Annotated in this window: 56 protein-coding genes, 1 tRNA gene and 1 pseudogene (1 of these 58 running past the window's edge); 14 read left to right on the top strand and 44 right to left on the bottom strand. The window is 46.1% G+C overall.

Going from position 1 to position 57,671, the window contains the following annotated elements; translation table 11 throughout:
• The first annotated feature begins 120 nt into the window (after positions 1-120).
• Together ACXHJ1_RS06995 and ACXHJ1_RS06990 are read left to right on the top strand one after the other, a co-directional pair.
• Complete coding sequence (locus ACXHJ1_RS06995) at positions 121-465, top strand: helix-turn-helix domain-containing protein (protein ID WP_069012356.1); 345 nt, start codon at positions 121-123, stop codon at positions 463-465.
• Between the two features lie 61 nt (positions 466-526).
• Positions 527-871, top strand: a complete 345-nt coding sequence (locus tag ACXHJ1_RS06990) for a helix-turn-helix domain-containing protein (protein ID WP_025366246.1) — start codon at positions 527-529, stop codon at positions 869-871.
• A gap of 80 nt (positions 872-951) precedes the next feature.
• On the opposite strand, the gene ACXHJ1_RS06985 is transcribed toward ACXHJ1_RS06990, so the two are convergent.
• From ACXHJ1_RS06985 to ACXHJ1_RS06970, 4 genes and pseudogenes are all read right to left on the bottom strand, one after another.
• Positions 952-1,440, bottom strand: a complete 489-nt coding sequence (locus tag ACXHJ1_RS06985) for a DinB family protein (protein WP_457905824.1) — start codon at positions 1,438-1,440, stop codon at positions 952-954.
• 4 nt (positions 1,441-1,444) lie between these two features.
• Complete coding sequence (locus ACXHJ1_RS06980; RefSeq protein ID WP_457905823.1) at positions 1,445-2,410, bottom strand: AraC family transcriptional regulator; 966 nt, start codon at positions 2,408-2,410, stop codon at positions 1,445-1,447.
• A gap of 81 nt (positions 2,411-2,491) precedes the next feature.
• Positions 2,492-2,659 (bottom strand): CxxH/CxxC protein, encoded by a 168-nt coding sequence (locus ACXHJ1_RS06975; RefSeq protein ID WP_013373879.1) that lies wholly within the window; start codon positions 2,657-2,659, stop codon positions 2,492-2,494.
• Between the two features lie 105 nt (positions 2,660-2,764).
• Positions 2,765-3,530 (bottom strand): annotated as a pseudogene (locus ACXHJ1_RS06970) (class I SAM-dependent methyltransferase).
• Positions 3,531-3,744: 214 nt separating this feature from the next.
• Between ACXHJ1_RS06970 and ACXHJ1_RS06965 the strand changes: the two are divergent.
• Entirely contained in the window at positions 3,745-5,466 is a 1,722-nt protein-coding gene (locus tag ACXHJ1_RS06965) for a cellulase family glycosylhydrolase (RefSeq protein WP_457905822.1), read from the top strand.
• An 86-nt stretch (positions 5,467-5,552) separates the two neighbouring features.
• On the opposite strand, the gene ACXHJ1_RS06960 is transcribed toward ACXHJ1_RS06965, so the two are convergent.
• Positions 5,553-6,788 (bottom strand): S1C family serine protease, encoded by a 1,236-nt coding sequence (locus ACXHJ1_RS06960; protein ID WP_457905821.1) that lies wholly within the window; start codon positions 6,786-6,788, stop codon positions 5,553-5,555.
• A 503-nt stretch (positions 6,789-7,291) separates the two neighbouring features.
• Here ACXHJ1_RS06960 and ACXHJ1_RS06955 point away from each other — a divergent pair.
• Positions 7,292-7,498 (top strand): hypothetical protein, encoded by a 207-nt coding sequence (locus ACXHJ1_RS06955; RefSeq protein ID WP_013373883.1) that lies wholly within the window; start codon positions 7,292-7,294, stop codon positions 7,496-7,498.
• Here the strand turns inward: ACXHJ1_RS06955 and ACXHJ1_RS06950 are convergent.
• From ACXHJ1_RS06950 to rpsF, 24 genes are all read right to left on the bottom strand, one after another.
• On the bottom strand, positions 7,467-8,273 hold the full coding sequence (locus ACXHJ1_RS06950; RefSeq protein ID WP_016822471.1) for an MBL fold metallo-hydrolase: 807 nt from the start codon (positions 8,271-8,273) through the stop codon (positions 7,467-7,469). The genes ACXHJ1_RS06955 and ACXHJ1_RS06950 overlap by 32 nt on opposite strands.
• 6 nt (positions 8,274-8,279) lie before the next feature.
• A complete protein-coding gene (yycI, locus tag ACXHJ1_RS06945; protein ID WP_016822470.1) occupies positions 8,280-9,044 on the bottom strand; it encodes a two-component system regulatory protein YycI in 765 nt (254 codons plus the stop codon).
• Positions 9,045-9,065: 21 nt separating this feature from the next.
• Positions 9,066-10,403: a YycH family regulatory protein gene (locus tag ACXHJ1_RS06940; protein WP_039276490.1), complete on the bottom strand. Its 1,338-nt coding sequence runs from the start codon at positions 10,401-10,403 to the stop codon at positions 9,066-9,068.
• A complete protein-coding gene (walK, locus tag ACXHJ1_RS06935; protein WP_373364934.1) occupies positions 10,400-12,154 on the bottom strand; it encodes a cell wall metabolism sensor histidine kinase WalK in 1,755 nt (584 codons plus the stop codon). Before walK ends, ACXHJ1_RS06940 begins: the two co-directional genes overlap by 4 nt.
• A gap of 71 nt (positions 12,155-12,225) precedes the next feature.
• Positions 12,226-12,957 carry a response regulator YycF gene (gene yycF, locus ACXHJ1_RS06930; protein ID WP_013373888.1) on the bottom strand — a complete coding sequence of 244 codons (732 nt, stop codon included), beginning with the start codon at positions 12,955-12,957 and terminating at the stop codon, positions 12,226-12,228.
• Positions 12,958-13,189: 232 nt separating this feature from the next.
• Positions 13,190-14,713 (bottom strand): M23 family metallopeptidase, encoded by a 1,524-nt coding sequence (locus tag ACXHJ1_RS06925; RefSeq protein ID WP_103042643.1) that lies wholly within the window; start codon positions 14,711-14,713, stop codon positions 13,190-13,192.
• A 309-nt stretch (positions 14,714-15,022) separates the two neighbouring features.
• Complete coding sequence (locus ACXHJ1_RS06920; protein ID WP_025366254.1) at positions 15,023-15,679, bottom strand: hypothetical protein; 657 nt, start codon at positions 15,677-15,679, stop codon at positions 15,023-15,025.
• A 229-nt stretch (positions 15,680-15,908) separates the two neighbouring features.
• Positions 15,909-17,195 carry an adenylosuccinate synthase gene (locus tag ACXHJ1_RS06915; RefSeq protein ID WP_016822464.1) on the bottom strand — a complete coding sequence of 429 codons (1,287 nt, stop codon included), beginning with the start codon at positions 17,193-17,195 and terminating at the stop codon, positions 15,909-15,911.
• 377 nt (positions 17,196-17,572) lie between these two features.
• Positions 17,573-18,931: a replicative DNA helicase gene (gene dnaB / locus ACXHJ1_RS06910; protein WP_013373892.1), complete on the bottom strand. Its 1,359-nt coding sequence runs from the start codon at positions 18,929-18,931 to the stop codon at positions 17,573-17,575.
• A gap of 2 nt (positions 18,932-18,933) precedes the next feature.
• Positions 18,934-19,377: a 50S ribosomal protein L9 gene (gene rplI, locus ACXHJ1_RS06905; protein ID WP_016822463.1), complete on the bottom strand. Its 444-nt coding sequence runs from the start codon at positions 19,375-19,377 to the stop codon at positions 18,934-18,936.
• Complete coding sequence (locus tag ACXHJ1_RS06900) at positions 19,374-21,362, bottom strand: DHH family phosphoesterase (RefSeq protein ID WP_016822462.1); 1,989 nt, start codon at positions 21,360-21,362, stop codon at positions 19,374-19,376. Before ACXHJ1_RS06900 ends, rplI begins: the two co-directional genes overlap by 4 nt.
• A gap of 11 nt (positions 21,363-21,373) precedes the next feature.
• Positions 21,374-22,291 (bottom strand): DUF2232 domain-containing protein, encoded by a 918-nt coding sequence (locus ACXHJ1_RS06895; protein ID WP_016822461.1) that lies wholly within the window; start codon positions 22,289-22,291, stop codon positions 21,374-21,376.
• A 5-nt stretch (positions 22,292-22,296) separates the two neighbouring features.
• A complete protein-coding gene (locus ACXHJ1_RS06890) occupies positions 22,297-22,599 on the bottom strand; it encodes a MazG-like family protein (protein ID WP_013373896.1) in 303 nt (100 codons plus the stop codon).
• A gap of 189 nt (positions 22,600-22,788) precedes the next feature.
• A complete protein-coding gene (locus tag ACXHJ1_RS06885) occupies positions 22,789-23,217 on the bottom strand; it encodes a CBS domain-containing protein (protein WP_013373897.1) in 429 nt (142 codons plus the stop codon).
• Between the two features lie 45 nt (positions 23,218-23,262).
• On the bottom strand, positions 23,263-24,324 hold the full coding sequence (locus tag ACXHJ1_RS06880) for an LCP family protein (RefSeq protein WP_017425988.1): 1,062 nt from the start codon (positions 24,322-24,324) through the stop codon (positions 23,263-23,265).
• A gap of 233 nt (positions 24,325-24,557) precedes the next feature.
• The gene (locus ACXHJ1_RS06875) at positions 24,558-25,499 is read right to left on the bottom strand and encodes a D-alanyl-D-alanine carboxypeptidase family protein (RefSeq protein ID WP_016822459.1); all 942 of its coding nucleotides are present in this window, start codon (positions 25,497-25,499) and stop codon (positions 24,558-24,560) included.
• A gap of 160 nt (positions 25,500-25,659) precedes the next feature.
• Entirely contained in the window at positions 25,660-26,625 is a 966-nt protein-coding gene (locus ACXHJ1_RS06870; RefSeq protein ID WP_090889273.1) for an ABC transporter ATP-binding protein, read from the bottom strand.
• Complete coding sequence (locus ACXHJ1_RS06865) at positions 26,622-27,605, bottom strand: ABC transporter ATP-binding protein (RefSeq protein WP_016822457.1); 984 nt, start codon at positions 27,603-27,605, stop codon at positions 26,622-26,624. Before ACXHJ1_RS06865 ends, ACXHJ1_RS06870 begins: the two co-directional genes overlap by 4 nt.
• A 13-nt stretch (positions 27,606-27,618) precedes the next feature.
• A complete protein-coding gene (gene opp4C, locus ACXHJ1_RS06860; protein WP_016822456.1) occupies positions 27,619-28,542 on the bottom strand; it encodes an oligopeptide ABC transporter permease in 924 nt (307 codons plus the stop codon).
• An 11-nt stretch (positions 28,543-28,553) separates the two neighbouring features.
• Positions 28,554-29,516 (bottom strand): ABC transporter permease, encoded by a 963-nt coding sequence (locus ACXHJ1_RS06855; protein ID WP_016822455.1) that lies wholly within the window; start codon positions 29,514-29,516, stop codon positions 28,554-28,556.
• A gap of 68 nt (positions 29,517-29,584) precedes the next feature.
• Positions 29,585-31,324: an ABC transporter substrate-binding protein gene (locus tag ACXHJ1_RS06850; RefSeq protein ID WP_457905820.1), complete on the bottom strand. Its 1,740-nt coding sequence runs from the start codon at positions 31,322-31,324 to the stop codon at positions 29,585-29,587.
• A gap of 528 nt (positions 31,325-31,852) precedes the next feature.
• A complete protein-coding gene (rpsR, locus tag ACXHJ1_RS06845) occupies positions 31,853-32,125 on the bottom strand; it encodes a 30S ribosomal protein S18 (protein ID WP_013312800.1) in 273 nt (90 codons plus the stop codon).
• Between the two features lie 21 nt (positions 32,126-32,146).
• Entirely contained in the window at positions 32,147-32,638 is a 492-nt protein-coding gene (gene ssb, locus ACXHJ1_RS06840; RefSeq protein WP_010346813.1) for a single-stranded DNA-binding protein, read from the bottom strand.
• Positions 32,639-32,687: 49 nt separating this feature from the next.
• Positions 32,688-32,972 (bottom strand): 30S ribosomal protein S6, encoded by a 285-nt coding sequence (gene rpsF, locus ACXHJ1_RS06835; protein WP_025366259.1) that lies wholly within the window; start codon positions 32,970-32,972, stop codon positions 32,688-32,690.
• A 318-nt stretch (positions 32,973-33,290) separates the two neighbouring features.
• Between rpsF and ACXHJ1_RS06830 the strand changes: the two genes are divergently transcribed.
• Together ACXHJ1_RS06830 and ACXHJ1_RS06825 are read left to right on the top strand one after the other, a co-directional pair.
• Positions 33,291-33,485 (top strand): YjzC family protein, encoded by a 195-nt coding sequence (locus ACXHJ1_RS06830; RefSeq protein ID WP_013373906.1) that lies wholly within the window; start codon positions 33,291-33,293, stop codon positions 33,483-33,485.
• Positions 33,486-33,851: 366 nt separating this feature from the next.
• Positions 33,852-34,169, top strand: a complete 318-nt coding sequence (locus tag ACXHJ1_RS06825; RefSeq protein WP_016822453.1) for a hypothetical protein — start codon at positions 33,852-33,854, stop codon at positions 34,167-34,169.
• Between the two features lie 208 nt (positions 34,170-34,377).
• On the opposite strand, the gene ACXHJ1_RS06820 is transcribed toward ACXHJ1_RS06825, so the two are convergent.
• From ACXHJ1_RS06820 to ACXHJ1_RS06810, 3 genes are all read right to left on the bottom strand, one after another.
• Positions 34,378-34,468 (bottom strand) — tRNA-Ser (locus tag ACXHJ1_RS06820).
• 77 nt (positions 34,469-34,545) lie between these two features.
• A complete protein-coding gene (locus tag ACXHJ1_RS06815) occupies positions 34,546-34,770 on the bottom strand; it encodes a DUF951 domain-containing protein (RefSeq protein ID WP_016822452.1) in 225 nt (74 codons plus the stop codon).
• Positions 34,760-35,710: a mechanosensitive ion channel family protein gene (locus ACXHJ1_RS06810; protein ID WP_107733629.1), complete on the bottom strand. Its 951-nt coding sequence runs from the start codon at positions 35,708-35,710 to the stop codon at positions 34,760-34,762. The genes ACXHJ1_RS06815 and ACXHJ1_RS06810 overlap by 11 nt, the downstream gene beginning before the upstream one ends.
• Positions 35,711-35,960: 250 nt before the next feature.
• On the opposite strand from ACXHJ1_RS06810, the gene yyaC reads away from it, so the two are divergent.
• Positions 35,961-36,563, top strand: coding sequence for a spore protease YyaC (yyaC, locus tag ACXHJ1_RS06805; RefSeq protein WP_019689093.1), 603 nt, complete (start codon positions 35,961-35,963; stop codon positions 36,561-36,563).
• Here the strand turns inward: yyaC and ACXHJ1_RS06800 are convergent.
• The 11 genes from ACXHJ1_RS06800 to rpmH all read right to left on the bottom strand — a co-directional run bounded on the left by ACXHJ1_RS06800 (position 36,517) and on the right by rpmH (position 46,888).
• Positions 36,517-37,038 (bottom strand): DUF4446 family protein, encoded by a 522-nt coding sequence (locus ACXHJ1_RS06800; RefSeq protein WP_016822449.1) that lies wholly within the window; start codon positions 37,036-37,038, stop codon positions 36,517-36,519. The two genes, yyaC and ACXHJ1_RS06800, sit on opposite strands and share 47 nt — an antisense overlap.
• Before the next feature lie 204 nt (positions 37,039-37,242).
• Entirely contained in the window at positions 37,243-38,085 is an 843-nt protein-coding gene (locus ACXHJ1_RS06795; protein WP_107733628.1) for a ParB/RepB/Spo0J family partition protein, read from the bottom strand.
• A complete protein-coding gene (locus ACXHJ1_RS06790; protein ID WP_013373915.1) occupies positions 38,078-38,839 on the bottom strand; it encodes a ParA family protein in 762 nt (253 codons plus the stop codon). Before ACXHJ1_RS06790 ends, ACXHJ1_RS06795 begins: the two co-directional genes overlap by 8 nt.
• A 186-nt stretch (positions 38,840-39,025) precedes the next feature.
• Positions 39,026-39,844, bottom strand: coding sequence for a nucleoid occlusion protein (gene noc / locus ACXHJ1_RS06785; RefSeq protein ID WP_107733627.1), 819 nt, complete (start codon positions 39,842-39,844; stop codon positions 39,026-39,028).
• Between the two features lie 386 nt (positions 39,845-40,230).
• Positions 40,231-40,953, bottom strand: a complete 723-nt coding sequence (gene rsmG, locus ACXHJ1_RS06780; protein ID WP_044786764.1) for a 16S rRNA (guanine(527)-N(7))-methyltransferase RsmG — start codon at positions 40,951-40,953, stop codon at positions 40,231-40,233.
• Complete coding sequence (gene mnmG / locus ACXHJ1_RS06775; RefSeq protein ID WP_016822445.1) at positions 40,953-42,842, bottom strand: tRNA uridine-5-carboxymethylaminomethyl(34) synthesis enzyme MnmG; 1,890 nt, start codon at positions 42,840-42,842, stop codon at positions 40,953-40,955. Before mnmG ends, rsmG begins: the two co-directional genes overlap by 1 nt.
• Before the next feature lie 98 nt (positions 42,843-42,940).
• Positions 42,941-44,317 (bottom strand): tRNA uridine-5-carboxymethylaminomethyl(34) synthesis GTPase MnmE, encoded by a 1,377-nt coding sequence (gene mnmE, locus ACXHJ1_RS06770; RefSeq protein ID WP_016822444.1) that lies wholly within the window; start codon positions 44,315-44,317, stop codon positions 42,941-42,943.
• Positions 44,318-44,447: 130 nt separating this feature from the next.
• On the bottom strand, positions 44,448-45,206 hold the full coding sequence (gene jag / locus ACXHJ1_RS06765) for an RNA-binding cell elongation regulator Jag/EloR (protein ID WP_016822443.1): 759 nt from the start codon (positions 45,204-45,206) through the stop codon (positions 44,448-44,450).
• Positions 45,203-46,072, bottom strand: coding sequence for a YidC/Oxa1 family membrane protein insertase (locus tag ACXHJ1_RS06760; protein ID WP_016822442.1), 870 nt, complete (start codon positions 46,070-46,072; stop codon positions 45,203-45,205). The genes jag and ACXHJ1_RS06760 overlap by 4 nt, the downstream gene beginning before the upstream one ends.
• 71 nt (positions 46,073-46,143) lie before the next feature.
• Positions 46,144-46,494 carry a ribonuclease P protein component gene (gene rnpA / locus ACXHJ1_RS06755; protein ID WP_013373922.1) on the bottom strand — a complete coding sequence of 117 codons (351 nt, stop codon included), beginning with the start codon at positions 46,492-46,494 and terminating at the stop codon, positions 46,144-46,146.
• 259 nt (positions 46,495-46,753) lie between these two features.
• Positions 46,754-46,888, bottom strand: coding sequence for a 50S ribosomal protein L34 (rpmH, locus tag ACXHJ1_RS06750; RefSeq protein WP_007433250.1), 135 nt, complete (start codon positions 46,886-46,888; stop codon positions 46,754-46,756).
• Between the two features lie 1,078 nt (positions 46,889-47,966).
• Here rpmH and dnaA point away from each other — a divergent pair.
• The 6 genes from dnaA (at position 47,967) to gyrB (ending at position 54,278) form a co-directional block, all read left to right on the top strand.
• Entirely contained in the window at positions 47,967-49,313 is a 1,347-nt protein-coding gene (gene dnaA / locus ACXHJ1_RS06745; RefSeq protein ID WP_013368644.1) for a chromosomal replication initiator protein DnaA, read from the top strand.
• Between the two features lie 186 nt (positions 49,314-49,499).
• Complete coding sequence (gene dnaN / locus ACXHJ1_RS06740; protein WP_016822441.1) at positions 49,500-50,642, top strand: DNA polymerase III subunit beta; 1,143 nt, start codon at positions 49,500-49,502, stop codon at positions 50,640-50,642.
• Positions 50,643-50,679: 37 nt separating this feature from the next.
• On the top strand, positions 50,680-50,898 hold the full coding sequence (yaaA, locus tag ACXHJ1_RS06735; protein WP_016822440.1) for a S4 domain-containing protein YaaA: 219 nt from the start codon (positions 50,680-50,682) through the stop codon (positions 50,896-50,898).
• 54 nt (positions 50,899-50,952) lie between these two features.
• Complete coding sequence (gene recF, locus ACXHJ1_RS06730; protein WP_016822439.1) at positions 50,953-52,068, top strand: DNA replication/repair protein RecF; 1,116 nt, start codon at positions 50,953-50,955, stop codon at positions 52,066-52,068.
• A 16-nt stretch (positions 52,069-52,084) separates the two neighbouring features.
• The gene (gene remB, locus ACXHJ1_RS06725) at positions 52,085-52,336 is read left to right on the top strand and encodes an extracellular matrix regulator RemB (RefSeq protein ID WP_007433255.1); all 252 of its coding nucleotides are present in this window, start codon (positions 52,085-52,087) and stop codon (positions 52,334-52,336) included.
• Positions 52,337-52,367: 31 nt separating this feature from the next.
• Positions 52,368-54,278, top strand: coding sequence for a DNA topoisomerase (ATP-hydrolyzing) subunit B (gene gyrB / locus ACXHJ1_RS06720; RefSeq protein WP_457905819.1), 1,911 nt, complete (start codon positions 52,368-52,370; stop codon positions 54,276-54,278).
• Positions 54,279-54,419: 141 nt separating this feature from the next.
• Here gyrB and ACXHJ1_RS06715 read toward each other — a convergent pair whose 3' ends face one another.
• Positions 54,420-55,247 (bottom strand): YheC/YheD family protein, encoded by an 828-nt coding sequence (locus ACXHJ1_RS06715; RefSeq protein WP_457905818.1) that lies wholly within the window; start codon positions 55,245-55,247, stop codon positions 54,420-54,422.
• Positions 55,248-55,713: 466 nt separating this feature from the next.
• Here ACXHJ1_RS06715 and gyrA point away from each other — a divergent pair, with 466 nt between their 5' ends.
• Positions 55,714-57,671 carry the 5' portion of a DNA gyrase subunit A gene (gene gyrA, locus ACXHJ1_RS06710; RefSeq protein WP_457905817.1) on the top strand. Its footprint extends 607 nt past the window's final position, so the window shows 1,958 of its 2,565 coding nt (coding positions 1-1,958); the start codon lies at positions 55,714-55,716; its stop codon lies beyond the right edge, outside the window.

Genomic DNA, 57,671 nt, shown 5'->3' with positions numbered 1-57,671 from the left:
AGTGAAAAAGGCGGTCAATATAAAAAGTACTTAAAAGTACAGTTTTATTTGTTTTTATTTTGCATAAGATAGTCTGTAACGATATTCTCTCCTCTTCTAACCTTAAGTGGAGGTGATTACATGAGTTTACCAGAAAGTGTGGGAAATCGGATACGGGAGCTAAGAAAGGCTAAAGGATGGACACAGGAACAACTGGCAGAAGCAGCAGGACTCCATTACAGTTATATTGGCGGAGTAGAACGTGGAGATCGAAATATTTCATTGGAGACGTTGGAAAAAATAATTCTAGCGTTAAAGGTTCCACCCTTTGAACTTTTTCAATTCGACGAAAATACAGATCGAAAACAAATCATAAATGAGCTTATGCTACTCATAAATTCAAGAGAAACAACAGAGCTTGAAATTCTTACTACTATTACTAAAAACATTGTTGGTTTAGTCGAGTTACAACAAAAAAAGAATTGAACTATTCTCTTTTATCTAACTTTTACACTTCATCTTCCATAAGCTTGTTGAGGTGGTTAATATGACAAAATTACGGAATTCGGTTGGAGAAAGAATTAGAGCAATTCGGAAGGCTAAGGGACTAACACAGCAACAACTTGCGGAGCTTTCAGGATTAGATGATGCATATATCGGATCACTAGAGCGTGGCGAAAGGAACTTTTCGATTGATACCTTGGAGAAGGTGTTAACCGCCTTAAACGTGTCTATCAGTGAGTTGATGTTTTCCGAAGAACATATGACTACAGACGAAATGATTCGGCAAGAAGCGATAGATGAGTTTGTTGCGCTCACCAGCAGATTAAATAAAGAACAAATCGGGATTCTTAGACGTGTTAGTAAAGAAATTTCACGCGCGTTCGACTAAGCCATTCCACCCTGAAAAATCTTAAATAAAACCAAAAAAGAGCACCGCACAGGTGCCCTCATAAATCTCCATAAAAATACTCAAGCATACAACATAAAAAAGCTCACTTCATGTCCCAGTTGCTTCAGATAATTGTAGATCTGCGAACGGTGATGGAACACATGGGTCACAGTCTCAATCTGCCATTGAACCTGCAAATGCCCATGCTCCATATAAAAGGCCTTCGTCGAACGATTCAGATAATCGTCTTCGCTAAGCGAAAGAATGTAAGCCTTATATGCCTCAAAATTCTGCCTGAAAGTCGCAGCTAAGCGCTCGGGATCTTCCACCCCGGACAGGCTGGTTTCAATCTCTCCTACTTCACCCTCGGACTTCTCCTGCATAATCGCAAGATCCGAAGCTGGAATAAGCACAAAGTGATGCACTAACTCCAACAGCGAGCGGAAATTATCCTGTGGGCGAAAGCTCCAATCGTCTGGACGTATTTTACGAATTAAGGCTTCCCCCGTCCGTACCCCAGTCTCCAGCTCATTCAGCAGATGATCGCGAACTTGCAGTGTTCCACTCATATTCTCATCTCTCCTTTGCCATTCTTCTTCCTATTTTGAGTATAGCCGAGGGTTCCGAACGTGTATTGTAAAAATCGGACAACTTCCGAAAGTCCTTAGCCGCAGTAAGTGGGGAAGCTCCATAAAATCTGCGAAAATCACGGATTAGATGCGCTTGGTCAAAAAAGTTATGCTTCAATGCCAACTCCATCGAATCGACAGAATCACCATTCTGAATACTGTGCAGAACGCTCTGGAAGCGGACGACTTCACTGAACTTTTTGGGGCTGATCCCGATCCATTGTCCAAATTTGCGGTTGAGCTGTCTTTCACTGATCGCCTCGCGCTCGGCAAGCTCCTTAACCCCCACACTCCCGCCGCTCACAAAGATGCGATGCAGCAGATTTTTCATCAGGTCACAATCGCTTGTCCTACGACGCAGTAGAAGCTGGTTGAGATACTGATCCATTAGGCGCACCCGTTCATTAAAGTCTCGTGCCTCAAAAATACGCTCCCCTATGACAGCGATGCTTTCGGGCCATATCTCTTCCAAGCGATAATTACCGCCTGTAAACAAGTGAGTCGGCATACCGTGAAAATAATGTGCTCCACCGGGGAAAAATCTTACTGCAAAAATGCGTGTCTCGGACCCTGCTTGTCTGGTAGACACGAACGGATGCGTAAATGTCCCGCAGTATGAGAGTTCCTGACGCTTACTCACCGGGTCGTATTCTAATAGAATATCCGTACAACCATCAGGTAATACCCGGTCCACTGCCTCTTCTTCCTCCAGCCAGCCTAATGAAGCTTCGTCTCTATCCGATACTGCCATATTCCGTTCATAAACTTCTCTAGTAGCCGGACCCGACTCCCAATAGCAGGCTACGTAAGCTCTCAGCGCAGCAGACGGCTTTTGTTCAATATAATATGTATAGGGATCACTTCCATTGACCTGAAGCGGACGAAACAGTGAATGCAGCAAAGGGTCCATCCAACGTTCACTCCTGTCTCAGTACGTGGTGGGGATATATACAAAAAGGACGTTTCTGCCCGAAACGCCCGTGCTTGTTTTTTAGACGACCAAAAACTCTGCTTTCTTCTCACATTCCTTGCACTTCACTGGAGGGTCCCAATCCGAAAATTTCGTTTCTTTGAGATCGACGACATCCGGTGCATCCTCGTATTCATCGACGAACATATCAATTGCCAGTTCCACATGCTCTTTACATACCACGTACATTCCAGTTGCATCCCTTTCCGTTTGAAGCTCTTCCTGTTGTAGGTGTGTCAAAACCGCCTTCTTTTGTTCTACCACACTTGACGCGGAAAGGAAAGGGCTTGCCCACTATCCCTGACGTTTGGTCTTAAAAATGAGAAAATTACTGACGTTCAGGTCTTCACGGAAATGGGGATATTTCTCAAGCATATCAGCAGACGGCTTCGGTTCGATCATCCCTTCCAACAACAAACCCGACTCCACAATGGCCTGTACATAGCTGCCTAGCGTACGGTGAAAATACAAAAGCTTTTCCTCCTGATCATAAGGAATCGCTTGCTCCAAAGGGCCTTCGTTGAAATATTGATCTACTTTCCAATACAGCTTTTTCCCTGTCTCATCCTTCACCCATCCACTCTGCGGCGTCAGAAAGCACGGATGCAGAATAGAAAAAATAAAGCGGCCTCCTGGAACTAATAATCGCCGCATTTCGGCAATCGCCTGCTCATAATGAGCCAAGTCCTGTATGACCATATTGGACACGATCAGATCAAAGCTCTGGTCCCCGAACATCTCCAGCTTCTCCAGATTGCCATGGTGATATGTAATTCCCAACGCTGATGGTGTTCGCTCTTTGGCTAGCCTCAGCATCTCTGTCGAGTAATCGACAGCCTCCACCAAAGCACCCGCCCTGGCCATTTTCCGGCTCAGATAACCTTCGCCACAGCCGGCATCCAGCACCTTTTTGCCTGCGATCAGTCCCATACACTCTTGCAAAGCAGGATTTAGCAGCACTTCACGAGACCGATCCCCTTCTTCAGTGTACTTAGCAAGTAAAATTTTCCGCATGCATATTCCAGCGTCGAATGGCCTCTTCGGAGTTCCACTTATTCATATTCATCTCCTTCTTTCCTTTGTATTTGAAGATTTTGTAGGGTCATAGATTCTACACTCATTTCTGTATTTTTTCAATAATAACGCTTACAATTGTAAAATAACTAATTCACACATGATTTTTACTTGAATTATGCAGGTATTCCATATTGCATTAGTATGATAGTGTTTTATTAGAAAGCGCTTTCAAAAATAACTTTGTAAAGGGGCCTGTTATGTTAAAACGAAGACCCATTTCATTGCTGTCGTTGACGCTTGCCATTACCCTATTATTATCCACGTTCGCATCTGTGGCCGCTGCTGCTGAAACGGACGAACAAGCACAACCAGTTGCTGCAACAAGCAATATGCAGTCATATGTGGAAGCCATGCAGCCTGGATGGAATTTAGGAAATTCGCTGGATGCTGTCGGGGCGGATGAGACCGCCTGGGGCAATCCGCGCATTACCCAAGCTTTGATCCAGCAAATTGCTGCCCAAGGGTACAAAAGTATTCGGATTCCCGTCACCTGGGATAAGCATATTGGAGCCGCACCCCATTATACCGTTGAATCTGCCTACATGAACCGTGTGGAAGAGGTTGTTCGCTGGGCACTGGATGCCAATTTGTATGTCATGATTAATGTCCATCATGATTCATGGACGTGGGTAAGCAGTATGGAGCCCAAGCATGATGAAGTGTTAGCACGCTATAACGCATTATGGACACAAATTGCCGACCGCTTTAAAAATCAGCCCAACAAGTTGATGTTTGAAAGTATTAACGAGCCCCGCTTTTCTGAAGGGGGAACCACGGATGAAGCGAAAATGAATCAGATGCTTCATGAGCTAAATGTATCCTTCCACAAAATCGTTCGCGCCTCCGGTGGTAAGAATGCCACTCGTCCCCTTGTTCTGCCTGGATTAGATACTTCACCTGCTCAGGCAAAAATCAACGAACTGTATAACACGATAACCAAGCTGAACGATCCCAACCTGATTGCAACCGTTCACTATTATGGCTTCTGGCCTTTCAGTGTGAACATTGCCGGGAATACAACATTTGATAAAGCGGCCCAAAACGATATTGTTCAAACCTTTGATAATGTCTATAACACCTTTGTAGCCAAGGGAATCCCGGTTATTGTCGGTGAATATGGCCTGCTCGGTTTTGATAAACATACAGGTGTTATTGAACAGGGTGAAAAGCTGAAGTTTTTTGAATTTTTGACTTATTACATGAAAGAGAAGAAAGTAACAGGCATGATCTGGGATAACGGCCAGCATTTGAATCGGAGCACTTACAAGTGGTCTGATCCTGAACTCTTTAATGTCATTAAGGCCAGCCTGAAAGGACGTTCCTCCAATGCAGCTAGTGATCTCATTCACTTGAAGAAAGGCTCTTCTGTTCAGGATACCAAGATCACTCTAAACCTGAACGGCAACCAGTTGAAATCGCTCAATGCCAACAGCAAGCAGCTGAAACAGGGCACCGATTATACGCTGAGTGGAGATACATTAACCTTCAAAGCCAGCTTGCTCACCAGCCTAATTACTTCCGGTAAATATGGTGAGAACGCCGTTATTAACACCAAGTTTAATAAGGGAGCAGATTGGAATTTTAGAGTCGTCGTGTATGATACACCGAAATTAAGTGCCGCCGAAGGGACTACACAAGCCTTTACCATTCCAACAGACTTCCGTGGTAGCCAGCTTGCGACGATGGAAGCCGTGTATACGAATGGTGGCAATGCCGGTCCACAGGATTGGACACCTTATAAAGAGTTTGGCAATACTTTTGCCCCTGCCTATGATACGAATGGCATCAAGCTGTTGCCTGAATTTTTCAACAGTGTGAAGGATGGTGAAGTCACGTTGAAGTTCCACTTCTGGAGCGGCGATGTAGTGACATACAAAATCACCAAGAGCGGAACCCGCGTGACGGGTACGACATCTTAATCCAAGGCACTGCAGAAATCAAAAAAAGGCGTTCCCGGAAATAAGCCGGAGAGCGCCTTCTTTATAGTTAAGTCTATCATTCAACCTTAGCCTTCCGGCTTATCTGTTAATTTTAACGTCACCGACTCTTCCTTGCCTGCCCGGTAAAAGGTAACTTTCATCTCATCGCCAATCTTCTTGTTATCGTACAGGTAGCGACGCAAATCAAGCGTAGAGTTAATCGGTTCGCTATCAAACGCTGTAATGACATCGTTCAGCTTCAAGCCGCCCTCCTTGGCAGGACCATGGGCCTCCAGAACAACGGCTCCATCCTTGACGCTGTCAGGCAGCTTGAGTTCCTTGCGCTGAGTTTCATCCAGCGGTGCATATTCATTATTGAGGTCCACCGTGTACACCCCCAGATAAGGGCGGGTAATCTTGCCGTCCTCAACCAGTTCATTCACCGTCTTCATTACCTCATTAGCAGGAATGGCGAAGCCCAGTCCTTCAACACCTGTATCGGCGATTTTCATCGTATTGATGCCAATCACCCGTCCGTCCAGATCGACCAGCGCTCCGCCGCTGTTTCCTTCATTAATCGCCGCATCAGTCTGAATCACATGCTGTTCCCAGTCATATACACCATCCTGATTAATGGAGATCGGAATGATGCGATTCGTATAGCTCACAATGCCGGAGGTCAGGGTGTCTCCCAATCCGAGCGGGTTGCCAATCGCAATGACCGTCTCGCCCAGACGAAGTTTGCTGGAGTCCCCGATATCCGCCACTGTGCTAATGCCTTTATCATCAACGGCCAGTACAGCGATATCACTAATGCGATCCTTTCCGACCAGCTTCGCCTCTTTTCTGACACCGTCTACGGTTACAATATCCAGATCATCCGATCCTTCAATGACATGGTTGTTTGTCATAATAAAGGCTTTGCCTGAGCTCACACGGAAAATGACGCCCGATCCAAGCGCGGATTGTTCCGTACTTTTACCTTCTTCCCCCTTCAGGTTTACGATGCTGACGACGGCTGGGCGTACCTTGGCTGCCGCCTGCACAATCCGATCATACGGATCGCCCGCTGCTTGCCGCAAGGGATAATGACTTGCTCCGGTTACCGCTGTAGTGGAGGGCAGACCTGTAACAAAGCTGAACAGCAGCACGGAAACCACTGCACTCACCGCACCGCTAATGACAGCAGCCTGCACCGGACTTACCCGACGATTCCTGTGCGGCCAACGTCCTCGTCCTCCGCGACGCGCCTTAAATGCCGTTTTTTTAGCCGCACGTGTGGACACCTTCGTTGAATAAAAATCATCATCAAACAAGCCCATGCTAATCCTCTCCCCTTCGTTGTCATGCACCGACACTCACTAAAAAATTAGGGCTATTCGGGCTTGCGCCAACCTATGCTACAGAGAACCTGCTCCGTTGAACATCTCAAATGGATTGAATATCCCCTACCATCGGAATTCAGCAACTAATCGTTCCGGTCTACTTATTAATCACCACAAATGGAACCTTCCTAAGCAACCAAATCTCATAAATTAGCATACACGCCGAATCTGACCCCGAATAGAGGAAAAAAGAGGAATGATTTCCAAACCAATGGACTACAATAGTAACAAGTCTTCTATTCTATTACAAAATGATCGTCTCATAGAGACGTTCTGGCTTGTTCCCGTCCGCTTAAAGCAGCCTATACTTTCGATGAGAGCCTTCCTTCAGAAAGCTTTCTGTTGTTAGCTTTATTGTATCACAGCACTTGGCAAAACCACAGGCAGAACCAAGCTTATTGCACGCCATTTTAAAAATATTTTTACAGGAGGAATATAGGATGAATTCCCATCGTTCCGCTATGGATGAAGTTCGCATGGCAGCCAAGCTTGCGGATTTGAAAGACGAGCACTACCGTAATACACTGGCGCTAAGTACATTGATTGAGCTACTGGTGGACAAAGGCATAGTGACCCGTGAAGAGGTCGAGCGCAAAGCCGCCGAGCTGGACAGCTTTATGGCTCACTTACCTTATCCCAAGGTGTAGGACGATCATAATACGTATCACACAATCGAAACTCACTATCCTTGTAAAAACAGCCGCGGTCTTCCATTGCCCCGCGTACGGTCAGCTTCGCAAGCTCCATCATATTGTGGTCGCGGCTCAAATGTGCCAGATACGTCCGCTTTGTCCGTCCGGTCAACAGCTCGCTAAGAATCGCACCTGCCATCTCATTGGATAAGTGGCCGATATCACTGAGTATACGGCGCTTGATGTTCCAAGGATAGCGGCCCATACGCAGCATTTCTACATCATGGTTAGCCTCTAGCACCAATACATCTGCATCTGATATCGCTTGTTTTACCTTATCGCTGACATAGCCGAGATCGGTCGCTACGCTAAGCTTCTCTGCCCCATCATAAAAGCTGTATCCTACGGGCTCAGCCGCATCATGGGAGATGCCAAAAGACTCTACACGCAATGACTCAAATTCCCGTGTCGCGCCTGTCTCCAATATTCTGCGGTTATCATCCGCGATTTGCCCAACAGCGTTGCTGATGGCAAACCATGTCTTCTCGTTAGCATATATAGGTAAATTATATTTACGCGCCATGGCGCCTAGTCCTTTAACATGATCGGAATGCTCATGCGTGACCAAAATACCATCCAACTCTTCTCCGCTCAGATCGCGTTCTTTCAGCAATTCGTCAATACGCTTTGCGCTGAGACCTGCATCGATGAGCAATGTCGTGTCTTCGTTCCGTACAACGGTAGCGTTGCCGGTCGAACCGCTCGACAGCACGGTAAAAGAAATCCCCATATCTGTTCAAGACCCTTCTGTATGTTCTGTCTTTGGACTAATGACATCTCCGTTCATCTGTACATAATACACGCCTTTTCCGTTGTCCAGCATAAACCGCCACACCGGAGCAGCCACCTGGCTATCGGAGTTAAAGGTCTGTCCGTAATATCCGAGCCGGATATCCTTCACTACGGAGTCACGCGGCAAATAGCCATCGATCAGCCTCGCCAAGGCTTTGGACGCAGGCAGCATTTTCTTTGCCTCATCCGAGGGCTGGAGCTCCACTTGAATTTTGCGATACCCTGTAATCTTCTGATTGCTGTAAAACAGAGCTAGCTTCACATTAAAGAGCGGCCACTTGCCCTGTACCAACGGATGCAGCACAAAAGCATCTGCCTGTCCGGATACGAACTCCTCCTGGACATCCAGCGGATCATACTGATAGCTATCGATATCCTTGATTTGCGGCTCCAAAGCCTCCACTAGCGCATCATGAGTGAATACCAGCTTGCTGTCCACCGGTCTCAGCAGCTGCACAAGTTCATCTTTCTCTCCACTATGGACATAGGTGTAAGACAGCTTGGGCAGCTGCGGGGTATCTCCGGGAATCGGAGCCAGCACCTGAATGCTTTTCTCTTCCATTAAACGCTGCGTGTTTTCATCCAGTGAAGTAAAATCCAGATTCGGCCCGGCCGTTTCCTGCGCATCATGCCACAGTTGATAACCCAATACCACATTGAGCAGCAAAAATGTACAGATCAGTACGTTTTTAGCGCGGCTCCAATCCATTCCCGTTCCCCCTTCCTATTATCACTTTGTCTCTTGGTCTGACTTTGTTGGTGTTGTGTTGGATGCTGTCGTTACAGGAACAGCATGAATCTCTGCAACAGAACCGTCGCTGAACGTAACACGCCACTCTGGGATGAGCTTCAATCCGTCATTGATCAGCTCTGGCTGATATACAGGAGTCAGATCTCTAATCGACTTGCCGTCGCCTACCGTTTGCAGTTGCTTCTCCAAGGTCTCACCACCTGGCAGCATCACTTTCTTCGAGGATTGCTCCCCGCCCTTGAGATACAGCAATGAACGATCATAGACAGATGCCGTTTCCTGCTGGATTTGCAAGGAGATCGTACCAAAGCGGAACGATGGCGTGTCCAGCACCGGATAAGCGCCATAATACTGCTGGAACATCACACTTGTGCGATTTTCATCGCTGCTTCTCAATTTCATCTGATACGCAGCATCCCAACCGCCATGCTGATTCACAAAATCAACTGCGGCCAACACGTCCCTAATTGGACTGCTTCCATCCGCTCCCGGTGCACTAGGATCGGTATAGCTCATCCAACGTTGATCCTGCTTGATCTGTAAGCTACGCTTGCTATCTGTATAAATCTGTGAACCATCTTTTTCCTGAATATTGCGCGTAATGCCCGGATCGAAAAATAAATTCCGCTGCATCTGTTCTGTCGTAAACAACCCGGCATATACCACAGGCTGTACAGTCTCCAGGTCATCCACGGGAATGTAATACTGATTATTCACCAGCTTGTACAACGGGGCATTTTTTCCAAAATTCACATGCTGCCGAATGTCTTCTACCGTCATATCGAACTGGTTCGCCTCATACACCACATCACCTCTGGCACTGAAAAAGAGTGCGTGCGGCTTGGCATTCTTTTCGTCGATGTAGATCCAGATGCGGTTAATCGTCTCCCCCTGAAATACTGAATCCGGCGTCAGACGCATGACCCGCTCCAGTAATGAAACCGGAACCCCGCCGGAAAATGATAATTCGATCCCCTCATTCTCACTGCGAATCCGTGCCCAGTCCGCTGACTGGATACTCCGACGTTGGAAATTGTTAAAGCTTCGGCTTTCCAGCCGTGTATAAATCAAATCGTAAAAAGTAACCCCCGGATAAAAAACGGTATGTTTCTTCTCACCTTGATGAATTAGCATCCTATCAGGGAATACAAGATTTTCAATCTTTTTCTCCTGCCCCATGCTTTCAGTTTTGACATAGTTCGTTTCTGAAGTGAGTACAGAATCACTGCCTGGAAGACGGTAGATCAAAAAATAAGTCTGAACCAGACTGGAAGCCACCAGCAAAACAAGCGTCCAGGACTTCAAACGTTCCTTCACTGTGCTTCCCTCCCTTCACCCGACATAGGCAGCGTAAAGGTTGTACAAGTTCCCTGACCATATTCAGACTCCAGGAAAATCTGACCTCCATGGGCCTTTACAATTTCCCGGGCAATCGACAGTCCCAGTCCTGTGCCACCCATATTGCGCGATCTCGCTTTGTCCACACGATAAAACCGTTCAAAAATTCGGTCCAAATCTTTTTTGGGAATACCAATTCCGGTATCCTGCACCGAAATAGCCAGCATTCCCTCATGGTTGCGGCGAGCCTCGATCCGGATACTTCCACCTTCCGGCGTATATTTCAATGCATTGGACATCAAATTGTCCAGCACTTGATCAATCTGATCGCGGTCGATCACGACCTTGCCAATCCCCTGCTCTACGAACATGCCTGAGCGAATGTGTTTTTGCTTCATTTGAAAAGAAAACCGATCCGCGACCTCATCCAGCATCTCCATCACATCGGCAGGCTGCATCCGCAGAGGCGCCTCATTGGAATCGAGCCGCGACAGATGCAGCAAATCCGTAACCAGCCGGATCATACGCTCCGTCTCGTTACGGATGACACCTACAAAACGCTCTGCGAGCTGCGGCTCAGCCATCGCGCCGTCATCCAGCGCTTCAGCGTAGCTACGGATCGTCGTCAGCGGTGTGCGCAGCTCATGAGATACATTAGCGACGAATTCCCGCCGCGTCGTCTCCATCTCTTCCTGCTCCGTCACGTCCTGAAGCACAGCAATCGTGCCCGTAATGCCAAATTCGCGCCGATGAATGGGTGTAAAGGTCACGCGGATGACGATGGGTTCATCCTGACCGGCCGGCTCCAGCTGCAAGAGCGTAGAAGCGGACGAGCCGCTGTACAGGGCCTCGGTTTCCTCCGGGTCGATCCCCAGCAGTACCGCGATATGTCTGCCGGTCATTTCATTCTCGTTCACGCCCAGCATGGCGCTGGCCCGGCGGTTGACCAGAATGACCCGGCCATGATCGTCGGTAGCGACCACACCGTCGCTCATATTGGTCAAGATGGAGGAGAGCTTTTCCTTCTCCTCCTCATTCTGCGACAGGGCCTCACGTAGACGTCCTGTCATATAGTTAAAGGCCACGCTCAGCCTGCCGATTTCATCTTCGCCAAACACTGGCATCTGCTGGTCAAACTTGCCCTCAGCGACCTCCGTTGCATGACGTGTCATCACTTTGATTGGATGCGTAATCGTGTGGGCCAACACCACGCCCAGCACAGCCGTCAACGCGAGCGCAATCAGCATACCTGAGAGAAACACATTGTTAATGCGTTTCATCGTATCGTACAGCTCAGCCATGGAAGCAGCGATGTACACAGCACCGACGATTTTGCCTTGGCTGATGACAGGCTTGGCGACGACCTTCTTGCGGACGTTATCTTCGTCCACCATATATTCCTCGTTATCACGGATTCCTTGGAGTGCGCGGCTAACCACTGTCTGCGTATTTTTACGTCCGACATAGTCAGCATGAGAGCCTTGAGAAGTAATCAGTACTTTGCCACTGGCATCCAGCACCTGAATTTCCGCGCCGCTGAAATCAAACAAGTTATTCACGCGTGCACGCAGACTTTCGACGCTATCTTCCTCCATTTTGCCATCACTGCCACTCAGATCCTGCTCCGCCAGCACGGACAGCATCTCCGCCCGTGCTTGCAAATCCTGCGTAAAATTACTCGTCAACGAGTTCTTCATCGAGCTGACAAAATAGACTCCAATCAACTGCATGGCCACCAAGATTAGCAGCACATAGATAATAATCAGCTTGGCATGAATGGTGCGAAAGAAGGACAGCCATCTCATGCCCGCAGGCCACCTTTGCCCCCGCTAACGATATATCCGAGGCCACGCCGTGTCAGGATCGTCTCCGGCTTGCTCGGGTTCTCCTCAATCTTCTCGCGCAGTCGCCGGATCGTCACGTCTACCGTCCGCACATCCCCGTAGTACTCAAATCCCCATACCGCTTGAAGCAAATGCTCGCGAGTCATGACCTTGCCTGCATTTTTTGCCATATAGTACAGGAGCTCATACTCGCGGTGCGTCAGGTCAAGTGGAGTTCCGTTTTTATAGGCTGTATACATATCCGCATCAAAAAAGAGATCGCCTACGCGCAGCCCCTGCTTATCCTCCTGTGGGCGGCTTTCCGGCGTGCCTGCTACGCCGCGTTGCTGTCTACGCATCTGTGCCTTTACCCGTGCCAGCAATTCGCGTGTGCTGAACGGCTTCGTCACATAATCGTCCGCACCCAGCTCCAGCCCTAGCACTTTGTCGATTTCCCCATCCTTCGCAGTCAGCATAATAATTGGCGTCTGAAGCTGATGTCCGCGCACCTCGCGGCATACGTCCATACCGTCCATGCCCGGCAGCATCAGGTCCAGCAAAATCAGGTCTGGCTGTTGCTTAACCGCGATATCCACCGCACTGATTCCATCAAAGGCGCAAATGACCTCGTATCCTTCTTTTTCCAAATTAAATTTCAAAATATCAGCGATAGGTTGTTCATCATCCACTACTAGAATCGTCCCTTGCATACAGCGTTCACCTCTTCTCACGGATCATCATCTATTATTAACTTTCGTTTGTCAGTACCCATAAGATGCTTATTCTATTCTATCATACCCGTATGCTATTCCATTACTTTTCCAGACCCTTTTCTTTACGCAGAAAAAACCATGCCTGCACCTGGCTATTAAGCATGCAGAAAACATGGTCTTCCTCCTTGATCCTCATCGAATCACATAACTCTCGATTTAAACATCCAATTTATCTTAAATACGTCATTGGATTTTGTGGCGTATTATTTTTGCGAATCTCAAAGTGAACATGTGTGCCTGTGGAACGTCCGGTGCTTCCCATGATACCAATCGCTTCACCTTGCTGAACAACTTGTCCCACATGGACACCAATACTGTTCAAATGCCCGTATACTGTTTGATAGCCGTTGCGATGATCAATCATAATGACATTACCGTAGCCATTCTGCTGACCGGCAAATGTGACGACACCTTCATCAGAAGCTTGAATCGTATGATCGCCGACCAAGTCAACACCTTCATGCATACGTCCCCAACGTCCTCCGAAGCTACTCGTCATGATTGCACCCGCAGTCGGCCAGGCAAATTGGCCCGAGCCTTCCCCCTCGACTTTCGTTCCTCTCAGAACCACCTCGGTAACAGACGGCTGTAACACCTTTTGACCGAGCCATTCCTCTTGCACGACCTCACCGTTCTCCTTGGTCAAACGGTAGTCCATTTCTTTAAGACCTGCTTGTCCCGGTCTGACCACTTTCGTAACTCCTGCTTTCAATTCATCGCTCTGGCGAATCTCTACTTCAGGCTCGATAGCAATCTGCTCGACGACCTTTTCTACCGTTCGTACCGTAACAGGTACCTTGGGAGCTGTGACCTTTAACTCGTCCCCAATTTGCAAATACAACTCACGCAGACCGGGATTGTTCTGCTTAATCTCCCAAGCCGTCGTATCGAACTTCGTAGCAATCGATGACAAAGAATCGCCTTCTTGCACTGTATAGGTTGTAGGAGCTTCACGTCCCTCGGTCAGTACCTTAACCGCTTCTGCCTCCGTCAGCACCTTGTTCGGATCTGCTTTCACAGGCTCATACGCAATCTTTTCACGGATACTGGCAGACTCCAGCCATGCTTTAGGCGCCTTCGTGCTTGCGCTAGCATGACTACTCCCTACGGATGTTTTGCGAACTAGCCCCTTGATGCCTGAAGCCGTACCTTCACCCGCAGGTGTGTATTTCTTCTGCACTTGCTTTAAAGCCGCTTGTGCCGTCGCTTTATCCTTTACAATGCCAACCGTCTGTCCGTTGACCTTCACTTCTACTCCTTTGGCATAGGCAGTCAGCATGCCATCCAGCTTCTTCAACGTGGCTGCGCTATCGATATCTGCCTTATATGCCTTTTCCGTGCTCGTCGTGACCGCGCTCGTATTGAGCACCATTTGCACGTCAGGATACTTGTCTTTATACTGTTTGCTCTTCGTTGTGTACAGTTGCTTAAGCTGTTGTTCATTCAGGATACTGCCGACCTCAACGCCTTTAACATACACTTTATAATAAGGAACTGTATTGGCTCCAACATACTGATTGCTAGCAAAAATAAGACCGCCAACAATCACAATTCCGCCTGCCGTCCAACTTAACCATCTTTTCCGTCCGTTCCACCATGTTGCTATTTTCCCTGCTTTATCAGCAGAATTGCTTTCAACGCTTGAATTTCCATTCCTGTGGTCTGGTGATAACTTCCCCTTAGAAACCTCCATGGTTCTCTCCTTTTCAGCATATCCTATCTCTATTAAATGCGTTCATTATTGTCCTTTTACATGATAAAAGTAGCCATTTTACAAGCTTATCTATGATAATAGTCGCTATCTAGCATTGCATAGTTATGTAAAAGGTTTCAAAAATTTAACCTTTTCACAACACAGTATACTTTAACATAGCTTTTACAAAGAATTCAACTGCACTCCAATTACTTCCTAGCACGCAAAAAAATCCGCGCCCGGCGCGGATTCTACAGTCCTGTTTTGAGCATTAACATTGCCCATACATTTATGCATTTTATTTATGCATTATTTAAGCATACCCATCAATTTGTTATATTCCTCTTTGGTCAAATACTTCGCAAGCACCTGCTGAATATCTTGCAGCTCCTGCTCGGTGAGACCGCCTTCCATCGCAGCTGATATTTTCTGCATCTCTTCTGGCGGCAGTTTATTCATAAGAATCGTAAAAATCTCCTGCTTCTGAGCCGCCGGTAAATTGTTCTTTTTCTCCGTCAGATGGTCGGGCGTAATGACCAAATCATGGCCTTCGATACTCGTTTCAGGTGTAGCTGTACCTTCTGCCTGCTGACGCGGCTCGCTGTCTGGTGTTCCCGCCGACGTGGTCCCTTCCTGAGATCCCTTGTCATTGGATGCACCACCTGTCTTATTTCCGCTTTCTTCTAAGCCCTGTCCCATGACAGGCAAAGCATTATCAGGCGGTGTTACACTTCCAGAGTCGCTCCCTGTCGTCTTGCTCTTCCCTGTACCTGTACTTTGATCAGTACCAGCGCTGCCTTTTAGCCAGCCCCATCCCCATATCGGCTGATGATCGAGCTGAATGTTAAATTGCCGTAACAGCGATTGAACATAAGCATTCACGACCACACCGGTCACTGCCAGTGTCAGCGCGCTGACCAGCACCACCGTCATTCCTTTTTTAAGCAGCCATCCAAGCCACCTCATATCCCGTTACCTCCTTATACGCATCTTGCCATGTGTACATCATGAAGTGCATATAGACCAGTATTGACGAGATATGACGATTTTTAACCCTTGGAATATGTAAAACTAGTACAAACACATCCATATAAAAAAGGAGAGGGAGGCATGAATTGCCTCCCTCCCCTTGATTTAGCAGAAATAGCTATACTTTCGAACAGGCATGACGCCCTCATAGAATCCTACGGATATTTTACAAATAAATCGGAAGCACTTGGTTCGTTTGATCGCGGTTACGACCAACCGAGAAAATAGCGATTGGAATACCTGTCAACTCGGATACGCGTTGTACGTAATGGCGGGTAGTCTCCGGCAGTTCCTCCAGCGTCTTCACGCCAGTAATGTCTTCGTTCCAGCCTGGCATTTCTTCATATACCGCCTCGCACTCTGCCAGCATTTTCAAGCTAGCTGGATAATGCGTGATGATCTCGCCGCGGTATTTGTAGCCTGTACAGATCTTAACTGTTTTCAGGCCTGTCAATACGTCCAGCGAGTTCAGGGAAAGACCAGTTAATCCACTAACACGACGGGCATGGCGCACAACGACGCTGTCAAACCAGCCTACGCGGCGAGGACGGCCTGTAACCGTACCGTACTCATGGCCTGTTTCACGAATGTAATCGCCGACTTCATCGTGTAGTTCCGTTGGGAAAGGTCCATCCCCTACACGAGTTGTGTACGATTTAGCTACACCGATCACTTGTTGAATTTTGGATGGGCCTACACCAGAACCGATACATACGCCGCCAGCCGACGGGTTAGAGGACGTAACGTATGGATACGTACCTTGGTCGATATCGAGCATAACGCCTTGTGCACCTTCAAACAACACCTTACGATTGGCGTCAATTGCATCGTTCAGCACAACAGACGTATCCGCTACATAAGGACGAATAAACTCAGCATATTCCAGATACTGTTTCAATATTTCTTCAACATCCAGCGGCTCGCCGCCGTATACTTGCTCAATCACTTGATTCTTTTCCTTCGTTAGATGGCGCAGTTTCTTTTCGAATTCTTCTGCTTCCAGCAAATCAGCAATACGAATACCGTTACGAGCAGCTTTATCCATATAAGCAGGGCCAATCCCTTTACGGGTAGTACCAATTTTGTTAGGACCTTTGCGGTCTTCTTCCAGCACGTCCAACGTCATATGGTAAGGCATAATGACATGTGCGCGGTCACTAATGACCAAATTTTTCGTGGAAAATCCATTATCATGAATATAAGTAATTTCTTCAATAAGAGCGGCTGGATTCACTACCATGCCGTTGCCAATAACACACTTTTTATCTTCATAAAAAACGCCGGATGGAATCAGGCTCAGCTTATACTTTTTACCGTCAATGAGAATCGTATGACCAGCATTGTTTCCGCCTTGGTAACGGGCCACTACTTCAGCGCTTTCCGCCAGATAGTCCGTGATTTTACCTTTGCCTTCGTCTCCCCATTGTGTCCCCACAACGACTACAGTTGACATGTTTCATTCCTCCGTGGAGTGCCCACAGACACTCTGATTTTGAGCTGACGCGCTAACACATATCTGGCTTCAACCGCCTCAGCGGGCAGGTATGGAGCGTTCTCGGACAGCAGGAAAAAACGTCCGTCGCAGACATTCCGTAAGTTCGGAAAGCCCCGGGCGTAATGATCTCCCCACTGCGTTGAAGCAGCACTATAAGTGTACCAGTACCATTTTTCAAAGTCAAATAAAAAGCGAACATTATATTACATGAAAATAGTATTGTTCGTAATTGAGAGTTTCAATCGTTCTATGAAAATATATGAATTCTATAAAAAAGGCTCTCTCGTAATCGCGATACCCGCGTCGAAAGAGCCTTTTCTAATCATACTAATATATTAACCGGCGAACGCATCCGAATGGGCACGCTCGTAATTAGCGAATTTATTATAATTTTTGAGAAATACCAGCTCTACCGTACCGACCGGGCCGTTACGCTGCTTGGCAATGATAATTTCAATAATATTTTTCTTTTCTGTTTCCTGATTATAATAATCATCCCGGTACAGAAACGCAACGATGTCAGCATCCTGCTCAATGGAACCCGATTCCCGCAAGTCACTCATCATGGGCCGCTTATCTTGACGCTGCTCCACACCCCGGCTCAGCTGGGAAAGGGCAATTACAGGCACTTCAAGCTCACGGGCGATTTGTTTCAATGTCCGTGAAATTTCGGATACCTCCTGCTGCCGGTTCTCGCCCGCTTTGCCGCGTCCGTGAATGAGCTGCAAGTAGTCAATAACGATCATACCCAGTCCCTTTTCCGCCTTGAGACGGCGGCATTTGGCACGGATATCAGCCACAGTGATGCCGGGCGTATCATCGATATAGATTTCCGCCTCTGACAAGGCTGCAATGCCCATCGTCAGCTTCGCCCAATCGTCGTCGCCTTTAAATTCACCTGTCCGCATGACGTTCGCGTCCAAGTTAGCCTCGGCACAGATCATCCGCTGCACGAGCTGAGCCGCCGACATCTCCAGACTGAAGATGGCAACCGTCTCTTTTGCCCGTACTGCAACATTTTGTGCAATATTCAGGGCGAATGCCGTTTTACCTACAGATGGACGGGCAGCCACAATGATCAGGTCATTGCGCTGGAAACCCGCCGTCATCTTGTCCAGGTCAACGAATCCGGACGGAATTCCGGTCGTGTTTCCCTTGTTCTGATGCAGCAATTCAACGCGGTCGAACACTTCCATCACGACATCGCGGATGGCGATAAAACCACTGCCTGAGCGCCCGTTGGAGATTTCCATAATCTTGCGCTCAGCATCACTCAGCATACCGGCGACATCCTCGCCACTGCTATAGCCTTCGCTCACAATCTGTGTAGCTGCACGAATCAAGCGACGAAGCATCGCTTTTTCTTCAATGATCTGGGCATAGTAATCCACGTTAGCCGCTGTTGGCACCCCGTGAGCCAGCTTCGCAAGATAACTGACACCGCCGATATCCTCCAGCTGACCTTTGTCCTGAATTTTCGAGGTCAGCGTAACCAAGTCAATCGGCTGTCCGGATTCACCCAGCTCAATCATTGCTTCGTAAATCATTTGATGAGCTTTATCGTAAAAGTCCTCGGTCTGCACCCGCTCCATTGCGGTAATCAGTGCTTCAGACTGAAGCAAAATAGACCCAATAACCGCCTGTTCAGCCTCCAGATTTTGCGGAGGAATCCGATCAAAAAATTCGCCGCCCATAATTATTCTTCAGTCACCTGTACTTTCAGCGTAGCTTTGACCTCAGGATGAAGCTTGACGGTCATTTGAGTCACGCCCAACGTACGAATCGGTTCTTCCAGCTCGATTTTGCGTTTGTCCAGCTTGATGCCTGTTTTAGCAACAGCCTCTGCGATTTGCTTGCTTGTAATCGCGCCGAACAGACGTCCTCCTTCTCCAGCCTTTGCTTTGAGCTGAATTGTAGTCTCTTCCAGCTTTTTGCCGAGTACTTGTGCCTCTTCCTTTTCCTCTTGCTTGCGTTTCTCCTCAGCAGCATTTTGGTTTTCCAGCGTCTTCATATTTCCTTCCGTTGCTGGACGGGCAATCCCACGCGGCAACAGAAAATTCGCTGCATAACCGTCGGATACTTCCTTAACCTGCCCCTTCTTACCTTGGCCCTTCATATCTTTAATGAATATTACTTTCATTCAAATAACCCCTCTTCCCCATCAATTTCGGCCAGTACGTCGACCACTCTGCGCTTAGCTTCCTCCAGCGAGCAATCCAGCTGAACCGCCGCATTCGTCAGATGTCCTCCGCCGCCTAGCCGTTCCATGACGACCTGTACGTTCATGCGTCCGAGTGATCGGGCGCTGATCCCCACCAGGCCGTCAGGACGTTCACTGACCACAAAGGAGGCCAGTACATCCGTCATATTGAGTAATGAATCCGCCACCTGAGCAATCAGGAGCTGCGGTATTTTTTGTCCGGGCTCGGTCACCGCAATTGCGATATGCCCATATATCATTTTAGCATGCTTAATAATTTCCGCCTTAGCAATATATTCATCCAGGTCCTCTTTTAACATGCGCTGGATCATCACTGTATCTGCTCCACTACGTCTTAAGAAGCCAGCTGCCTCAAACGTGCGTGAGCCTGTATGCAGGGAGAAATGCTTGGTATCCACCGTAATCCCCGCCAGCAGTGATGTTGCCTCCAGCGGTGTCAGCTGGACCTTTTCATGGATATATTGCAGCAGCTCAGTCACCAGTTCACAGGCCGATGACGCGTATGGCTCCAAATAGATCAGAACAGAATCATTAATAAATTCCTCGCCCCGACGGTGATGATCCACAACCACCACCCGGCTGGCCGTCTGCACCAGACGCGGCTCAATCGTCATTGACGCCTTGTGCGTATCCACCACAACCAGCAGGCTATGCTCGGTCATCACCTGAAGCGACTGCTCCGGTGTCATGAGCGCTTGCGACAGCTTCTCATCCTTGTTTACCTGCTCCATCATTCGGTCAATAGACGGATTGGATTTGTCCAGTACGATATGGGCCTCTACATTGTAAAGTGCCGCAGCCTTCCACACACCGATAGCTGCTCCTATTGCATCCATGTCCGGTATTTTGTGTCCCATAATCAGCACACGGTCGCTCTCCTGCATCAGATCACGCAACGCATGCGCAATGACTCGGGCTCGGACCCTGGTACGCTTCTCGACAGCATTGGACTTGCCTCCGTAAAAGGACAGGCGCTGTCCCGCTTTCACTGCTGCCTGATCTCCCCCACGCCCAAGCGCCATATCTAGACTGGATTGAGCTAGCTCGCCCAGCTCCTTGATACTCTCTGCGCCGAAAGACAAGCCAATGCTCAATGTCATCGGTACTTTCAAATCTGCTGTCATTTCCCGCACGGTATCCAAAATGACGAATCGGCTTTGCTCCAGCTCCTGGAGTGCTTTATGATTCAGCATAATAAGATAACGCTCAGATGACAACCGGCGCAAATAAATATTGTATTGATTGGCCCAAGACGTAATCTCGCTGGAAACTTTCGCAATAAGCGCGGTACGCTGCTGATCGTCCATTCCCTGAGCAGCCTCGTCCATATTATCAAGCATGACAATACCAAGCGCTAACCGCTCGTTCTCATACTGCTTGCGCAGTACCGCGAGCTCCGTCACTTCATACAAATATATCAGACGCTCATCAGGCACGATTAGAAACTGATAATGACGCTCATCATGCTGTAATTCCACCTTTAGTTCACGAGCAGACTCTTTCGTTTCCTTTTTAGTGCTTAGAGCGTTTGCGAGTTGAGGAAACAAATCTTGAAGGGGCTCTCCAATCAACGATTGCTCCTCGAACATCTCACTGGCAAAGCGATTGTGCCATTCTACCGTCCGATTTTCACTGTATAAAATGATACCGAACGGCAGTGTACTGATCGCTTCTCCCTCCACCCGCTTGATCCGGAAGGAAAGGCCACTGATATATTGATTCAGTTCCCGACGAAAATCCAGCTCCGTCTTCAGCATCAATCCGCCGAGCAAGAATGATAGCAGCAGTCCTATCACACCCAGTTCCCAGTTGTACATGGAAATACATATGACAAGCACCAGCAGCAGTAAAAACGCCCAGACCGTCTGATAGCCGTGCCAGCGTTTTTGTAGAAATTTAGGCATGACTGTTCACCCTATTTCTTTGATCTTGTAATAGCTTCACGCAGCGGAAAGGCCAAATCAATAATACCTATAATGCGGAGCGGCTGGAACACCAGAACGACGAGCGACAGCAGCAACGCAATCACTGGGCTCATTTTACGGCTATGCGTCCAGAAGTATACAAAACCAATTGTCTGGATAATAAAACATGCATGGATCAGCGGTAGCATACTAATGGAAACCGTTTGAATCCAGCTGCTATCGGAGGAATCCGCTATCCATCCAATTACAATTGCCAGCAGATAGTACCAGATCAGCGTGCGTGGTAGCATCCACTCGCGGGCAGGCTTCATTTTACGTACCGGAACATCGAGACTGCTCAATGCTGGACGTGCCAAAGCATGTGTGATCACTGCCAGTATAAACGAGCTGACGATCATCACATATGGAACTTTACCAATCAGCATTGTACCGAGTTTCTGCGTATCTTCAGCTGTCCAGCTCATATTCGCAAACATCGGATTCGCACTTAAAATCTGCTGTACAATACTGGCCGATATCTCGGCCTGATCCCGAAGGGACTGCGAAAGATCAAACCCGAAGGAATACGTAGCGATAAACAGTACAAACAACAATTCGGCCAAAATAATGCCCGTTCCGGTCATCAACGCCTGAAAAGCAGATCCTCCCTTTTTATATATCCGTCCCATCAATATAGAAGGAATCAGAAAGTAAATCGCAGGAAGCAGCGAATACACATCGAGTAGCGCTATAATTAAAAGCACCGGTATGACGTGAACCAGAAATCCTTTGAAAGGCAGCGATGAAAACAATACAGCGCCAGGCACAATCAGAAAAAATACGGTAATAATTCTAAATGGTGTCAATAGAGTCAGCAGCAGAAGCAAATAAATAACGCTCCATGCTACAGTGGCCAAGCGGAATTTCAACGTTTTCACCTCTTACGCATATGTTCTTCCAGTGCGGAAATGTCCTGATACCAATCCTCCAGCTGGTGTCCTTCTTTTCTGTGCTTTCTTAGCTTGTCGATGAGTAGATCATCCAATTCACGGTAAGACACCCCAAGACGCCTCCCCAGAATATAACTGCTCATCACCAGGCTGGCCAAACAGTCACCAATACGGACTGTACTGCCTTCCCACATCGCCTTAAACAGACGGGAGACTTGGTCAAGCACCTCTGTTTTAAGCCATTCAATAACCTTGGCTCGTTTAACTACATCCATTTCTTTAGGCATATGATGAAGAGTCACACCCCTCTGAAAAAGCTTTATTCTCCATTATAGCATATCCTATTTTGAAAATAACTGTTACCCCATAGGGTAAATCGTTATTTTCAGAGCAGCTTTGCTACTTATTATAAGCCCATGTCAACACTGTTAGCCCCTAGGGTAATAGTAATCTTCAGTGCGGCTTTGCTGCTTATTTTAGCTTGAAGTATTAAGCGATTCCTTGGACACAAATTTCTCACAATACTCAATAATTTGGCTGCGGCGCACGATACCGATAAACCGTTCCATATCATCCACAACGGGCACAAAGTTTTGTACCTTCGCCAAATTAATCAGATCCTCCATATTGGCATCAATGGATACAGGTTTCATCGAAACCCGCAGCGGAACGTCCTTGAGCATAAACTTAGAAGCGTTTTCAAAGGTGATTTTCCCCTCGGACTCTTTCATATGCCACAATAGGTCACCCTCTGTAACCGTACCCGTATATCTACCTTCCTTATCCAAAATAGGAACCGCTGTGAACCGGTGATATTCCATTCGTTCCAATGTTTGCCGTAGAGTAGCATCCGCCGTTACACAAGCGACCTCTTGTTTGGGAAGCAAGAAAAAAGCAATATTCATGAGAAACGAATCCCCCTCAAAATCAAATATAAATCCATTGATTACTCACTGAATGTCCTGTTTGTCGGGAAGCCTCAGCGTCTGCGGGGTTGTATCAGAGTCTAGCCAGTTCGCAATCATAAGTCTGGCATATTCAAGTTCCTGTTCATTAGCCCGGTCATAGTACAGGCCCTTCTTCTTGAACCCTTCCCCCGTAATCGTAAAACTTGAGATTTGTGGATTCCCTTGTGAAATAGCTTGCTTGCCAAGCCCAGTAATAAAGGCAGGTTCCATATCCGTTGTGAAATTGGCCCCCATGATATCGAGCAACTCCGGGATCTTGGTAATTCCGTCGATATTCAGCAGCCTATCCGCCATTGCGTTCAAAAAAATTTGCTGACGTTTTGTGCGGTTGAAGTCGCTATCTTCCCGATACCTAACATAATACATCGCTTCTTCACCATTATAAAGCGGCTTGCCCGCCTCAATACGGAACTTGATATGCAGCGGGTTTTTATTCTCGATGGGCTGGTCGATAGGTAACACTACTCCGCCCACTGCATTCACGGCATCCTGAATACCCTGGAAATTAATCGTAGCATAATAATCGACCTTATGCTCCATCAGCTTCTCTACAGTGCCCATGGACATATCCTCGCCTCCGAACGCATAAGCATGCCCCAACTTATCAAAATCATCCTCGCCATCTCGATTGGAATCATGTCCGGCAATCTGTACATACGTATCCCTTGGGATAGAAATCAAGAGCACACGCGATTCTGCGGGCCGTACAGCAGCATATATCACCGTATCTGAGCGACCACGTGCCTTTTCATTGGGCCGTTGATCTGTCCCCAGTAATAACACCGAAAAAGGCTCCTTCTGGTAAGCAACGGTCTCTTGGGGCTGTTGTTCCTTGGATTGACGAGGCTGGTAGGATTTCTCCAGCTTGCTTTCCAGCGTCGGTGACACAAACCAGTCAAAAGCCACGAGCGTCAGCTGTTTGCGGAATAGATAGCCCCCTACTGCCACTAAAAGCAAGACAATACATGAAATATATAGAGCGGTAAACCTCTTTTTCTTTTTGGGCTTTCCACGGGTCCTTCTCTTATGTCTTCTCTCCATCATGGCTTCCTTCCTTCTTTCGTCCACAAATCCCATCTCTTCATTAAACCGGATTGATCCCTCATGAAGCGGAAACTTCCCCTCAAAGCATAAAAGGTCTGCTACCTTGTTGTCAAAAGTGCCATGGCGTGGTTAGTTCCTCAAACTCATGACAAAAAAGGCTTTGCCCTTACGGTCAAAGCCCTCATTTACGTTTATATAAGTATTCTATGTAGCTTTCAAAGTTATCTTTTATCTTAATGCAGAGACAGTTTCACCAAATTTTGCAATCGTACCGGAAAAGAGGTGGACAGAGAAAAACCATAATCAAACAGCTTCCGTGTCTGTGCGAAACGCTCTTCCTTGCTCGGTGCACCCAGCACTACAGCAACTAATCGTTTGCCATGCTGCTCAGCTGTACCAGTGAAGCAGTATCCAGCATCGCTTGTGTACCCTGCTTTCAATCCGTCCGTCCCCGCATAAGAGTACGGTCCAGCCAAGGAAGGCAGCATCCAGTTCGTATTACTGATGTAAATGCCCTTATCCTTCAATTCCATCTGTGTGCGGCTGGACGTTCTGAGAATCTCAGGATGTGACGTAATCAAGTAAGAGGCCAACTTTGCAGTGTCGCTTGCCGTCATTTTTGTTTCTCCGCGAATATCCTTAGGATGGTTCGGCCCCAATTCACTCTGACCAGCCCCAGAGGCATTACTAAAGCGACTACCGGGTGACAGCCCAATTTGAGCAGCCTTTTCATTCATGCGCTTCACAAAAGCGGACTCATTCCCTGATGAACGCTCTGCCAGCGCTACAGCGGCGTCATTCGCTGAATACACAACCATACTTTGGAACAGTTCAGATACGGTCATTCTTTCCCCATACCGAAGAGACAGATTCACACCACCCACCGTACTGGCATAACGACTAATTCGCACCTCATCATTCCAGCCTAACCGTCCGGTCCGAATATCCTCCAGTACCAACAGCTCGGTCATGAGCTTGGACATATTTGCAGAAGGCATAGGCTTATCGCCATTCACATCCATCAGTAATTCCCCGGTGTGCATGTCCATCAGCACTGCAGCGTCTGCATCCACATTCGGCTTTCCGATCAACAAGCGGGGTCCAAGAGTAATAAAAATCAATATAATAAGTACCGGGACGACAATAGCCCAACGTAACCAATGTTTTTTCATCATCGTAATAACCTCCATATCTTATTAGACGATGAAAAATCCATTTTGTCTGCAATTTTTCGAAAAAAAGATACAATTTTTTTACCTTTTTTTATTTCACGGCAAAATATCCGCCAATCCTTGTTACAGGATGACGGATATTTTGCTTCTTCAGTATGTCGTATCAGGCAAAGTGACAGGCTACAAAATGCTGGTCGCCCGCATCTCGGTATACTGGAGCCTCTGTTCTACAGCGCGCTTCCGCCATAGGACAGCGTGTATGAAACTTGCATCCTGACGGCGGATTAGCCGGAGACGGGATGTCCCCTTTTAACACAATCCGCTGCCTTTTGATCGTCGGATCTGGAATCGGTACTGCTGATAGCAACGCCTTGGTGTACGGGTGAAGCGGATTCCTGAACAGTTCCTCCTTGGAGGCCAACTCTACCATTGAGCCCAGATACATCACACCAATCCGGCTACACAGATGCTCGACTACACTCAGATCATGCGAGATGAACAGGTACGTCAGTTGGCGTTCCTGCTGCAAATCGCTTAACAAGTTAATGATTTGGGCCTGAATCGATACATCCAGAGCCGATACCGGCTCGTCAGCCACAATAAAATCAGGATTCAAGATCAAGGCCCGGGCAATTCCGATCCGCTGCCGCTGACCGCCAGAGAACTCATGCGGATAACGATCATAGTGATATGAGGACAGCCCACAAATGTTCAGCGTTTCGTTGACCTTCTGCCGCAGCTCATTACGATCAATCAACCCGTGATCCAGCAAAGCCTCTCCGATCGCCTCACCCACCTTAATTCTCGGGTTCAGTGAACTAAAAGGGTCCTGGAAGACGATTTGCAGCTTTGGACGAAGCGCACGAATCTGCTCCTTGTTTAATGCGTGCAAATCTTCGCCCTTGTACCGTACTGATCCCTCTGTCTTATCCATCAATCTGAGAATCGTGCGTCCAATCGTACTTTTACCGCAGCCCGATTCTCCTACCAGACCAAACGATTCACCCTTATGAATATGAAAGGATACATCATCGACCGCCTTGACATGTCCGACCGTACGCTGAAAAACCCCGCCTGTGATTGGGAAATACTTTTTCAGCCCTTCCACTTGAATTAAAGGCTCGCTCATATTCGTTGCCCTCCTTCTTTCTCATATAGCCAGCAGGCAACCTTATGGCCATTCTCCTTTTCATTCAAGGGAGGGGCCTGATCCTTGCATATTTGCATACAATGTGCGCATCGATCATGAAAATGGCAATTTTCGCCCAGCTCAATGGGGTTTGGCACCTGCCCTGGGATGGAATATAGCCGATCCATTTTCTGATTAATGACAGGCTTTGCCTTTAATAGTCCTTGAGTATACGGATGCTGCGGATTTTTGAACAGCTCAATGACAGGAGCCTCTTCAATAACGTTCCCGGCATACATAACGACCACATAATCGGCCATTTCTGCCACGACACCCAAGTCATGTGTTATCAGCATAATGGACGTTTTAAGCTTATCCTTCAAATCCCGCATTAAATCGAGAATCTGTGCCTGGATCGTTACATCCAGTGCCGTTGTCGGTTCATCCGCAATCAACAGCTTCGGATTACAGCTTAAAGCAATAGCAATCATAATCCGCTGGCGCATACCGCCACTCAACTCATGAGGATAGGAATTGAATATTTCCTCCGATCGCGAAATGCCCACCAAATTAATTAGTTCAATTGCCCGGGCGCGTGCTTCCCTTTTACTCATTAATGTATGCATCAGCAACGGCTCCGTAATCTGTTCCCCGATCGTAAGCACCGGATTCAGAGAAGACATCGGTTCCTGAAAAATAATCGAAATGTCATTGCCGCGAATTTGCTGCATTTGCCCTTTATTGAGTTTTAGGAGATCCTTGCCCTCAAACCAGATTTGTCCGTCTGAGGTGTGGGGAGAATCAATCAACCGCATCATTGTCATCGCAGTTACACTCTTACCACAGCCAGATTCTCCTACCACACAGAGCGTTTCACCCTCACGAATTTTAAAACTGACGTCATTGACCGCTTTGACAGTTCCGTTAGAGGTATGAAAGTGGGTTTTCAGGTTACGAAATTCAATCAAAGCATTTTCCATAAACGTTCGTCTCCTACTTCTTCATTTTAGGGTCCAGCGCGTCACGCAAGCCGTCACCAATCAGATTAATCGCTACAACGGTAATTAGAATACACATTCCCGGTGGTACCCATATCCAGGGCCGTTTGCGGAAGTCAATCAGATTATTCGCAGCCGATATCATGTTCCCCCACGAAGGTGTGGGCGGCACGACGCCAATCCCCAAGTAACTGAGCGCAGATTCTGTAATAATCGCACCAGCCACTCCAAGCGTAGCCGTAACAATAATAGTAGGAATCGTGTTCGGTAGCAGATGTCGGAATATTTTGCGGCGGTCTCTCAACCCCAGCGCTTCCGTCGCCTGCATGAACTCCTGTTCACGCAGCGTAAGAATCTGCCCTCTGACCAGACGGGACAAGCTCGTCCAGCTCAGGACCCCAATAATAAGCATCAGAAAATAAATACGGTTCGACGGATCAACCTTCAAATCCGATAGAACAGCACCTAAAATAATAAGCAGCGGCAATGTAGGTAGCGCCATAAAAATATCAGCAATCCGCATAATAACCGTATCCACGCCTTTACGATAAAACCCTGCCAGCGCACCCAACGTTGCCCCGATCATGACCGAAATAAACGTGGCGACCAGCCCCACTGTCAAAGAAATACGGCCAGCCAGCATCGTACGCAGTAAAATATCTCTACCAAACTTATCCGTACCGAGCCAGTACTTCGCATTAGGGGATAAGTTTTTGTCAGAGAGCTTGTAATCATCTAAGTGATAAGGTGAAATCATGGGACCAAATACACAAATGATAACCATCAGAATTAATATAACGAGACCTGCCAAAGCCAAGCGGTTTTGGTTAAAACGGCGAACGGCGATTCTCCATGGAGACGCTTCAGGACGGATCGCCGCCTTTTGATTGGTTTCAATCGTGACTGTTTCTGCGGACAATAGTATCCCTCCTACTTCAAGCGAATTCTTGGATCTGCCATGCCATACAATACATCAGAAAGTAGATTGCCGATGAGCGTGAGAACAGCTAGGAAAATGGTGAAGCCCAACATAAACGGATAGTCCCGCATACTAATGGACTCCAGGTAGACCTGCCCCACACCCGGCCATACAAATACCTTTTCCAGGATCATTGCCCCACCAAATAAGGCTGGAAGCTCGAACCCGAGCAGTGTGATTGCTGGAATCAGGGCATTGCGCAGTGCATGTTTGAAAATAACCGTCCGTTCCTTCAAGCCCTTGGCGCGTGCGGTACGGATATAATCCTGACGGATGACCTCCAACATGCCTGTACGGAAATAACGAGTCAGGCTTCCTGTACTCAGCATCGTAAGTACGAGTGTCGGCAGGAACATATGCTTGAGGACATCCACCATATACGCCCATGAACCTGCTTCCATCCCTGCTGTAGTCATACCCCCAACCGGGAGAATTCCCCATTCAAGGGCAAATATTTTGATGACCAATAGACCAATAAAAAATGAAGGCAGCGACATACATAAGAAAATGAATAACGTCACGAACTTATCGAATAAGGAATATTGAAACTTAGCTGAAAATACCCCTGCAACAACTGCAATGAGCCAGCTAAAAATAAGACTAAAAAAAGCGATAATAAAAGAGTTCCATACATAATTGCCAATGACCTTCGTTACCGGCTGCTTATGCTGTAATGAATCCCCCATATTTCCCTTTAACATATTACCGGCCCATATAAAATAACGTTGGTATTCCGGCTTATCCAGCCCGTAGATATGTCGTAGCTGCTGCGCCTTCTCGGCGGTCATATTCGGGTTCTGCTTGGCTGTAATATAATCACCCGGCACCATGGCTGAAATCGCAAAAACGATAATGGATATGCCAATAAGTGTGGGGATGAGTTGCAGCAGTCTTCGAATAATGTACTGCTTCATATTCATTCCTCCAGACGAATAAAGTGATATGCCCAGCTCGTGAGAGCTGAGCATACGGTTGGCATCCCTTATTGAGCGATTTGAGCGTTATGCAGAGTGAACTCAAAATCTTTGTATGGCGTAATTTCTAGGCCGGATACACGTCCATTCACTGGCCACATATCTCTGCGTTGGTACATAAAGATAGTTGGCAGATCTTTGTTCAACTCTTGATAGAGCTGTTTGTAAATCTGTTTGCGTTTCTCTTGATCCAGTTCATGCTTACCAGCAAGCGTTAATTCATCGACCTTTTTATTAGAGTAGCCGATATCGTTTTGTGCACCATTCGTAATAAAAGTCGTTGTGTCCGGGTCTGGAGTTAAGCCCCAGGCCGCGAAGAACATATCAAACTTGCCTGTATCCTTTTTATCCATAATGGCGTTAAAATCTAGAGTTTCAGAAGTCAGCTTGATGCCTAGCTCTTTATAGTTATTGGACATGATTGGTAGCAAGGCCTCTACTACTGGATTATCAGCAGTTGCGGAGAAGTTAATGGTCAGCTTTTCGCCGTCCTTTTCGCGAATCCCGTCAGCACCAACCTTCCAGCCTGCCTCATCCAGCAAAGCCTTCGCCTTCGCTGTATCAAATTCATATTTGTTGATGCCTTCATCCGTATAAGACCAAGATTCTGTAGATTGTGGAATGTTAATGACATTCGCATATGGGCCATACACGCCCTGTACAATCTCTTTACGGTTTAAACCAATAGTTAAAGCCTGACGTACTTTAGGGTCCTGGAATTTCTTTTCCTTGTGATTAAATGCAATATATCCATAGCCATTGGTCGGCATAATATTCACGTCCAAGAAGCCTAGAGCCTTTAATTCCTCTACATTGTCTTCCGTAACTGTGATGTTGTCCATGTCCGTTTCGCCTGTTTGCAGCATAGACAGGTTTGTTTCTTCTGTTGTCGTTTTGAAAATAACCGATTTTACCTTTGGTGCGCCCTTGAAGTAGTTTGGATTCGCTTCAAGTACGACTTGCTGACCCGGGGAAAAGCTCTTCAGCACATACTGCCCGGAGCCGATTGGTTTATTATTAAGCGCCTTGATGCTGTCCAGGTTACCCTTCTTGAACCCTTTTCCGTAATAAGCTTCTGGCATGAAGTATTGCTCACCCAGATAATCCTTCGTATAAGCTGTTGCTTCTGTAACGGTTACCTCTACTGTATTATCATCGATGACCTTGATACCCGAGATATCATTCGCCTTGCCATCGTGGTATTCCTTACCGCCTTTAATCTTAAAAGATAATATATCGCTTTCTCCATCATAATTCGGATCATGCAGCACTTTGAGAACAAAAGCATAATCCTTTACGGTTACTGGAGTGCCGTCACTATACTTCACACCTGGTTTCAGATGGAAGGTGTATTTTAGACCATCCGGCGATACATCAACCTTCTCAGCCAAACTATTTTCATATGTACCATCTGCCTTCACCTGTAAGAAGGAATCAAATACCGTTCTGACTACATATAAATCGTAAGTTGTTTGCCAGAATAACGGGTTAAATACCCCTTTAGGTGATGTCATACCTACTACAATGTTATCTTTCCGATTTGTTGCTCCCGGAGGATTTTGTGACAAATCCGTCGCTTTAATTACACCCTCTGTAACTGGTGCGCTGCCTTCATTTCCCTCTGTTTTCTTATCCGCATTACCTTGCTGCGGCTGTGCCTCATTAGCACCTCCACTACATCCTGCAAACAGAACACCAACGATCATAAGCACCATAAGCAAAGAAACCCATTTCTTCGTTTGCACCATCCTGTTAATCCCCCTTAGTCGGTCTTTATTTAACAGCCTGTCTCATTCCTGCGGTGATTCACTAAAGCTTGAGGTTTGAAAATGAAGTTTGCACATCCTCCTTACTGTTCCTAATGATAGCGTAGAACACATGTTTTAGACCCTTGGTCAATTTTGTGCACTGACAACCATTACATTTTTATTAAGGTTTATCTTAAGTGTAAAATAATATCACGTCAATATCTTTTTTTATGTAATATGCAATTGCAAAACATCTATTTTTGTAAAGTTTATGAAATTTACTTGTGGAAAATGACAAAAAACTGAGTGTTATGTAATATAAAATAACATTCCGAATGATTGAAATGTGTACTCTGGCGAGTTGGGGAGCTTGTAATTTCCTAAGCCACTAAAAGGTAAATCATACTTAATGGGTAAACATGGATTGTATTATTAGTAAGTTACAATAGATGGCACTTGTTGTCAATAAAAAAAATCATAAAAAAAGATGTCCCCATAATTGGGGACATCTTTTCTTTCCACCCACTACTATTCAGTAGTGTAAGGAAGCAATGCGATTTGACGGGAACGTTTAACAGCGATTGTCAACATACGTTGATATTTCGCGCTTGTTCCAGTCACACGACGAGGAAGAATTTTTCCACGTTCGCTGATGAATTTTTTAAGCAGGTCTGTATCTTTATAGTCAATGTGAGTAATTTTGTTCACAGTGAAGAAACATACTTTACGACGTTTGTTGCGACCACCACGACGAGCTGGTCTTTTGTTATCGTCTCCGCCTTCTCTTTGTCTGAAGCCCATTCTTTGTCAGTCCTTTCCCAATTAAAATGGTAAATCATCATCCGAAATATCGATCGGTTTTCCGTCATCGGAAAAAGGATCCTGATTGTTTCGCGAGTTATTATTCCCGCGTCCACTATTGCTGTTACCGCCCCCGAAAGGAGACTCCTCACGCATACCTCCACCGCTATTGCCGCCACCGTTGCCGCTATCGCGGTTAGATTCCAAGAAACGTACATTATCAGCAACAATTTCAGTCACGTATACACGTTTTCCTTCATTGTTCTCATAATTACGCACCTGTACACGGCCTTCAACAGCCGTCAAACGACCTTTACGAAGATAGTTAGCGCATGTTTCAGCAAGCTGACGCCAGGTTACGATCGGCAAGAAATCCGCTTCCCGTTCGCCGCCTTGACTTGTAAACGGACGGTCTACAGCCAGGGTGAACTGGGTTACTGCTACACCAGACGGTGTATAGCGCAGCTCTGGATCTTTGGTCAAACGACCGATCAGAATGACACGGTTCAACAATCCAATCCCCTCCTTTGAGCGTTGTTCATTACATAATCACGTACAATAATTAAGCTACGTCGTTCGTAATGAGATAACGAATTACTTCGTCAGAAATTTTCATGATACGCTCAAGCTCAGTAACAACAGCAGGTTCTGCTGTGAAGTTTACCAGAACGAAAGAACCATCACGGAATTTCTTGATCTCATACGCAAGACGGCGTTTAGTTACATCGTGACTCGTAATTTCGCCACCGCCGTTAGAGATGATACCTTGGAATTTGTCGACTGTCGCTTGAACAGCTTCTTGTTCAATGTCAGGACGAATAATGTACATCACTTCATATTTGCGCATTCTTTACACCTCCTTATGGACATAAGGCCCTCAATCTCAGTTGAGAGCAAGGAACGAGCCTAAACTCGCACTAAAACAGTTTACCAAATCGAGCACCTGAATGCAACCTGCAATTTCGAGCACAAGGCTAAAAGCTGTTCACACACAACCTATTATTAGCTTTATACATTTTTATATCACTTCACAAATTTTGCATATATAAAGGAAATCATTTTTGATTAACTACTATCTGTGTGCCCTGATTTCGCATGTTTCTGCTTAAGACAGCGCACAATAACCGTTGCAGTCCAAATTCATTATCTAAGGAGGCACAACCGTATGGGTGAAAAGACTGAGTTCGTACCCGGGGATAAGGTCCCAAATGACGGCGTATATATGGAGGTTGGAGAAAAAAGCTTTCATACTGAAATCCAAAACCCGCAGCAAATAACGTTGGAAAGAGGCGATTCTTTTCCGAAGACCACCAACCATAATCGCAAGTGGAAGAAAAAAACGAAAGCTCGTGTCCACTAATGTATATTTCTTCGGAATCCTGGCCATATTATGATTAGGCGATACAACAGAGAGGTGTGGTTCCGTTGGACAACGTAGCCTTACAAACTGTTAGGAGATCCATTCCGGGCATTAGAAGCGTTAGGTTTGTGTAAAAGGACACTGTCTTTTCAACACGGTATTGCTAGTCAGTACACCGAGTTTCATGATGTGATTGGACAGATCGTATCCTGTTAAAAATGTATCGCCTACGATGGAGGACCTTTGTGGTCCTCCTTTGTTGCATTATCGGACTTTTTGCATATGCTGATAAAATGCAGATTAATTCAGCTCCTTCTGCTAGAATATATCCAAGTACAAAGACCTACTATCTACGGAGGTTTAAAGATGAGCTATTCTCGTATATTAAAGTGGATATCAGGTATATTCGAATTGGTGCTGGCTGTACCGATTGTGGGAGGAGCTATTGTCATGGGGACTGGCTACTCAGCACTGGGGTTTATGCTTGTCCTGCATGCAGTAACACTTATCCTGTCGTTACGCAATCAGGAAGCGATCTACGGTTCTGTCTGGGGAGTACTCACTTCCTTGCTAGCCTGGATTCCTTTTGTTGGCTGGGCACTCCATTTGATCGCTGCTATCCTTCTGATGATCTCTGGCTCAAAGAGAACAAAACGCTATCATTACCCGCCTAACCAGCTATAACAAAAGAATGCTCCTGACGGCAATTATTTCAAACGCTGTTAGGAGCTTTTCTTTTACTTTAACACCTTATTCATTCACCAAGAGGTTCTTAATCATTTCTTCGATATCGCTACATTCATTTTTATAACCTAATAATGATTTATTTCCATAAACCAAAAAATCCCCTACGTCAGCAGACGTAAGAGATTGATCAAGTTCATGAAGTTAGTGGCGGAAAGAGTGGGATTCGAACCCACGCACGCCTTGCGACGCCTAACTGATTTCGAGTCAGCCCCCTTGGACCTCTTGGGTACCTTTCCGCAGCAAGGATAATTATATCATCATTGCTACCATGACGCAAGCTGATTTCTTGTTCACCATGATCCACTTTCTCTGCTCAAATGGTTTCCGAATTTTGCTCGCCAGCGCTGGACTTTGAGCGCAGCACTTTCTTCATATTCTTTTCGAACTTGGCACGCGGAATCAGCACACTATGCTGGCATCCGACACATTTGATTCGAATATCCATCCCCATCCGGATAATTTCCATCTCGTTCGTTCCACATGGATGAGGCTTCTTCATCTGCACAATATCCCCTAGTTCAAACGACTTACGCTCCACCCTTCTCTCCCCCTTTTCTTACTGACTCATCTTCTTTTTCAAGGGTGATCGCCGTCTCCAGTGCGGCCTGACGATGTTCCTCGTCCTCTAGAGCCCTCTTGATATTATTCTGAATATCACGCTCTACCAAGGCCCCTGTGTTCGGCATACATTCCGCCACAACCCGTACGATATACTCTGATGTAGTCATGGACTGAACGCCTAACACATCCGGCATATTAAGTATCTGCGCATTGGACTCTTCGATACCTTGGATCGCCTGTTTTACCAAGCTGACGGCTTCCTCCAGACTACGCTCCGCCTTCATCGGCACATCTACCACCGCCAACGCGTTGGACATGGAGAAGTTCGTTACCGTCGTAATGGAGCCGTTCGGTAAAATATACACCTCACCTTTCCAGCTCACCAGCCTGGTTGTACGCAGCCCAATCATTTCTACCGTCCCCTTGAAAGTTCCCGTCTGAATGACGTCTCCTACGGCAAATTGATCCTCAAATATAATAAAGAATCCGGTAATTACATCCTTAACCAAGCTTTGTGCCCCAAAACCTACAGCCAACCCAAGCACTCCAGCTCCAGCAATCAGAGGGCCTAGATTTATACCCATTTGCGATAGCACCAGCATAATCAAGATGAAATTGAACACAATATTTGTTACATTTTTTAGCAGTTCGCCCACAGTCGTTAACCGTCTGGTATTCAATCGGAATCTGCCGTTATCTCCCTTTTGCTCCATCGACTTATCTATAATTTTATTAATAACTCGAATAAAGATACGTGTAATGATGAAAATAATTACGATTTTCAAAACCACAAACAAAAAGGTCGACCACATCGCACTATCTGTAAGCCATTTCCATACAGCATCCTTCCAATGAATCGCACCTTGCACTACGTCATCCGTGTCTAAATTACCGGCCAACCAATGTATAAAGGTCATGCTGTACTCCTCCTCAAACCAGGGAACCACTCTTTCTATTTCCCACATTCTATTTCCTATCTATATAAGCATATCTCCCGACTTCAAACATACGACTATGAATAATCTACTTTTCCCGAGTATAAAAACGCAAGTTTATCCATATACTAGCTACTATCTTGAGAATAATTGTTACCCGCAGGCCAAGTGAAATCTTAAAAGTAGGCGAGCACAACCTGCACGCTCCATTACAGGACGAAAGGAAGATTCCATGACTCATTCTGACTTCATTCCGGGGCAAGAACCCCTAAGCTTAAAAATATCACACACCGATCCCGGGATCCAATCAGCCATCATCCATCGTTTGCTGTTCCATCTGCATCAGGCACGGAGTCTGCAAAATATCGTCATCATTTGCATCGGCACCGATCGTTCTACTGGAGATTGCCTTGGTCCGCTCGTTGGCACCCATTTGTCACGCTATAAAAGCCCCCTGTTTAACTTGTATGGAACATTAGATGAGCCTGTACATGCTATGAACCTTCAAACGACGCTGAACGGCATACATGACCGATACGAACAGCCTTATATCATTGGGATAGACGCATGTCTTGGACAAACCTCCAGTGTTGGATGCATTCAGGTTGCAGAGGGTCCTCTCAAGCCTGGAGCAGGTGTAAATAAAGAATTACCGCCGGTCGGCGATATCCATTTGACTGGTATCGTTAACGTCGGCGGCTTCATGGAATACTTTGTGTTACAAAATACAAGACTAAATTTGGTCATGAAATTATCAGATATCATAGCTAGTAGCTTATACTCCGCAATTAAGGAGTGGCATTACCGGTCTGTCCTACTTGCTGCGCAAGAGTAATAGCTTCTTTCTCTTCAGGTGATAAGGAATAAGAAGATTGTCCCGCTTCCAGAGGCTTGGCATACACATATGAGCCATCCCGGTTATAAATACCGGTCAATACTATTCCGTCCTGATTATCGTCTACAATAGCCAGAGAGAAGCTTAGATCGCTCCCTCTCTCACCAAAGGCATTATAGCGTTTGATGCCTATATGTCCCTTCAAGCCAGTCAGTTTGCTGCGTAGTGATTTCATACTTGCACGGTGGGCTTCCTGCTCATCTTCAATCGTATCCATCTGTACCTTTAAATCAATCAGCAGCGTCTCCAAATTCTCTACCCCGCTGCCTGCCATCATGGTTTCATACTTTCGCCGCATCTTCTTCAGCTTTGATCCCTGTACAATAACAACAATCAACAGGATAAGCAAAATAAGCACGATCCCTGCAACAATACCAGCAAGCTGCTCCATGATTAGTCCATTCAATTCAGCCATATGTTTGTTTCTACCCCTCTACCTCAAAAATCATGTTACTGCTTTGCTTACCTTTTATTTTAAACGTTTGAGAACAGCGAGACAAATAACACAAGGCTATTAGTTTATCCATCAAAACCATTCTAATTCCTGCAATTCCAGACAAAGCAAAGACATATCTCACTTTCCATTTCACTCAAGGAGACATGTCCATATTTTTACAGACTACTGTAATAGCTCCAGTAATCTTTCCAAATCCTGCTGGCTGTAATAATTCAATTCGATTTTTCCTTTATCTTTATTGTGCTTGATCTTCACAGTTGTTTTAAAACGCTCGCGCAGGGACTCTTCCATATGGTCAATATAGGGGTCCTTTTTTCGCACCTTTGCTTTAGCTTTTGTTTCTCCAGGCTTATGATCCAACTGTTGTACGGCTTCCTCAAGTTCACGAACGCTCCACTGTTGCTCAATACATTGCATGGCCAGCTGTTTTACCATGTCTGGATCTTTGAGCCCGACAATTGCTCTAGCATGCCCCATAGACAATGTTCCACGTGAAACATGATCTTTAACCTCCTCAGGCAATGCGAGCAAACGAAGAAAATTGGCAATGTGTGAACGTGATTTTCCCACTTTCATGGACAACTCTTCCTGAGTTAAAGAAAACTGATCCATTAACCCCTGATAAGCCACCGCCACTTCCATTGCATTTAAGTTTTCACGCTGCAAATTCTCAATCAGGGCAATCTCCATTACCTGCTGATCTGTAAAATTGCGAACAACCACAGGTATGGTTGGATTCCCGCAAAATTGAGAGGCCCGAAACCGTCTTTCCCCGGCTATAATCTCATACCCTCTCAAGACACTACGCGCAATAATGGGTTGGATAACACCGTGCTGACGAATGGATTCCGCTAATTCCTTAATGGACTCCTCATCAAACGTTTTCCGAGGCTGGTATGGGTTCGCCCGCAACTGACTGAGCGGAATGTCAACAACCTTATCCTCTTCACTGACTGTAAGGGAGGGAATAAGTGCGTCCAGTCCCTTTCCCAACCGTTTACTCATAAGATACCACTTCCTTTGCCAACTCAATATATACCTCTGCCCCACGAGACCGGGGATCATACGTAATAATGGACTGGCCATGTGATGGTGCTTCGCTGAGTCTCACGTTGCGTGGAATAATCGTCTGATAAACTTTGCTTTGAAAATATTTTTTCACTTCTTCAATCACCTGAATACCCAAGTTCGTGCGGGCGTCAAACATGGTTAGCAACACACCCTCAATTTGCAATGAGGTATTTAAATGTTTTTGTACTAATCGCACGGTATTCAACAATTGGCTTAATCCTTCCAGCGCGTAATATTCACATTGGATTGGAATAATGACTGAATCGGAAGCCGTCAAGGAATTGAGCGTCAAAATCCCCAGTGATGGAGGGCAATCTATTAATATATAATCGTAATTATGCTTGACGAGTTGAAGTGATCTTTTTAATCTCAATTCGCGAGAAATAGTTGGTACCAGCTCGATTTCAGCACCAGCTAATTGGATGGTTGCCGGGATAATATCCAATCCCTCAACCTGTGTACTGATAATCGCCTCGCTAGGGTCAACTTCGTTAATGAGTACATCATAAATACAATTTGCCACATCCGCCTTATTGATACCCACACCGCTAGTTGTATTACCTTGCGGGTCGATATCCACGAGCAATACCCTTTTGCCGAGGGAAGCAAGTCCGGCGCCCAAATTCACGGAAGTAGTCGTTTTGCCTACTCCGCCCTTTTGATTGGCTACGGCTATTATTTTTGACACTTCATTCACCTCATAATTTAATCGGAATCCTGCTACGTTCCATGATTGCAAAAGCTCTATGAAGACGTTACTTAGTCCTTAACTTACGGATAACGGCAATTTCAAAATAGAATACGAGTATGCTGCGGTTTTATGTTGGCGTTAGACAGAAAAAGCGGCAATTGCTGCCGCTGTACGCTTCATCCCTTACTTACGTTTGGGAATTTGAATGACAATCTCATAGTGATCCTCATGATCAGATTCCTTTGTTTTGATATCCAACCCTGAGCCAGACACCATATCAATGGATTGACGAATCGTATTCAGCGCAAGCCGGACATCCTTGGTAAAGGAAATCCGCTTAGATTTCTTAATCGTGGATACTTGTTTATAGAAGGCAACTCGTGCCTCTGTTTGCTTCACATTGAGTTCCTTAGCAATCACTTCATCTAAAACCTTGTACTGTAGCTCTTCGGTCTCTAACGACAATAATGCACGAGCGTGACGCTCGGACACCCTCCGCTCCATTAGAGCCTCTTTCACTCTCTCCGGCAAATGAAGCAGCCGTATCTTATTAGCAATAGTGGATTGGCTTTTGCCAAGTCGCTGAGCGAGGCTTTCCTGGGTGAGTTGATGCAGGTCAATCAGCTTTTGATAAGCTACAGCCTCTTCAATCGCAGTTAGGCCCTCCCGCTGAAGATTCTCAATCAACGCGATGGATGCAGCTTGTGAATCATTAAACTCACGAACAATGGCTGGAATCGTCTCCATACCCAGCTTGGTGACAGCTCTCCAACGACGTTCCCCTGCTATAATTTCATATTGTCCATTACGGAAACGAACGACAATCGGTTGAATTACACCATGCGTCTTAATAGTCTGGCATAGCTCATCAATCTTTTCGTCGTCAAATATGGTGCGGGGCTGATAAGGACTGCTGACAATATCCCGAACTGGAATTTGTTTTATTTCGTCCCCATTGGAGCGCTCCGTCAAACCAAATAGCTTGGAAAATTGTTCTTTCATTCCGTATAATACCACCTAATTTCATAATAGCACCATACAAACAGCGCTTCGTGAAAAACAGTTCCTTACGGGGATTGTAGACCCTTCTATATGAAACAGCGCCGTAAGCGGGTACACTCCACGTACTCCCCTGACATTTGTTGTCCCACTTCCCTATATGTATATCTGAAATCATGGGTACGGGAAGCAGCCAACTTACACTAAAACGATTATCTCTATTCTATCACTTTTCCAGTCATAATCCTATCGTCTCTAACAGCTTTTCAGAAGGATAAAAGAATAAATTATGTAGAGGGCATTCGGCAAGGAGTCATCTTAAGCAAGGAGTTTATAAACCATAAAAAAAGTGAATGTTTCACGTGAAACATTCACTTTTTTTCAAACACTTACACTAAAGGTGTTTTCAAAGGAGTACCTGGCTTACGCGGGTATTTCCGTGGTGTAGCTGCTCTTTTCTCAATAATAATCATATGTCTGGCTGCATCCTCAACAGGTAGCTGAAAGGCCTGAACATGCTTGATTTTTCCCTTTAGCTCTTTCAAGCTGTAGGAGGCTTCCCTGATTTCTTCGGTTGGGTCGCTACCCTTCATCGCTGCAAAGTGGCCTCCCTCACGGACAAAAGGCAAACAAAATTCATTTAGTACCGCGAGACGGGCAACAGCCCGGGCTGTGACCAGATCATAGCTATCACGATATCCTGCTTTGCGCCCCAATTCCTCTGCCCTGCTGTGAATCAGTTCGACATTTTCCAGTCCCAACTGCTCTACAACATGAGCTAAAAATTGTATGCGTTTGTTCAATGAGTCTACAATGGTCAATTGAATATGTGGAAAGCATATTTTCAAGGGAATCCCAGGAAAACCAGCACCTGACCCAATGTCAGCCAGGCTCCCCACATCATTTAACGGAACATAAAAGGCAAGTGAAACAGAATCGTAAAAATGCTTGGTGTACACTGCATCTCGCTCAGTAATGCCCGTCAGGTTCATTTTTTCATTCCATTCAACCAGCACACGGTAATACGTTTCAAACTGCTCTAACTGACTGTCATTAATCACAATGCTATGCTCTGCCAGCCGCTGCTTAAACTGCTGTTGTATCGCGTCCATTAAGATCCCCTCGCTGCCGTTACACGGTTATAGTGCTCCAGATAAACCAGCAAAATGGAAATATCCGCAGGAGTTACACCGGAGATACGGGATGCCTGACCGATGGACATCGGACGGATCTTTTCAAGCTTCTGCTTGGCTTCAATGGCCAAGCCTTGAACTTCATTGTATGCGATATCCTCTGGGAGCTTCTTCTTCTCCATCTTTTGCAGGCGTTCTACATGCATTAATTGCTTTTCAATGTAGCCCGCATACTTAATTTGGATTTCCACCTGTTCTTGCTCTTCCTCAGTAAGAGCTACAGGTGAAGGCGAAATTTGTGCCACTTGTGCATAGCTGATCTCAGGTCGACGCAGCACTGTTAACAAATTACTGCCGTCCTGTATCGGTGCAGATCCGCCTTGCTCCAGCATCTCATTTACATCAACCGGACGAACTTTAGCTAAGCGCAAACGCTCAATTTCTTGCTCTACCTTTTGTTTTTTATCCAAAAAGCGCTCGTATCGTTCGTCTGTTATCAGGCCAATATCATGCCCGATCGGAGTCAATCGCAGATCCGCGTTATCATGCCGCAACAACAGACGGTATTCTGCACGGGATGTCAGCAAACGATATGGCTCATTTGTACCCTTTGTCACCAGGTCGTCAATCAGAACCCCAATGTAGCCTTGAGAACGATCCAGTACGACGGGCTCTTTGCCCTGCACCTTGCGAGCTGCATTAATCCCAGCCATAATTCCTTGACCCGCAGCTTCTTCATAACCAGATGTCCCGTTAATCTGACCTGCTGTGAACAAGCCAGGTACTTTTTTCGTTTCCAAAGTAGGCCACAACTGAGTAGGTACCATCGCATCATACTCAATAGCGTAACCGTTACGCATCATTTCTACTTTTTCCATCCCTGGAATGGTACGTAATACTGCTAATTGCACATCCTCTGGCAAGCTTGTTGACAAGCCTTGAACATAGTATTCAGATGTGTTTTTACCCTCAGGCTCCAGAAAGATTTGGTGCTTCGGCTTATCACTGAAACGCACCACTTTATCTTCAATAGAGGGGCAATAACGTGGTCCCGTTCCTTCGATCAGACCAGAGAACATCGGTGCACGATGCAAATTATCATTAATAATCTGATGTGTTTCCACTGAAGTATACGTCAGCCAGCAAGGCAACTGCTCATTATCCGAGGACTTCGTTTCATAGGAGAAGAACTTCGGCTGATCATCGCCTGGCTGTATTTCTGTTTTGCTAAAATCAATCGTATCCTTATGCACACGTGGTGGCGTCCCTGTTTTAAAGCGAACGAGATCGAACCCAAGCTCTCTCAAATGTTCAGAAAGTCTCAGCGAAGGCTGCTGATTGTTCGGACCACTCTCATACATCAGCTCACCCATAATGATTTTTCCGCGCAGATAGGTGCCCGTCGTCAGGACAACTGCTTTACTACGATACTCTGTGCCCGTCTTCGTAATCACACCTACGCATTGGCCGTCTTCTATAATCAGCTCTTCAACCATGCCTTGACGTAAGGTCAGATTCGGTTCTTTCTCCATCGTTTCCTTCATCGCATGCTGATAAGAGAACTTGTCTGCTTGTGCGCGCAAGGCATGCACGGCAGGACCCTTACCAGTATTTAACATTCTCATTTGGATAAATGTCTTGTCGATATTCCGACCCATTTCGCCACCCAATGCATCAATTTCCCGTACTACATGACCCTTTGCGGGACCACCAATAGACGGGTTGCAGGGCATGAATGCGACCATATCCAAGTTAATTGTGATCATCAATGTACGACAGCCCATCCGTGCCGCTGCCAAGGCGGATTCTACGCCCGCATGGCCTGCACCGACGATGATCACATCATAGTCGCCTCCTTGATATCCCATACCTCTCTTGCCTCCCTTATACATTCGAGTCTTCACCCCGAATATGCTCTTGTGTATCTATGACGATAGCAGGCTTAAAACAGCCATGCTTGAATGTTCTACTTGCCCAGACAGAATTGTGAGAATATTTGATCTATTAACGCATCATGCGCAGTATCGCCTACAATCTCACCCAAATGCTCCCATGCCAGCCTTACATCAATCTGGATCATGTCAATTGGAACAAATTGATCAGCGGCCTCATAGGCATCTACCAGCGATTGGCGCGCTTTCTTCAGCAAAGCAATATGCCGTACATTGCTGACATACGTCATATCCGCTGATTCTAGCTTGCCGCTAAAGAATAAATTCGATATAGCCTGCTCCAGCCGATCTGCTCCCTCATTTTCCTTCACAGACATCGGCACAATAAGCTCTTCAGGAACATAGCGCAGCAACAAATCCCGGTCTATTTGGGCCGGTAAGTCCATTTTATTCATAATAACAATCGCTTGTCTACCGCGGATTTGTTCCATTAATGCCATTTCATCCTCATGTAGTGGTTCGTTGGCATTCATAACGATGAGCAACAGATCCGCTTCACTAACTGCCGTTCTCGAACGCTCTACCCCAATCCGTTCCACGACATCCATCGTTTCGCGAATTCCAGCTGTATCCAACAGCTTGAGCGGAATATTATTAATCGTCACATACTCCTCGATAACGTCACGGGTCGTACCCGGAATATCGGTCACAATCGCCCGTTCGCCCTGAGCCAACGTGTTTAGCAGCGACGATTTGCCTACATTCGGTCTTCCGACAATCGCTGTAGTCAGCCCTTCACGCAAAATTTTCCCCTGCTCCGCTGTGTGCAACAGCCGATCAATTTCTGCCATGACTTGGCTGCTTTTATCCTTGATTAACTCAGACGTAAAGGATTCTACATCATGCTCAGGGTAATCAATGTTTACTTCGATATGAGCAAGTGTCTCCACCAATACATGACGCAAACGACGAATATTCTGGGACAGCTGCCCATCCACCTGCTTCAGAGCCATCGAAAAGGCTTTATCCGATTTGGAACGAATTAAGTCAATAACGCCCTCCGCCTGACTCAGATCAATACGACCATTCAAAAAAGCGCGTTTCGTAAATTCACCTGGCTCAGCCAGACGTATATTTTGCAGCAGTAACAAATCCATCACCCGTTTAACGGCTACCACCCCGCCATGAGTGCTGATCTCTACCACATCTTCTGTTGTAAAAGAGCGTGGTGCCCGCATCACTGTAACTAAAACTTCCTCCACCTTCTCTTGGCTTTGAGGATCTATAATATGTCCATAGTGTACCGTGTGCGTTGGAGCCTTACTTAAGGGCGTTTTACTACGGAACAAAGCCTCCACTTCCGTGACCGCTTCTGGACCGCTGACCCGCACAACTGCAATGCCGCCCTCGCCGACAGCCGTTGCAATGGCAGCTATGGTATCGCTCAGCATATCGTTTCTACCTCCTATCAAGTAAAAACGGCATTGCCGCCCTTCATCAAGGACGGCACCCGTTTCATTGTGTGAAATATAAGAAAAAAAGCAATGGCTTCTGCAGCTTGCAGAGAGCCATTGCGTCGGATTATTTCTTGGCAATGACAACGCGCCGATTAGGCTCGTCCCCCTTGCTGTATGTTCTAACCAGCGCATGCTGCTGGAGCTTGGCATGAATCAGCTTCCGCTCCTGGGACGGCATTGGCTCCAGTACCACTTCCTTGCCGTAACGAACAGCCTGGTTCGCTAATCGTTCCGCCAAATCCTCCAGCGTTTTCCGCCGACGTGCACGAAATTGCTCGGCATCCAGCACAATTCGGATAAATTTATCAGAATGACGGTTAGCAACAATATTCGTCAGGTACTGCAATGCATCTAATGTCTGTCCTCTGCGGCCAATCAGCATACCGAGCGATGGACCGGAGATATCCAGTGTACTTTCATCCTTGCGATGACGGACATCGACTTCGACGTCGAGTCCCATTCCTGCAGCTGTTTCACGGATGAAACGCACCGCCTCTTCATAAGGATCTATATGTCCCCTGGATGCTTCCATGTTCATCTGTGCTTCCTGCGCAACAGACCCAGCTTGTGATACAGCCTGTCCCACGTCAGAAGGTGCTTGAGCCGATACATGAGGTTCAGCCGTGTGTGTGGTTTCAGGAGACGGCTCAGAAAGCAGCGTAAGCTCCACCTTCGCCTTTTTGACCCCTAGCCACCCCAGGAATCCTTTTGACGGCTGTTCCAACACGTTTACGGTTACCCGTTCACGGCTTACTCCCAGCTGGGAGAGTCCTTGTCTTACAGCATCTTCAACGGTTTTTCCTGATGTCACGACTTTGGTCATCTCGACTTTTTAGCCCCCTTCGTGTTTTTGCCGCCTTTTTTCTTACTATTATTAGAGGAACCTGTTTTCGCGAGACTCGCTGTTTTTACATTAGCCAATGCTGCGTCCTTATCATTATTCCGATAAAGGAAATAGTTTTGAACAATCGTGTAAATATTACTAAAAAACCAGTACAACGGCAAAGCAGACGGGAAGTTATACGACATGAATAGAATCAGCACCGGATAGACATACAGCAAAAATTGCATGGGTCCTTGCTGCGGTGTCGGATTCATTTTCATCATCATCCAAGTTTGGACAAAAGTCGTAATCGCTGCTAGAATCGGCAGGATAAAGAAGTGATCCGGTTTACCTAACTGGAGCCACAAAAAGTCATGATCCCGCAATGCCGAGTTATAATAAATGGCATTATAAAGCGCGATGAAAATGGGCATCTGTACTAACAAAGGCAGACAGCCCGCCATTGGGTTAACCTTGTTTTCTTGAAACAATTTCATCGTTTCTTGCTGGACTCGCTCAGGTGTATCCTTGTATTTCGCTTGAATTTCTTTTAATTGCGGCTGAATAGCCTGCATTGCTCTGGAACTGCGTACTTGCTTGAGTGTAAGCGGCAAAATAATAGTACGCACAATGATCACCAGAATCAGTACGGCCAGGCCATATTCTCCAGAGAACCATTGGGCAAATGTATCCAGCGCATACGAAAACCAGTAAACGACATATCTTTGCCACCAAGATCCATTGGCCAAGTCTGCCGTCGTGTAAGAATTGTGAGCCGCCTGGGTACATCCGGACAGCACAGCAACAAGTGCCAATAAGGCAATCAGGAGGAACCATTTTCCTCGTTGAGTCTTCAAACGCGACACTTCATAACCCCTTTCTTAACCAATCCATTCCAACGTAAATCATACCATATCCTGTAGGACAAAGATACTGACTATCGGCGCGTAGACTTGAGCAGCGAGGCTTTGCGCAAAACGTGCAGCACGCTTTTCTCCAGCTCTTGATACGACTTAGTAACCGCACCCTTACGAACGATAAAAATCAGGTCAATCTGCTCCACCAATTCCTGCTCATGATGGCGCACGATTTCCTTAACGATCCTGCGCATCCGGTTGCGTACAACTGCATTGCCGATCTTCTTGCTAGCCGAAATTCCGACGCGGAACTGCTCTACCTCTCTGCGGCGGAACCAGTACACCACAAACTGATGGTTGGCAAAAGATTTGCCATGGCGGTATACGCGCCCAAAGTCCGCCCGGTTTCGTAGACGCAATTTTTTTTGCACGGCGCTTCTCCTTGCTCATTTCTTTTACACATATCGGTAAGTAATCCTTACCTCTTATATAGTAAGAAGTATGGACAATATTCCAACATGGTAATCTCGCTTATTTTATATCCGTTTTCAAAAACTTCATCTAATATAGGGCAGGATGTAGGACTTGTCCCTCTTTTTACACTACATTTCTACATATAGAAGAAGCATCCGATCCATAAACACTTCAATTATGAAAAAAAAGACCACCGTAGTGGTCTTTATGCACGCATTACGCACTCAATACTTTTCTACCTTTTTGGCGACGAGCTGCCAAAACTTTACGGCCATTCTTCGTGCTCATTCTTTTACGGAAGCCGTGAACTTTTTTACGTTTGCTGACATTCGGTCTGAAAGTCGGTCTCATTGTGCTGCACCTCCTTACAAGGAATACGTTTTATATGGAATATACCTAACATAGCAATCTCCACAAAAAACACCTTTGTACATTTAACCACAAATAGCGGTCAAAGTCAATGTACTTCTGAATTCTCTCCCTCTTTTTCACATTCACAAGCCCTCTCCCTCTTTTCGCATCACCCACTCTACTCTTTTCTATCCCTTTATTCCCGATTTTTTCGTTTCTTCTCCATGATCAACATTCATCAGCATTTTACTGTAGCTTACGTTCCTATCTAAAAACTGCCCTTTTTTTCATCTATTCATTTACGGCTTAAATCCAGGCCGTTCCAAATCCCCACTATCAGTTTCGTCAAAAATATTGTCGGAAACGTTACCGGAAATTTTCAACACAAAAACAACCCGGTGTAACCAAAAGGCAACGGATGTTATACACAGATCCACAAAAAGAATGGAATTGTGATTTAAATGGTCATAACCTGTGCATAACATTTTAGAGCAAAAAAGAGTTATTGTCGAAAACTGAACAAATTATAAACAATATCTTGTGTTGTGAATAAAAATTGTACACAACAGATTGAATTTGTGGATAAATAACCACGAGTCATTGAAATACAAGGCTTCTTTTGCTATGATGATATTACTTTTGAATGTGAATATGTTGTTTTACCCTCCATATTATCAACACCCTGTGGATAAAGTTGTGAACAAGTTCAATTTATCCATCTTTTTATTTTTGTGCGGATTCGGGATTCTGGGGATATATTCTACATTTTTCATTTGATTTCGACATATTGCAGTCCCGTTTTGGCCTGCGGGATCAAGAGAACGGATCGTGCCGCACATTCCTTCCTGAGAAATATCGCCTTTCTTCTGCTGATCAGCAGTGGAATTTTCCATTACTATTTTTCAGGGCATTTTGTGCTGCGTTCTCTCACTACACTGCCGCATGATTTAGGCGGCGGTATGTCTTTTTATGGCCTTCAACAATATTTTTGTGATTTTAGGCGTTTTGCCGAAGCGCCGGGAGCAGCTCTCTGCAGCTTAATTCGGCAAAATGTCAGGATTTAAAAGGAGTGACGTCTGTGGACAGCCATACCTCTGAACTATGGCAGCAAATTCTATCCATCATACAAACCAAGCTGAGTAAGCCGAGTTACGACACTTGGTTTAAGGCTACCAAGGCAGCGAAACTAAATGACCACTCCATTGTGATTTCTGCACCGACAACTTTTGCCGTGGAATGGCTTGAAAGCCGCTATACCAAGTTAGTCGGAGCAACGGTTTATGAGATTTTGGGCAAACATTTAGAGGTCAAGTTCGTTATTGAAGAGAACAAGCCCGCCGAGGTTGACCTTCAGCAACAACCTCAGCAGCAGCCGGTCGTTCAAGAAGAAGCTGTATCCCATATGCTGAATCCCAAATATACATTCGATACATTTGTCATTGGATCGGGGAACCGTTTTGCCCACGCGGCATCGCTGGCCGTCGCCGAGGCGCCGGCCAAAGCTTACAATCCGCTATTTCTATACGGTGGTGTAGGTCTGGGGAAAACGCATCTGATGCATGCTATCGGTCACTATATTTTGGAGCATAATCCGACCAGCAAGGTCGTTTATTTATCGTCGGAGAAGTTTACGAACGAGTTCATTAATGCCATCAGGGACAACCGCGGAGAGAGTTTCCGGAATAAATATCGCAACATTGATATTTTGCTCATTGATGATATTCAATTCATTGCGGGCAAGGAATCGACGCAAGAGGAATTTTTCCATACGTTCAACGCGCTTCATGAGGAACGCAAGCAGATTATAATCTCAAGCGATCGACCGCCTAAAGAAATTCCAACGCTGGAAGAACGGCTGCGCTCTCGCTTCGAGTGGGGACTTATTACGGATATTCAACCGCCGGATTTGGAGACGAGAATTGCTATTCTTCGGAAAAAGGCGCGGGCAGAAAACCTGGATATTCCTAATGAGGCCATGATGTATATCGCGAATCAAATTGATACAAACATCCGCGAGCTGGAGGGGGCGCTCATTCGCGTTGTCGCTTATTCTTCCTTAACCAATCAGGATGTATCAAGCCATCTCGCGGCTGAGGCGTTAAAGGATATTATCCCATCCAGCCGTCCAAAAATGATCACGATTCAGGATATACAGCATCAAGTCGGGGAATTTTATAATCTACGGCTAGAGGATTTTAAAGCGCGTAAGCGGACGAAGGCTGTAGCTTTTCCACGGCAGATTGCCATGTATCTTTCCCGTGAGCTAACCGACTATTCCTTGCCGAAAATCGGCGAAGCTTTTGGTGGACGTGATCACACGACTGTCATTCATGCGCACGAAAAAATCTCCAAATCCATTCAAGTGGATCAGGATCTATTTAAAGTTATCAACAACCTAATAGAAAAAATCAAAAATCCAACCTGAACAAGTTCAGAGCCTATACACAATTTATACACATGTGGATAGGCTTGATTTTATTAGGGTTACAGATAGTTATCCACATATTCAGTGCGCCTATTACTATTACTAATATATTTTAAAGATATACATCACCTATATAAGGCCCGCATCAACGCGTGCTTGCAGGATTAAAACCCGTAGGAGGAACTTATGAAGATTAGCATTCTGAAAAACGTTTTGAACGAGGCTATACAACATGTATCCAAAGCGATATCCAGTCGGACCACCATTCCAATTCTGAGTGGTATTAAGCTGGATGTGAATCACCAGGGAGTCACACTGACCGCCAGCGATACAGACATCTCTATTCAATCCTTTATTCCGATGGAGGATGGTGACCAAACTGTCGTTCAGATCGAACAACCTGGCAGTGTAGTGCTGCCCGCTAAATTCTTTGTCGAAATTATTAAAAAGTTGCCGTCTCAGGAGATCCGCATGGAGGTAAAAGACCAATTCCAAACCTTTATCTCATCCGGTGCTACTGAAATTCAAATTGTTGGTTTGGACCCTGAGGAATTCCCGGTGCTGCCCAACATTGAAGAAAATCAAGTCATCTCTGTGCCAGGTGATTTGCTTAAAAATATGATTAAACAGACGGTATTCTCCATCTCTACCCATGAAACGACACCTATTTTGACGGGTGTATTGTGGAATCTGGCTGAGGGTGAATTGAAATTTGTCGCCACGGACCGCCACCGCCTTGCCACCCGCAGCGCTCATTTGGAGACCTCTGAAGGCTTGCGTTTTAGCAATGTTGTCATTGCAGGTAAAACGCTCAATGAGCTGAGCAGAATTATTCCGGATCAAAATATGCTTGTGGATATCGTCGTAGCGGACAATCAGGTATTATTTAAGGTGGATCGCGTGTTATTTTATTCCCGCATCTTGGATGGCACCTATCCTGATACTTCTAGAATTATTCCGACTTCCTACAAAACAGAACTGGTTGTGGACACAAAAAGTTTGAGCGAGTCTATTGACCGTGCTTATTTGTTGTCCCGTGAGGAAAAAACGAATATTGTAAAAATGCAATCGTTGGAAAACGGTGATCTAGAGATTTCCTCCAGCTCATCTGAGCTTGGTAAAGTGCGTGAGGAAGTAAATGTGTCTAAATTTGAGGGAGAGCCACTCAAAATCTCGTTCAACTCCAAATATATGCTCGACGTGCTGAAGGTGATTGACAGCGAGCAGTTGACGATTGCTTTTACTGGCATTATGAGCCCCATTATTTTAAAACCGGCAGATTCCAGCAATGCGCTGTACATCATCCTGCCATATCGCACAACCAACTAGCGTCACCCACCCGAACAAGCGAAAGGATGAACAGGCCTTGAAACCAATATCTATACAGACCGAATACATCAAGCTCGATCAATTTTTGAAATTAGCCGATTGTGTATCCACAGGAGGCATGGCTAAAGCCCTGCTGCAGGAGGGACAAGTCCGCGTTAATGGTGAGCCAGAAGAACGTCGGGGGAGAAAATTGTACCCAGGCGATACCGTAGAAGTAGAGGACATTGGACGTTTCGAGGTTACGGCAGGAGCATGATCGCCTGAACGGCAAGGACTCCTTTTAGGTGCGGAATAACAAGGGGGACCCTATGTGTTTGTGAACAACATTGTTTTGCAGCAGTACCGGAACTATCAACAGTTGGAGCTGAATGAATTCGGGCCCGTTAATTTGCTGATCGGACAAAATGCGCAAGGCAAAACGAATCTGGTTGAGGCGATTTTTGTATTGGCCTTGACTAAAAGTCACCGAACGTCCCGCGATAAGGAATTAATTTCTTTCGGGGCTACTTCCACCCATCTAGCTGCCGATGTGGATAAAAAATACGGGAAAATCAGATTGGATCTCTCGTTATCCACACAAGGCAAAAAAGCAAAGATCAACGGGCTAGAGCAGCGAAAGCTGAGCGATTTTATCGGTTCGTTAAACGTGGTCATGTTTGCGCCCGAGGATCTGGAAATTGTCAAAGGAACACCGGGGGTTCGCCGCCGGTTTCTTGACATGGAAATCGGACAGGTTGCGCCAGGATATTTGTATCATTTGCAGCAATATCAGAAAGTGCTGGTTCAGCGAAATAATCTGCTCAAGCAAGCTTGGGGTAAAGATATGGCGTCCGTGCAGCTGATGCTGGAGGTATGGAATGAGCAACTTGTTGAGCATGGTGTTAAAATTGTAAAAAAGCGGAAACAATTTATAACAAAGCTACAAAAGTGGGCCCAAGCCATTCATGAAGGGATTGCAGGGGGGACAGAAGAGTTAAAATTAACCTATGTTCCCTCCTTCGGTGAGCCAGAGGAAGAAGATGAAGCTGTCTTATTGGAGCGATTTATGATAAAGTTATCCCAAATGAGGGAACAGGAAATCCGCCGTGGCATGACTTTGGCGGGACCCCATCGTGATGATTTGGCCTTTGCCATTAACGGCAGAGAAGTGCATACGTATGGCTCTCAGGGGCAGCAGCGGACGACGGCCCTGTCTTTGAAGCTGGCCGAAATAGAATTAATTCATGAGGAAATTGGGGAGTATCCTATCCTGCTACTGGATGATGTATTGTCTGAGCTGGACCCCTATCGTCAGACTCAACTGATCGAGACTTTCCAAAGCAAGGTACAGACCTTTATCACGGCAACCGGGATTGAGACGTTGAACGCAGAACGACTTAAGGGTGCCCATATTTATCACGTCCACGACGGGCATGTGGAACACTAAGGAGTGAGTGACTGCTATGTATATTCATCTGGGTGGAGAAAAGATCATCCGCTCGTCCGAGCTTGTGGCTATTTTCGATATCTCGATTGAAAAATCCTCTAAAATCTCCAAACAATACGTGAACCACGCCCAACAGCAAAAGCATGTCGAGATGATTGGCGAAGAGGAAGCCAAGTCCATCGTAGTGACTCAGAATACGGTGTATTATTCCCCCATCTCCTCAACAACACTCAAAAAGCGGGCAAACCAGTTTGTTGCCAATGCTTAACCATAGAAATCTATAGAAGTAGGTGAAAGGCATGTCTATGAATCAACCGTCTTATGATGCGGGCGAGATTCAGGTCCTCGAAGGCCTGGAAGCGGTTCGGAAACGTCCCGGGATGTATATTGGCTCCACGAGCGCCAAGGGGCTCCATCATCTGGTCTGGGAAGTTGTGGACAACAGTATTGACGAAGCGCTGGCGGGTTATTGTAACAGCATTCAAGTTGTCGTTCACAAAGATAATAGCATTACCGTTACAGATAACGGCCGCGGTATTCCGGTAAGTGAACACGCCAAAATGAAAAAATCAGCGCTGGAAGTCGTAATGACCGTACTTCACGCAGGTGGTAAATTCGGAGGCGGAGGGTACAAGGTGTCTGGTGGTCTGCACGGGGTTGGTGTATCCGTGGTGAACGCGCTCTCCAGCAAAATGATTGTTCATGTTAAACGGGATGGACATGTATATGAGCAGGAATACCATCGTGGTGCCCCACAGTATGATGTCAGAGTCATCGGTGACACCGAAGAGACAGGTACCCAAACGACCTTCTATCCGGACGAACAAATCTTTACCGAAACGACCGTATATGACTATGATACGCTGCAGACGCGGATTCGTGAGCTGGCTTTCCTGAACAAAGGCATTGCAATTAGCTTGACCGATGAACGGACAGGCGTCAGCGATACATTCCACTATGAGGGTGGAATCAGTGAATATGTGCAGTTTCTGAATCAAAAAAGAGAAGCCCTGCATGAACAGCCGATTTATGTCGAAGGCTCTCGTGACATGATTCAAGTCGAAGTTGCATTGCAATATAACGACAGCTATACCGAGAATATTTATTCTTTCGCCAACAATATCAATACTCATGAGGGCGGAACTCATGAATCAGGTTTCAAGAGTGCATTAACCCGGATTATTAACGATTATGCACGCAAAAATGGCTTGATTAAGGACAACAATGCCAATTTGACCGGTGACGATGTACGCGAAGGTTTGACAGCGATTATCTCCGTCAAAATTCCTGAACCACAGTTTGAGGGTCAGACGAAAACAAAGCTTGGCAACAGTGAAGTTCGAGGAATTGTCGAGTCCCTGTTCGCAGAGAAACTTCAGGAATTTCTGGAGGAGAACCCGTCCGTCTCCCGCCGTGTAGTTGATAAATCGTTACAAGCAGCTCGTGCCCGGGAAGCAGCACGCAAAGCGCGTGAACTTACACGTCGCAAAAGTGCGCTGGAAATCAGTTCGCTCCCAGGTAAGCTGGCGGATTGCTCCTCTAAGGATGCTTCGATCAGTGAACTGTACATCGTCGAAGGTGACTCAGCAGGGGGATCGGCCAAGCAGGGGCGTGATCGTCACTTTCAAGCGATTTTGCCAATTCGCGGTAAGATCCTGAATGTGGAAAAGGCACGCTTGGACCGTATTTTGTCCAGTGATGAAATACGGTCAATGGTAACAGCAATGGGTACAGGGATTGGAGATGATTTTGACATCAGCAAAGCCCGTTACCACAAGGTTATTATCATGACAGATGCCGATGTCGATGGTGCTCATATTCGCACATTGTTGCTGACATTCTTCTATCGCTACATGCGCAAAATCATTGATGCAGGCTATATATACATTGCTCAGCCACCACTATTCAAAGTTGAGCGTAACAAAGTTGTGCGTTATGCGAACTCTGAAGCGGAACGTGACGAGATCATCAAGGAATTTGGAGAAAATGCGAAGTACAATGTACAGCGCTATAAAGGTTTGGGTGAGATGAATGCGACCCAACTTTGGGAAACCACGATGGACCCAGAGAGCCGTACAATGCTGCAGGTAACTGTCAGTGACGCGATGCTGGCTGATACACTGTTCAATACCTTAATGGGTGACAATGTAGAGCCTCGCCGTGACTTTATCCAAGAACATGCGAAGTACGTGAAAAACCTAGATTTCTAATGTGTGTTATTCCATCCTGATGGCTATGTTATCTGTTCATTAGGGTTGTATAAGCAAGAGTGTACAAGGGGCGCCCAAATGGGCGTCCCTTTTCTTGTCATTAACCAGCCCGGATGGATTTGAATATTTAATTTCAATGTTTTAGGCCTTTTTCTTAGAGCGTACAGGTTTACCTGTGGATGCCGTATACCGGCCGTAGCCTACTGCATATCTGAATATTTTATGATAGAGGCCTTTATTTGGGAGGGAAGCGAACACTTTGATGGCTGGTCTTGTATTGACCTCCAAAATCCATGGATAGTTTTGCTGGTCCAATCCCACATCTAACCCGATTTCCCTTAAACGAGGGTATCTTTTTTGTAGCTGCCAGGCTACTCGCTCGCCCATTTTCGATAATTTTTGCTCCAGTCGTACGGCTTCCTTTACATCCATATATGGAGCCACCAATTCATTGAAAAAACGCGTTGTCCCACCGCTGTGATGATTGGTGACGACTTTGTCAGGAGCAGCTACACGTCCTACAATAAGCGTTGTTTCCCAGTGATGTTTCAAGTTCATCTGGGTCAATACCCTCAGATCGAAGGGACGGGCTTCATGCTGAAGAAGAGGAATTCCGCGCTGTATCAGATATGGACGTTTCTTTATACGAGAAGAAACCACCCTATGCAGCTCATCCAGGCTTTCAAAGGTGAGGATATCTACTTCATAGCGAAGTACATACCAAGTTCTCTCCTCGATGATTCCTTCTTCTGTCGGCGGAAGCTGCTCTGTCTGCCTTTCTGCACGCATAACCCCTTTGCCGTAGGTACCATTATCCGGCTTAATATAGACAGTTCCATACACCGCCAACATTTCATTCAGATGCTCAAACGTGTACAAACGTGTTTCCGGTATATAAGCGGCCAATGTCGGATGGGGAAGAATGGCATTTGTTTTGGCCCACTTACTGGATACTCGCTGAATAGACAAGTATTCTCATCCCTTTCTTTTCGAAATATGAGTCATGTACCTGGAATTCACACCCTTTAACAAAACAAGGGAAACTAAAGGACAAGCGCGTAAAACAATGATATAATAGAGAAATACGGCGTTTTTCGGAATTTTGCTAAGTAGAACCCTGACCGTATACGTATTGTATGTGGAAAAGGCCCTTAGGGTGGGGGCTAATCCCCAGTTCAGGGGAATTTGTTATAATCAGGGCTTGTAAGTTGTACAAGAAAATAGCAATCTGCTACAGGCAGAAGGGGAATGACGAGGGTTTTACGCTGTAAAGAGGACAAATGCGTTTAATTGTGCTCTTTTTGTGAAAGTAATATAATTATACAGATGAGGATTTCAGCCAAAATCCTGCGCAAGGAGCGGAGTATATAGGCAGTGTCTTGTTAGGCTTTTCACATAGAGAGCGCTGTATTGAAGGATGAGAAGGAGGACCAGCATGGCGGATCAAAATAACTCGCAAATCATCAATAGGGATATCGGAGTGGAAATGCGCGAATCCTTTATGGATTATGCCATGAGTATTATTGTTAGCCGTGCCTTGCCTGATGTGCGGGACGGACTGAAGCCGGTACACCGTCGTATTCTGTATGCGATGTCCGAGCTAGGCATGTCGCCAGATAAGCCTTATAAAAAATCGGCAAGAATCGTCGGTGAAGTTATCGGTAAGTATCACCCTCATGGTGATACGGCTGTATATGATACGATGGTGCGGATGGCGCAGGATTTTTCCTTGCGTTATATGTTGGTGGATGGACACGGTAACTTTGGCTCCGTGGATGGAGATATGGCAGCAGCAATGCGTTACACTGAAGCACGGCTGTCCAAGATTGCCATGGAAATGCTCCGTGATTTGAACAAAGAGACCGTTGATTTTATGCCTAACTACGATGGTGAAGAGAACGAGCCTGTCGTATTGCCTGCACGTTATCCTAACTTGCTGGTTAACGGTGTCGGCGGGATTGCAGTTGGTATGGCAACCAACATTCCTCCGCATAACTTGGGAGAGGTTATTGATGGTGTACAAGCACTGATCGAAAACCCTGACATTACGCCGATGGAACTTATGGACTACATTCAAGGCCCCGATTTCCCAACAGCAGGTTATATCTTAGGTCGCTCAGGCATTCGTCAAGCGTACCAGACTGGCCGCGGATCTGTGACCATGCGTGCAAAGACCACCATAGAGGAGATTGGCAATAAAGCACGGATTATCGTGCATGAGCTGCCTTACCAAGTGAATAAGGCTCGTCTGGTCGAGAAAATTGCTGAACTAGTACGTGACAAGCGTATTGAGGGCATTACGGATCTTCGCGATGAATCCGACCGTACGGGTATGCGTATTGTGATCGAGTTGCGTAGAGATGTGAACCCGAACGTCGTTCTGAATAATTTGTTTAAACATACGGCCATGCAGTCCAATTTCGGTATCAATATGCTTGCGATTGTAAACAATGAGCCGAAGATTTTGAACCTGAAAGATGTCTTGTATTATTATCTCAAGCATCAGGTTGAGGTTATTCGTCGTCGGACAGAATTTGATCTGAAAAAAGCCGAAGCTAGAGCACACATTCTGGAAGGCTTGCGTATTGCTCTTGACCATCTGGACGAAGTTATTTCCTTGATTCGTTCTTCCCAAACTGCAGAAGCAGCCCGTGAAGGACTGATTGAGCGTTTCTCACTGACTCTTGAGCAGGCTCAGGCTATTCTCGATATGCGTCTTCAACGCTTAACCGGTTTGGAACGTGAGAAGATCGAGAACGAATATAACGAGCTAATTCAAAAGATAATGGAATACCGCGAAATTTTGGCGAATGAGCATCTGGTACTCAACATCATTAGCGAAGAGCTGAATGAGTTGAAAGGACGCTTCGCCGATGAACGTCGCACTGAAATTACAGTGGGTGAAGAAAGTATTCTGGATGAGGATCTCATTCCGCGTGAAGACGTTATTATTACTGTAACCCATACTGGATATATCAAACGCCTCCCTGTTACTACGTATCGTAGTCAAAAACGCGGTGGTCGTGGTGTAGTAGGTATGGATACCAAAGATGAGGACTTCGTAGAGCATCTGTTCATTACGAATTCACATCATCATTTGTTATTCTTTACGGACAAGGGCAAGGTATACCGGATTAAGGCCTATGAGATTCCGGATTTAAGCCGGACAGCTCGGGGGACACCGATTATTAACCTGATTCAGATTGAGCAGGGTGAGTCGATCAATGCAGTAATTCCAATTGAGGAATTTGTGGAGGATAGTTATCTATTCTTTGCGACCCAGCATGGGATTATTAAGAAAACACCTCTTGATGACTATGCGAATATCCGCAAAGGCGGCCTGATTGCCATTAACTTGCGTGAAGATGACGCCCTGATCGAAGTGAAGCTGAC

It is taken from the genome of Paenibacillus sp. ALE2 (genome assembly GCF_054113385.1).
The sequence above is the reverse complement of the archived record's forward strand: the minus strand, read 5'-3'. Positions and strand labels throughout refer to the sequence as shown.

Coding starts and splice junctions, on each gene's coding strand:
- ACXHJ1_RS06995 (WP_069012356.1), top strand. CDS start 121: ATGAGTTTACCAGAAAGTGTGGGAAATCGGATACGGGAGCTAAGAAAG.
- ACXHJ1_RS06990 (WP_025366246.1), top strand. CDS start 527: ATGACAAAATTACGGAATTCGGTTGGAGAAAGAATTAGAGCAATTCGG.
- ACXHJ1_RS06985 (WP_457905824.1), bottom strand. CDS start 1,440: ATGAGTGGAACACTGCAAGTTCGCGATCATCTGCTGAATGAGCTGGAG.
- ACXHJ1_RS06980 (WP_457905823.1), bottom strand. CDS start 2,410: ATGGACCCTTTGCTGCATTCACTGTTTCGTCCGCTTCAGGTCAATGGA.
- ACXHJ1_RS06975 (WP_013373879.1), bottom strand. CDS start 2,659: ATGTACGTGGTATGTAAAGAGCATGTGGAACTGGCAATTGATATGTTC.
- ACXHJ1_RS06965 (WP_457905822.1), top strand. CDS start 3,745: ATGTTAAAACGAAGACCCATTTCATTGCTGTCGTTGACGCTTGCCATT.
- ACXHJ1_RS06960 (WP_457905821.1), bottom strand. CDS start 6,788: ATGGGCTTGTTTGATGATGATTTTTATTCAACGAAGGTGTCCACACGT.
- ACXHJ1_RS06955 (WP_013373883.1), top strand. CDS start 7,292: ATGAATTCCCATCGTTCCGCTATGGATGAAGTTCGCATGGCAGCCAAG.
- ACXHJ1_RS06950 (WP_016822471.1), bottom strand. CDS start 8,273: ATGGGGATTTCTTTTACCGTGCTGTCGAGCGGTTCGACCGGCAACGCT.
- yycI (WP_016822470.1), bottom strand. CDS start 9,044: ATGGATTGGAGCCGCGCTAAAAACGTACTGATCTGTACATTTTTGCTG.
- walK (WP_373364934.1), bottom strand. CDS start 12,154: ATGCAGTTGATTGGAGTCTATTTTGTCAGCTCGATGAAGAACTCGTTG.
- yycF (WP_013373888.1), bottom strand. CDS start 12,957: ATGCAAGGGACGATTCTAGTAGTGGATGATGAACAACCTATCGCTGAT.
- ACXHJ1_RS06925 (WP_103042643.1), bottom strand. CDS start 14,713: ATGGAGGTTTCTAAGGGGAAGTTATCACCAGACCACAGGAATGGAAAT.
- ACXHJ1_RS06920 (WP_025366254.1), bottom strand. CDS start 15,679: ATGAGGTGGCTTGGATGGCTGCTTAAAAAAGGAATGACGGTGGTGCTG.
- ACXHJ1_RS06915 (WP_016822464.1), bottom strand. CDS start 17,195: ATGTCAACTGTAGTCGTTGTGGGGACACAATGGGGAGACGAAGGCAAA.
- dnaB (WP_013373892.1), bottom strand. CDS start 18,931: ATGGGCGGCGAATTTTTTGATCGGATTCCTCCGCAAAATCTGGAGGCT.
- rplI (WP_016822463.1), bottom strand. CDS start 19,377: ATGAAAGTAATATTCATTAAAGATATGAAGGGCCAAGGTAAGAAGGGG.
- ACXHJ1_RS06900 (WP_016822462.1), bottom strand. CDS start 21,362: ATGCCTAAATTTCTACAAAAACGCTGGCACGGCTATCAGACGGTCTGG.
- ACXHJ1_RS06890 (WP_013373896.1), bottom strand. CDS start 22,599: ATGCCTAAAGAAATGGATGTAGTTAAACGAGCCAAGGTTATTGAATGG.
- ACXHJ1_RS06885 (WP_013373897.1), bottom strand. CDS start 23,217: ATGAATATTGCTTTTTTCTTGCTTCCCAAACAAGAGGTCGCTTGTGTA.
- ACXHJ1_RS06880 (WP_017425988.1), bottom strand. CDS start 24,324: ATGATGGAGAGAAGACATAAGAGAAGGACCCGTGGAAAGCCCAAAAAG.
- ACXHJ1_RS06875 (WP_016822459.1), bottom strand. CDS start 25,499: ATGATGAAAAAACATTGGTTACGTTGGGCTATTGTCGTCCCGGTACTT.
- ACXHJ1_RS06870 (WP_090889273.1), bottom strand. CDS start 26,625: ATGAGCGAGCCTTTAATTCAAGTGGAAGGGCTGAAAAAGTATTTCCCA.
- ACXHJ1_RS06865 (WP_016822457.1), bottom strand. CDS start 27,605: ATGGAAAATGCTTTGATTGAATTTCGTAACCTGAAAACCCACTTTCAT.
- ACXHJ1_RS06855 (WP_016822455.1), bottom strand. CDS start 29,516: ATGAAGCAGTACATTATTCGAAGACTGCTGCAACTCATCCCCACACTT.
- ACXHJ1_RS06850 (WP_457905820.1), bottom strand. CDS start 31,324: ATGGTGCAAACGAAGAAATGGGTTTCTTTGCTTATGGTGCTTATGATC.
- rpsR (WP_013312800.1), bottom strand. CDS start 32,125: ATGGGCTTCAGACAAAGAGAAGGCGGAGACGATAACAAAAGACCAGCT.
- rpsF (WP_025366259.1), bottom strand. CDS start 32,972: ATGCGCAAATATGAAGTGATGTACATTATTCGTCCTGACATTGAACAA.
- ACXHJ1_RS06830 (WP_013373906.1), top strand. CDS start 33,291: ATGGGTGAAAAGACTGAGTTCGTACCCGGGGATAAGGTCCCAAATGAC.
- ACXHJ1_RS06825 (WP_016822453.1), top strand. CDS start 33,852: ATGAGCTATTCTCGTATATTAAAGTGGATATCAGGTATATTCGAATTG.
- ACXHJ1_RS06810 (WP_107733629.1), bottom strand. CDS start 35,710: ATGACCTTTATACATTGGTTGGCCGGTAATTTAGACACGGATGACGTA.
- yyaC (WP_019689093.1), top strand. CDS start 35,961: ATGACTCATTCTGACTTCATTCCGGGGCAAGAACCCCTAAGCTTAAAA.
- ACXHJ1_RS06800 (WP_016822449.1), bottom strand. CDS start 37,038: ATGGCTGAATTGAATGGACTAATCATGGAGCAGCTTGCTGGTATTGTT.
- ACXHJ1_RS06795 (WP_107733628.1), bottom strand. CDS start 38,085: ATGAGTAAACGGTTGGGAAAGGGACTGGACGCACTTATTCCCTCCCTT.
- noc (WP_107733627.1), bottom strand. CDS start 39,844: ATGAAAGAACAATTTTCCAAGCTATTTGGTTTGACGGAGCGCTCCAAT.
- rsmG (WP_044786764.1), bottom strand. CDS start 40,953: ATGGACGCGATACAACAGCAGTTTAAGCAGCGGCTGGCAGAGCATAGC.
- mnmG (WP_016822445.1), bottom strand. CDS start 42,842: ATGGGATATCAAGGAGGCGACTATGATGTGATCATCGTCGGTGCAGGC.
- mnmE (WP_016822444.1), bottom strand. CDS start 44,317: ATGCTGAGCGATACCATAGCTGCCATTGCAACGGCTGTCGGCGAGGGC.
- jag (WP_016822443.1), bottom strand. CDS start 45,206: ATGACCAAAGTCGTGACATCAGGAAAAACCGTTGAAGATGCTGTAAGA.
- rpmH (WP_007433250.1), bottom strand. CDS start 46,888: ATGAGACCGACTTTCAGACCGAATGTCAGCAAACGTAAAAAAGTTCAC.
- dnaN (WP_016822441.1), top strand. CDS start 49,500: ATGAAGATTAGCATTCTGAAAAACGTTTTGAACGAGGCTATACAACAT.
- remB (WP_007433255.1), top strand. CDS start 52,085: ATGTATATTCATCTGGGTGGAGAAAAGATCATCCGCTCGTCCGAGCTT.
- gyrB (WP_457905819.1), top strand. CDS start 52,368: ATGTCTATGAATCAACCGTCTTATGATGCGGGCGAGATTCAGGTCCTC.